The sequence below is a fragment of the Clostridium hominis genome (assembly GCF_014287825.1).
In the GTDB taxonomy this organism is placed as follows: Bacteria; Bacillota; Clostridia; order Clostridiales; family Clostridiaceae; genus Clostridium; species Clostridium hominis.
In genome coordinates, this window is record NZ_JACOOO010000037.1 from 1 (window position 1) to 57,671 (window position 57,671).

Annotated in this window: 64 protein-coding genes (1 of these 64 running past the window's edge); 11 read left to right on the forward strand and 53 right to left on the reverse strand. The window is 30.0% G+C overall.

Translation table 11 applies throughout. From position 1 onward, the window contains the following. The 8 genes from H8S20_RS15245 to H8S20_RS15280 all read right to left on the reverse strand — a co-directional run. A partial coding sequence (locus H8S20_RS15245; protein ID WP_186860711.1) for a zinc-ribbon domain containing protein occupies nt 1–66 on the reverse strand: 66 nt, incomplete at its 3' end. Nucleotides 67–232: 166 nt separating this feature from the next. After that, nucleotides 233–988 (reverse strand): class I SAM-dependent methyltransferase, encoded by a 756-nt coding sequence (locus H8S20_RS15250; protein ID WP_186860625.1) that lies wholly within the window; start codon nt 986–988, stop codon nt 233–235. Between the two features lie 126 nt (nt 989–1,114). After that, on the reverse strand, nt 1,115–1,267 hold the full coding sequence (locus tag H8S20_RS15255; protein WP_186860626.1) for a zinc-ribbon domain-containing protein: 153 nt from the start codon (nt 1,265–1,267) through the stop codon (nt 1,115–1,117). A gap of 321 nt (nt 1,268–1,588) precedes the next feature. Beyond that, the gene (locus H8S20_RS15260; RefSeq protein WP_186860627.1) at nt 1,589–2,020 is read right to left on the reverse strand and encodes a EutP/PduV family microcompartment system protein; all 432 of its coding nucleotides are present in this window, start codon (nt 2,018–2,020) and stop codon (nt 1,589–1,591) included. 274 nt (nt 2,021–2,294) lie between these two features. Continuing rightward, entirely contained in the window at nt 2,295–2,657 is a 363-nt protein-coding gene (eutS, locus tag H8S20_RS15265) for an ethanolamine utilization microcompartment protein EutS (protein WP_186860628.1), read from the reverse strand. 11 nt (nt 2,658–2,668) lie between these two features. Next, complete coding sequence (locus H8S20_RS15270; protein WP_186860629.1) at nt 2,669–3,217, reverse strand: BMC domain-containing protein; 549 nt, start codon at nt 3,215–3,217, stop codon at nt 2,669–2,671. A gap of 3 nt (nt 3,218–3,220) precedes the next feature. Continuing rightward, nucleotides 3,221–4,549 (reverse strand): SLBB domain-containing protein, encoded by a 1,329-nt coding sequence (locus H8S20_RS15275; RefSeq protein ID WP_186860630.1) that lies wholly within the window; start codon nt 4,547–4,549, stop codon nt 3,221–3,223. A 15-nt stretch (nt 4,550–4,564) separates the two neighbouring features. After that, a complete protein-coding gene (locus H8S20_RS15280) occupies nt 4,565–4,807 on the reverse strand; it encodes a EutN/CcmL family microcompartment protein (RefSeq protein ID WP_032120199.1) in 243 nt (80 codons plus the stop codon). 50 nt (nt 4,808–4,857) lie between these two features. Here H8S20_RS15280 and H8S20_RS20705 point away from each other — a divergent pair, with 50 nt between their 5' ends. Beyond that, complete coding sequence (locus tag H8S20_RS20705; RefSeq protein ID WP_279288183.1) at nt 4,858–4,989, forward strand: hypothetical protein; 132 nt, start codon at nt 4,858–4,860, stop codon at nt 4,987–4,989. A 197-nt stretch (nt 4,990–5,186) separates the two neighbouring features. Here the strand turns inward: H8S20_RS20705 and pduL are convergent, their stop codons facing one another. The 15 genes from pduL to H8S20_RS15355 form a co-directional block, all read right to left on the reverse strand. Continuing rightward, on the reverse strand, nt 5,187–5,822 hold the full coding sequence (gene pduL / locus H8S20_RS15285; RefSeq protein WP_186860631.1) for a phosphate propanoyltransferase: 636 nt from the start codon (nt 5,820–5,822) through the stop codon (nt 5,187–5,189). Nucleotides 5,823–5,846: 24 nt separating this feature from the next. After that, nucleotides 5,847–6,125 carry a BMC domain-containing protein gene (locus tag H8S20_RS15290; RefSeq protein WP_032120267.1) on the reverse strand — a complete coding sequence of 93 codons (279 nt, stop codon included), beginning with the start codon at nt 6,123–6,125 and terminating at the stop codon, nt 5,847–5,849. Nucleotides 6,126–6,530: 405 nt separating this feature from the next. Next, nucleotides 6,531–6,827 (reverse strand): BMC domain-containing protein, encoded by a 297-nt coding sequence (locus H8S20_RS15295; RefSeq protein WP_032120201.1) that lies wholly within the window; start codon nt 6,825–6,827, stop codon nt 6,531–6,533. 289 nt (nt 6,828–7,116) lie between these two features. Then, the gene (locus H8S20_RS15300; RefSeq protein WP_032120202.1) at nt 7,117–7,395 is read right to left on the reverse strand and encodes a BMC domain-containing protein; all 279 of its coding nucleotides are present in this window, start codon (nt 7,393–7,395) and stop codon (nt 7,117–7,119) included. Nucleotides 7,396–7,664: 269 nt separating this feature from the next. After that, nucleotides 7,665–7,982, reverse strand: coding sequence for a BMC domain-containing protein (locus H8S20_RS15305; protein ID WP_032120203.1), 318 nt, complete (start codon nt 7,980–7,982; stop codon nt 7,665–7,667). 195 nt (nt 7,983–8,177) lie between these two features. After that, nucleotides 8,178–9,374, reverse strand: coding sequence for a zinc-dependent alcohol dehydrogenase (locus H8S20_RS15310; RefSeq protein ID WP_186860632.1), 1,197 nt, complete (start codon nt 9,372–9,374; stop codon nt 8,178–8,180). Between the two features lie 82 nt (nt 9,375–9,456). Next, nucleotides 9,457–9,606, reverse strand: a complete 150-nt coding sequence (locus tag H8S20_RS15315; protein ID WP_186860633.1) for a hypothetical protein — start codon at nt 9,604–9,606, stop codon at nt 9,457–9,459. Between the two features lie 35 nt (nt 9,607–9,641). After that, entirely contained in the window at nt 9,642–11,096 is a 1,455-nt protein-coding gene (locus H8S20_RS15320) for an aldehyde dehydrogenase family protein (protein WP_186860634.1), read from the reverse strand. A gap of 246 nt (nt 11,097–11,342) precedes the next feature. Continuing rightward, a complete protein-coding gene (locus H8S20_RS15325) occupies nt 11,343–11,774 on the reverse strand; it encodes a GlcG/HbpS family heme-binding protein (protein ID WP_032120206.1) in 432 nt (143 codons plus the stop codon). Between the two features lie 200 nt (nt 11,775–11,974). Continuing rightward, nucleotides 11,975–12,115: a hypothetical protein gene (locus H8S20_RS15330; protein WP_186860635.1), complete on the reverse strand. Its 141-nt coding sequence runs from the start codon at nt 12,113–12,115 to the stop codon at nt 11,975–11,977. A gap of 47 nt (nt 12,116–12,162) precedes the next feature. Then, nucleotides 12,163–12,942: a class II aldolase/adducin family protein gene (locus tag H8S20_RS15335; RefSeq protein WP_032120207.1), complete on the reverse strand. Its 780-nt coding sequence runs from the start codon at nt 12,940–12,942 to the stop codon at nt 12,163–12,165. A 435-nt stretch (nt 12,943–13,377) separates the two neighbouring features. After that, nucleotides 13,378–13,524 (reverse strand): DUF6019 family protein, encoded by a 147-nt coding sequence (locus H8S20_RS15340; RefSeq protein WP_186860636.1) that lies wholly within the window; start codon nt 13,522–13,524, stop codon nt 13,378–13,380. Nucleotides 13,525–13,551: 27 nt separating this feature from the next. Continuing rightward, nucleotides 13,552–13,866 (reverse strand): hypothetical protein, encoded by a 315-nt coding sequence (locus H8S20_RS15345; protein WP_032120208.1) that lies wholly within the window; start codon nt 13,864–13,866, stop codon nt 13,552–13,554. Between the two features lie 378 nt (nt 13,867–14,244). Next, nucleotides 14,245–15,024, reverse strand: a complete 780-nt coding sequence (locus H8S20_RS15350; RefSeq protein ID WP_051987003.1) for a DeoR/GlpR family DNA-binding transcription regulator — start codon at nt 15,022–15,024, stop codon at nt 14,245–14,247. A gap of 280 nt (nt 15,025–15,304) precedes the next feature. Next, a complete protein-coding gene (locus tag H8S20_RS15355; RefSeq protein WP_186860637.1) occupies nt 15,305–16,732 on the reverse strand; it encodes a rhamnulokinase in 1,428 nt (475 codons plus the stop codon). Nucleotides 16,733–16,945: 213 nt separating this feature from the next. Here H8S20_RS15355 and H8S20_RS15360 point away from each other — a divergent pair, with 213 nt between their 5' ends. Next, a complete protein-coding gene (locus H8S20_RS15360; RefSeq protein ID WP_032120210.1) occupies nt 16,946–18,724 on the forward strand; it encodes an L-fucose isomerase in 1,779 nt (592 codons plus the stop codon). 441 nt (nt 18,725–19,165) lie between these two features. Then, complete coding sequence (locus tag H8S20_RS15365) at nt 19,166–19,522, forward strand: four helix bundle protein (RefSeq protein ID WP_186860638.1); 357 nt, start codon at nt 19,166–19,168, stop codon at nt 19,520–19,522. Nucleotides 19,523–19,779: 257 nt separating this feature from the next. On the opposite strand, the gene H8S20_RS15370 is transcribed toward H8S20_RS15365, so the two are convergent. Genes H8S20_RS15370 through H8S20_RS15380 form a run of 3 tightly spaced genes read right to left on the reverse strand, consistent with a single transcriptional unit; the run spans nt 19,780 to nt 23,530 of the window. Beyond that, entirely contained in the window at nt 19,780–20,931 is a 1,152-nt protein-coding gene (locus H8S20_RS15370; protein ID WP_186860639.1) for an ABC transporter substrate-binding protein, read from the reverse strand. Between the two features lie 43 nt (nt 20,932–20,974). Next, on the reverse strand, nt 20,975–22,024 hold the full coding sequence (locus H8S20_RS15375; protein WP_186860640.1) for an ABC transporter permease: 1,050 nt from the start codon (nt 22,022–22,024) through the stop codon (nt 20,975–20,977). 18 nt (nt 22,025–22,042) lie between these two features. Beyond that, the gene (locus H8S20_RS15380) at nt 22,043–23,530 is read right to left on the reverse strand and encodes a sugar ABC transporter ATP-binding protein (RefSeq protein WP_243177706.1); all 1,488 of its coding nucleotides are present in this window, start codon (nt 23,528–23,530) and stop codon (nt 22,043–22,045) included. Nucleotides 23,531–23,713: 183 nt separating this feature from the next. Between H8S20_RS15380 and H8S20_RS15385 the strand changes: the two genes are divergently transcribed. From H8S20_RS15385 to H8S20_RS15395, 3 genes are all read left to right on the forward strand, one after another. Continuing rightward, nucleotides 23,714–24,139: an RbsD/FucU family protein gene (locus H8S20_RS15385; RefSeq protein WP_032120213.1), complete on the forward strand. Its 426-nt coding sequence runs from the start codon at nt 23,714–23,716 to the stop codon at nt 24,137–24,139. Nucleotides 24,140–24,409: 270 nt separating this feature from the next. Beyond that, entirely contained in the window at nt 24,410–24,886 is a 477-nt protein-coding gene (locus tag H8S20_RS15390) for a DUF2975 domain-containing protein (RefSeq protein WP_032120214.1), read from the forward strand. A gap of 11 nt (nt 24,887–24,897) precedes the next feature. Next, entirely contained in the window at nt 24,898–25,116 is a 219-nt protein-coding gene (locus H8S20_RS15395) for a helix-turn-helix domain-containing protein (RefSeq protein ID WP_032120215.1), read from the forward strand. Nucleotides 25,117–25,483: 367 nt separating this feature from the next. Here H8S20_RS15395 and H8S20_RS15400 read toward each other — a convergent pair whose 3' ends face one another. After that, nucleotides 25,484–27,079 carry a peptide chain release factor 3 gene (locus H8S20_RS15400; RefSeq protein ID WP_032120216.1) on the reverse strand — a complete coding sequence of 532 codons (1,596 nt, stop codon included), beginning with the start codon at nt 27,077–27,079 and terminating at the stop codon, nt 25,484–25,486. A gap of 536 nt (nt 27,080–27,615) precedes the next feature. Here H8S20_RS15400 and H8S20_RS15405 point away from each other — a divergent pair. Then, entirely contained in the window at nt 27,616–28,422 is an 807-nt protein-coding gene (locus H8S20_RS15405; RefSeq protein WP_186860641.1) for a Cof-type HAD-IIB family hydrolase, read from the forward strand. Nucleotides 28,423–28,511: 89 nt separating this feature from the next. Beyond that, nucleotides 28,512–29,111 carry a hypothetical protein gene (locus H8S20_RS20520; RefSeq protein ID WP_243177708.1) on the forward strand — a complete coding sequence of 200 codons (600 nt, stop codon included), beginning with the start codon at nt 28,512–28,514 and terminating at the stop codon, nt 29,109–29,111. 134 nt (nt 29,112–29,245) lie between these two features. Here H8S20_RS20520 and manA read toward each other — a convergent pair whose 3' ends face one another. The 3 genes from manA to H8S20_RS15425 all read right to left on the reverse strand — a co-directional run bounded on the left by manA (nt 29,246) and on the right by H8S20_RS15425 (nt 32,154). Next, nucleotides 29,246–30,181, reverse strand: coding sequence for a mannose-6-phosphate isomerase, class I (gene manA, locus H8S20_RS15415; RefSeq protein WP_032120218.1), 936 nt, complete (start codon nt 30,179–30,181; stop codon nt 29,246–29,248). A gap of 254 nt (nt 30,182–30,435) precedes the next feature. Next, nucleotides 30,436–31,260: an HAD-IIB family hydrolase gene (locus tag H8S20_RS15420; RefSeq protein WP_032120219.1), complete on the reverse strand. Its 825-nt coding sequence runs from the start codon at nt 31,258–31,260 to the stop codon at nt 30,436–30,438. Nucleotides 31,261–31,350: 90 nt separating this feature from the next. Further along, nucleotides 31,351–32,154, reverse strand: a complete 804-nt coding sequence (locus H8S20_RS15425; protein ID WP_032120220.1) for an HAD-IIB family hydrolase — start codon at nt 32,152–32,154, stop codon at nt 31,351–31,353. A gap of 167 nt (nt 32,155–32,321) precedes the next feature. Here H8S20_RS15425 and H8S20_RS15430 point away from each other — a divergent pair, with 167 nt between their 5' ends. Together H8S20_RS15430 and H8S20_RS15435 are read left to right on the forward strand one after the other, a co-directional pair. After that, entirely contained in the window at nt 32,322–32,579 is a 258-nt protein-coding gene (locus tag H8S20_RS15430) for a hypothetical protein (RefSeq protein WP_042282263.1), read from the forward strand. An 88-nt stretch (nt 32,580–32,667) separates the two neighbouring features. After that, nucleotides 32,668–32,832 carry a hypothetical protein gene (locus H8S20_RS15435; RefSeq protein WP_156334262.1) on the forward strand — a complete coding sequence of 55 codons (165 nt, stop codon included), beginning with the start codon at nt 32,668–32,670 and terminating at the stop codon, nt 32,830–32,832. A 260-nt stretch (nt 32,833–33,092) separates the two neighbouring features. Here the strand turns inward: H8S20_RS15435 and H8S20_RS15440 are convergent, their stop codons facing one another. The 7 genes from H8S20_RS15440 to H8S20_RS15470 all read right to left on the reverse strand — a co-directional run bounded on the left by H8S20_RS15440 (nt 33,093) and on the right by H8S20_RS15470 (nt 39,601). Then, complete coding sequence (locus H8S20_RS15440) at nt 33,093–34,856, reverse strand: ABC transporter ATP-binding protein (protein WP_186860642.1); 1,764 nt, start codon at nt 34,854–34,856, stop codon at nt 33,093–33,095. After that, complete coding sequence (locus H8S20_RS15445; protein WP_186860643.1) at nt 34,856–35,362, reverse strand: S26 family signal peptidase; 507 nt, start codon at nt 35,360–35,362, stop codon at nt 34,856–34,858. The genes H8S20_RS15440 and H8S20_RS15445 overlap by 1 nt, the downstream gene beginning before the upstream one ends. A gap of 15 nt (nt 35,363–35,377) precedes the next feature. After that, on the reverse strand, nt 35,378–35,641 hold the full coding sequence (locus H8S20_RS15450) for a PqqD family protein (RefSeq protein WP_032120223.1): 264 nt from the start codon (nt 35,639–35,641) through the stop codon (nt 35,378–35,380). Between the two features lie 46 nt (nt 35,642–35,687). Next, a complete protein-coding gene (locus H8S20_RS15455; RefSeq protein ID WP_186860644.1) occupies nt 35,688–36,590 on the reverse strand; it encodes a hypothetical protein in 903 nt (300 codons plus the stop codon). A 6-nt stretch (nt 36,591–36,596) separates the two neighbouring features. Further along, nucleotides 36,597–36,929 (reverse strand): hypothetical protein, encoded by a 333-nt coding sequence (locus H8S20_RS15460; protein ID WP_186860645.1) that lies wholly within the window; start codon nt 36,927–36,929, stop codon nt 36,597–36,599. A gap of 19 nt (nt 36,930–36,948) precedes the next feature. Further along, complete coding sequence (locus tag H8S20_RS15465; RefSeq protein ID WP_186860646.1) at nt 36,949–38,025, reverse strand: radical SAM protein; 1,077 nt, start codon at nt 38,023–38,025, stop codon at nt 36,949–36,951. A gap of 370 nt (nt 38,026–38,395) precedes the next feature. Then, entirely contained in the window at nt 38,396–39,601 is a 1,206-nt protein-coding gene (locus tag H8S20_RS15470; protein WP_186860647.1) for a nucleotidyltransferase domain-containing protein, read from the reverse strand. Between the two features lie 354 nt (nt 39,602–39,955). Here H8S20_RS15470 and H8S20_RS15475 point away from each other — a divergent pair, with 354 nt between their 5' ends. Beyond that, entirely contained in the window at nt 39,956–40,252 is a 297-nt protein-coding gene (locus H8S20_RS15475) for a hypothetical protein (RefSeq protein ID WP_032120227.1), read from the forward strand. A 61-nt stretch (nt 40,253–40,313) separates the two neighbouring features. On the opposite strand, the gene H8S20_RS15480 is transcribed toward H8S20_RS15475, so the two are convergent. From H8S20_RS15480 to H8S20_RS15555, 16 genes are all read right to left on the reverse strand, one after another. Next, nucleotides 40,314–41,189 carry a phosphodiester glycosidase family protein gene (locus H8S20_RS15480; protein WP_186860648.1) on the reverse strand — a complete coding sequence of 292 codons (876 nt, stop codon included), beginning with the start codon at nt 41,187–41,189 and terminating at the stop codon, nt 40,314–40,316. A gap of 28 nt (nt 41,190–41,217) precedes the next feature. Then, nucleotides 41,218–42,783: a lipopolysaccharide biosynthesis protein gene (locus tag H8S20_RS15485; protein WP_186860649.1), complete on the reverse strand. Its 1,566-nt coding sequence runs from the start codon at nt 42,781–42,783 to the stop codon at nt 41,218–41,220. Further along, a complete protein-coding gene (locus H8S20_RS15490; RefSeq protein WP_207725339.1) occupies nt 42,761–43,942 on the reverse strand; it encodes a glycoside hydrolase family 88 protein in 1,182 nt (393 codons plus the stop codon). The genes H8S20_RS15485 and H8S20_RS15490 overlap by 23 nt, the downstream gene beginning before the upstream one ends. Nucleotides 43,943–43,972: 30 nt before the next feature. Next, nucleotides 43,973–44,536 carry an acyltransferase gene (locus tag H8S20_RS15495; protein ID WP_186860651.1) on the reverse strand — a complete coding sequence of 188 codons (564 nt, stop codon included), beginning with the start codon at nt 44,534–44,536 and terminating at the stop codon, nt 43,973–43,975. Between the two features lie 8 nt (nt 44,537–44,544). Further along, nucleotides 44,545–45,735: a glycosyltransferase gene (locus H8S20_RS15500; RefSeq protein WP_207725340.1), complete on the reverse strand. Its 1,191-nt coding sequence runs from the start codon at nt 45,733–45,735 to the stop codon at nt 44,545–44,547. A 13-nt stretch (nt 45,736–45,748) separates the two neighbouring features. Next, nucleotides 45,749–46,939: a glycosyltransferase gene (locus tag H8S20_RS15505; RefSeq protein WP_186860652.1), complete on the reverse strand. Its 1,191-nt coding sequence runs from the start codon at nt 46,937–46,939 to the stop codon at nt 45,749–45,751. A gap of 11 nt (nt 46,940–46,950) precedes the next feature. Continuing rightward, nucleotides 46,951–48,111: a polysaccharide pyruvyl transferase family protein gene (locus H8S20_RS15510; RefSeq protein ID WP_186860653.1), complete on the reverse strand. Its 1,161-nt coding sequence runs from the start codon at nt 48,109–48,111 to the stop codon at nt 46,951–46,953. Between the two features lie 12 nt (nt 48,112–48,123). Next, entirely contained in the window at nt 48,124–49,155 is a 1,032-nt protein-coding gene (locus H8S20_RS15515; RefSeq protein ID WP_186860654.1) for a glycosyltransferase family 2 protein, read from the reverse strand. A 49-nt stretch (nt 49,156–49,204) separates the two neighbouring features. Next, nucleotides 49,205–50,395: a glycosyltransferase gene (locus H8S20_RS15520; RefSeq protein ID WP_186860655.1), complete on the reverse strand. Its 1,191-nt coding sequence runs from the start codon at nt 50,393–50,395 to the stop codon at nt 49,205–49,207. Further along, nucleotides 50,392–51,234, reverse strand: a complete 843-nt coding sequence (locus H8S20_RS15525; protein WP_186860656.1) for a glycosyltransferase family 32 protein — start codon at nt 51,232–51,234, stop codon at nt 50,392–50,394. The genes H8S20_RS15520 and H8S20_RS15525 overlap by 4 nt, the downstream gene beginning before the upstream one ends. Nucleotides 51,235–51,250: 16 nt before the next feature. After that, entirely contained in the window at nt 51,251–52,306 is a 1,056-nt protein-coding gene (locus tag H8S20_RS15530) for a glycosyltransferase family 2 protein (RefSeq protein ID WP_186860657.1), read from the reverse strand. 13 nt (nt 52,307–52,319) lie between these two features. Beyond that, nucleotides 52,320–53,396 carry an EpsG family protein gene (locus tag H8S20_RS15535; RefSeq protein WP_186860658.1) on the reverse strand — a complete coding sequence of 359 codons (1,077 nt, stop codon included), beginning with the start codon at nt 53,394–53,396 and terminating at the stop codon, nt 52,320–52,322. A 23-nt stretch (nt 53,397–53,419) separates the two neighbouring features. Next, nucleotides 53,420–54,304 carry a glycosyltransferase family A protein gene (locus H8S20_RS15540; protein WP_186860659.1) on the reverse strand — a complete coding sequence of 295 codons (885 nt, stop codon included), beginning with the start codon at nt 54,302–54,304 and terminating at the stop codon, nt 53,420–53,422. A gap of 15 nt (nt 54,305–54,319) precedes the next feature. Next, entirely contained in the window at nt 54,320–55,426 is a 1,107-nt protein-coding gene (locus H8S20_RS15545) for a glycosyltransferase family 1 protein (RefSeq protein ID WP_186860660.1), read from the reverse strand. Nucleotides 55,427–55,437: 11 nt separating this feature from the next. Then, nucleotides 55,438–56,502: a glycosyltransferase family 2 protein gene (locus H8S20_RS15550; protein WP_207725341.1), complete on the reverse strand. Its 1,065-nt coding sequence runs from the start codon at nt 56,500–56,502 to the stop codon at nt 55,438–55,440. Nucleotides 56,503–56,563: 61 nt separating this feature from the next. Continuing rightward, nucleotides 56,564–57,671, reverse strand: the 3' portion of a protein-coding gene (locus H8S20_RS15555) for a glycosyltransferase family 4 protein (protein ID WP_366456402.1). 47 nt of this gene lie beyond the right edge of the window; the window shows 1,108 of its 1,155 coding nt (coding positions 48–1,155); its start codon lies off the right edge, out of view — the gene reads right to left on this strand; it ends in the stop codon at nt 56,564–56,566.

Here is a 57,671-nt window from a genome sequence, read left to right on the forward strand (position 1 = left end):
TTGCTCTCCTACTGAAAATACGAATTCACTTCCACAATCTCTACATACTAATGTCTTATCTGTCATAAATATTCCTCCTGAAATTAAAGATTCTAATTGGATGTAATAATCTCTAATTTGTGAGAAACTACTTATCTAAATGGATCTTTTAATTTTTCTTTTTTTGTTAGCAACTTTTCTACTTATTTATAATAACATAGTATTTATCTAATTGCAACCTTTTTTTATCTTTCTACACATTTCCAATATAACTACATGTTAAGTTTGGCATTATAAGCTGCCCATTACTACTATATTTTTCATAAACCTTTTTTAATTCATTAACATAATTATCATACTGTGCATCATTACTTTTCAGTGAATATGAAGACGATAGATTACGTCCAATAAATCCATCCATATCAAAAATTAAGTTATTAAGAAAAACTTTTGTTTCATATTTGCCGTTAAAAAAGTCTGAAAAATCATCCTCATTGTTTTTACCATACATTCCATCAGAAAAGCCATTGAAACTTGGGCAATATTTTCGATTAACTTTATAGTTTTCCATTACTAATTCATTTTTATTATCTCTAACATTCCAAACTAAAATCACTTTTCCTTCTGGTTTCAAAATACGCTGGCACTCTTTTTTAAATCTTTCTCTATCAAACCAATGGAAAGCCTGTGCAACAGTGATGTAGTCAACGCTATTGTCGTCAATAGTAGTATTTTCAGCACATCCATTAACAGACGTAAATCTAGGAAGATCTTTTAAATTAGTTTCAGCAATAACACGCATATCAGCGTTAGGTTCAACACCATATACCTTACTGCCCTTTTCAAGTAGTTGTCCAGTTAAAATACCAGTACCAGAGCCTATATCCACAATAATACTATTTTTAGATATTCCTACATCTGTAAAAAGATAATCAATAAAATTGAAAGGATATGATGGACGATATTTAGAATATATCTTTCCCATACCATTAAATTTATTTTCATTCATCTCTTTAACCTCCTAAACTAATACAACTATACTAAACACAATTTATGATTTATTAATATTAAAACCTGTATTTTATTATAATCAAAAAAGGTTGTAGTTAAAACTACAACCTATAATAATCTAAAATTATCTTCTATTTTGTTCTTTTTTAGCTCTTCTACAAGCTAAACATCTTGTTGGTTCATTTGTAAATCCCTTTTCTTGGTAGAATTCTTGCTCTCCTACTGAAAATACGAATTCACTTCCACAATCTCTACATACTAATGTCTTATCTGTCATAAATATTCCTCCTGAAATTAAAGATTCTAATTGGATGTAATAATCTCTAATTTATGAGAAACTACTTATCTAAATGGATCTTTTAATTTTTCTTTTTTTGTTAGCAACTTTGCTACTCATTTATAATAACATAGTATTTATCTAATTGCAACCTTTTTTTATTACTTTTTATAAATAATTAAAATTAATACAATATTTTCTACATAACAACATCTAAATTTGCTGCGTTTATTCTTACATTGCTTAACATAAAAGAAAAAGAAGTATCCTTTATATATACTTTTTTTCTCCAACTAAAAATAAGTATTATATCAACAAATGCTAAATATCTATATACTTTTTAAATTCTTCTATTCCATCACCAGAATAAACAGAAACCTTAAAAATTCTATTAACGCCTGAAGCCATTAATTGATCCTCAATGATACTAATACTCTCTTTGCAACCTTCTTTATCTACCTTAGTTATAACACCAATAACTTCTCTTCCAAAAGTTCCAGCAAACCCAGGTGGAAGCATAGAAATAGTATCGCCACACTCCTGAACTAAAGCAATTATATTAGCCTCTGCAGCAGTCGTTATCAATGCACTATAATAAACTCTATTCTCCAAATATTCACCAGGAGTATCTATAAAGTCATCATACAATTGTATAGATTGAGTTTCCTTATAAGTAACCTCTTCCCCCTGAAGTATCTGACAAAGAGATGTTTTCCCACAGCCACTCTTTCCTATAAATATAACACTCTTCATAATCCATTCCCCTTATTTAGTTGAGATTTTATAATTAAAAGTTAAGAGTTTATATTTAAAAGGATATGAATAAAGCCAGCTTTCGCTGACTTTAAATAACTATAAACTTTTAACTATTCACTCTTAACTTTAAAAGTGCTAATACGCAATACTTATATATATACAAACTCAACTATCTTATATATTTTCAAGGAGGAAACAATAAAAATTATATAATATATCCAATCACATATAAAATATCACATATCAGCAACAATTTTAAACACAATATAATTTAAGACCTTGTAATATTAGTTGCAGTAAACTTAAGCATATCACCAAGTACTTTCATTACTTCATTTAAAGATTCTTCTACTGAAGATACAGAACCAACTATAACTAAAGATCCACTAAATCTATCAATAAATCCAATAGATACATCTGAAGCCTTAGTAGCAATATCAGCAGCTATTATAGTTCCTTCACTTGGAGTTATCGTCATTATCCCGATAGCTCCCCTTTGCTCAGTCACTAGCCCAAGCTTCTGATACAATTCAGGCACAGGATTAGCAATAACATGAGCCAAAGTAACCTGCTTTCCAGGAACAAACTCCTGAACTATCCTAGTGGTCTCAGATTTCCCAAATATATTATCCATAGTACATCACCTTAGTACAAATTCTCTATGAAGTTTGGTGATGGACTTGCTATTACTGCTGAGTCTAATAGCATTCCACTTTCCATTAGATGTTTCTTTGCATTTTCTACTGACATTTCAACGGCGGATAATTCTCCATTTATAATAAAGAAGCTTTTCCCACACATCCCTCTTGCAAGTCTAACTTCCACAAGAGTAACAGCTGATGTTTTTGCTGCTATATCTGCTGCTTCAATTATAGATGCAACTGAATAGCTCTCAACTATTCCTACAGCTCCTTTAATTTCTACAGATGTGCTTCCTGATATTGCACCATATATCTGCTCAGTAGGGTTTCCTAATAAAAATGAATCTATAACATTATGCTCAAAGCCTATTGTTCCACCTTCTATTGCAGCTTTAACATCTGATAAGTTTCCCTTAAATAATACAATATATTTCCCAGGACATACTGTTGCAGCATGAATAATGTCTATATTTGATGTCTTCGACATTTTATCTGCAGCCATCATTCCAGTTGGAACCTTTAAATATTCAACTAAACCTAATGCATTAACCAAGAATTATCCCTCCCTTCTTATTACTAAATAATCTTTATTTACTTCATCTATAATTCCATCTATAGGACTATGCAAAAATACTCCTAAAGACTTTTCATCTATATTTCCTATAACTTGTCCACTTTCAACCTTATCTCCCTTATTAACTACAAGCGTTACTGGAGCACCTATTGATTGTCTAGTTTTTATAGTTAAAATGTTTGGTTCTAAAGTCATTTCATTTAGAGGAGCATCTACGTTAAACTTAGTTAACTTTAACCTTGCAACAACCCTACCTACTGGCACTCTCCTAAATTCTCTTTCATCTTTAACCTTACTATCAATTTTAGGCAACTTAACACCATTAGCTCTAAGTCTTCCCTTTAAATCAGCTATAATCGCCTTTGGATTTAACCCTTGATGGCAAGCATATGCTGAACAAAGATTACATTCACAGCATGCTAATGCATTAACAAAAACCTCTGAATTATAATCTAGTCCAAAAGCTAAAGAATTCATAATCTTATGTGGCTCTATTGAATGTCCTAATAAATTTCTTGGACATAAATCTGTACACATTCTACATTGAGAGCAAACTCCCATAGCTCTCTTTAAAGCAACTTTCAATCTATATTCTCTAAGCTCAATTATTGGATTGTCCATTGGTAATACAAATATACCTTTTGTAGTTTTAGTTACAGTATCATTTAAACTTCCTATTACACCAGTCATTGGCCCACCAACTAAAAGTTTATAACTCTCTATAGATGGTCCACCAGCTTCCTTAATTAAATCACCAAACTTTGTCCCTATTGGAACTCTTAAAGTCTTTGGTTCATTAACTGCTCCACCAACTGTTAAATACTTATATGTAACTGGTTCTTTCTTTTCTACTGCATTATAAACATTAAATGCTGTTTCAACATTCATAACCATTGCCCCAACATTTATAGGAATTCCACCTTGAGGAACTACCCTACCTGTTGTTTCATAAACTAAAACTACTTCATCACCTGCTGGATATCCATCCTTAAGCAATTTCTTTCTAAGTCGTGGGTACTTATAAATAACTCTCTCAACAGCTTCATCAGCCTCATGATAATGTTCCTTATAAGCCAATATTCCTTCCTTCGCTCCTACAGCTTCAACAACAAGACTTAACCCTGTCAAAATTTCATCTGTATGAGTTGCTAACAAATTCTGATCAACCCTAAATAAAGGTTCACATTCTGCACCATTTAAAATAACAGTATTTACATCATAAGATAACTTTGCATAAGTAGGGAAACCCGCTCCCCCTGCACCAACTATCCCACTTTTCTTAAGTAAATCCTTTAACTCTTGAAGCTCCATATAAAATCACTTCCTTTAATCCACAATTCCAACAATAGCTGCATCAGCTGGTACTTCTTTATTAAGTCCTAACCTAGCACTAGACCCAGTAGTAACTATAACCTCAGTATTTATCCCAGCTCCTACCCTATCAATTGCAACCAGATTCTTTCCATTATTATAATCATCAGAAGGCTTAACTATCAAAAGCTTATACCCCATCAAATTATCCTCTTTTCTAGTACTAACAACATTCCCAATAACAGTACCAATAAACATGATATTCTCCTTTCGCTTCGCGAAGATAAATATGTCCTACGGACAGATAAATGTTCAACTTCGTTGAAGAGAAATATGACCTTCTGTCAGATAAATATTCAACTTCGTTGAAGATAAATATGCCTTCGGCAGAGAAATATTCAGCAAATCTGAAGATAAATATTTCACTTCGTGAAAGATAGATATGCCTTGCTACAGGTAAATTTCCTCTTTGCCAAAGGCAAACATTTCTCTGCCTCAAGGCATATCTCTCCATGGCGTAGCCATATATTTCTCTATGACATAGTCATACATTTATCTTGGCATAAGCCAACATTTCTCTATGACGCAGTCATATATTTCTCTTGCCATAGGCAACACTTCTCTTTGTCACAGCCAACTAAATAATTTCTACAAAGCTTCCATTTTTGATTCCTAATGCATTAGCTTCATCTGTATCTATATGCATTTCAAAGTGGAAGTCTTCTCTAACTCTAACGTCTACATTTTCTAATATTCCGGCTCTATCTCCATTAACTTTTACAGATACAACTCCTTCTCCAATTCCAAGTCTCTTAGAATCATCAGGATGCATATGTATATGTCTTTTAGCAACAATACATCCTTCATCAATTCTCACTGTACCTTTTGGGCCTACTATAGTTATTGGAGCTGAAGCTGCAATATCTCCTGAAAGTCTAACTGGAGCTTTAACTCCTAAAGTTATTGCATCTGTAGCTGATATCTCAACTTGAGTTTCACTTCTTAATGGTCCTAAGATTCTTACTTTTTCAATACTTCTTAATTTTGGACCTACTATTGTGACAAGCTCCTCTGATGCAAATTGATCTCCCATTAGATATTTCTTAACATTTAACTCATACCCCTTACCAAATAAAACTTCTAAATGCTCCTTTGATAAGTGTACATGTCTTGCAGAAACCCCAACCTTCACCACTTTTTTAGATGAAGGTTGTTCGCTATTTAATACTTGAATTACTTTTTCAGTTATAAGTTGTACTAATGCTTCGTTCATTTATATCACCAAACCTAACTAAAATTAAGCTTGCTTTGGTAATATTGACTCTACAGTTGAGTGTGGTCTTGGAATTACGTGAACAGCAACTATTTCACCTAATTTTGAAGCAACTTCTGATCCAGCTTCAACAGCAGCTTTAACAGCTCCAACGTCTCCTCTTACCATAACAGTAACTAATCCAGATCCTATTTTTTCAGTTCCTACTAATTCAACGTTAGCAGCCTTAACCATTGCATCTGCACCTTCTATAGCAGCTACTAAACCTCTAGTTTCTAACATTCCTAATGCTTGTTGTCCCATTTTAATTCCTCCTAAATTCTCATTTTTTTTATTTGAATTCTCATCTTTATCAACTTCTAAAATAATCTCAGCTTCAGCCTTATATTCCTTGCTAACTACTTCAACAACTTCAGGTTCTTCAATCTTAGTTACCTCTTGAGTCATATACTCTTTATTTACGGCATTCACTACTTTTGATTCTTCACCCTTAATTGCCTCTACTTTTACCTCTTCAATCTTAGTATCTTTAACTTTAGACTTCTTAGGCTCTTTTACCTTTACCCCCTCAACTTTAGCTTTATCAACCTTAGTCTTAAATTTAGGTTCTTTAACGACTTTTTTAGCAGAAGGTTTTCTACCTCTTTTAGGCTTTTTCTCTTCAACCTCTTCATTTAAATTTTCAATATTCTTTTCATCCATAAATTATCATCTCGCTTTGTTAAACTTTAAGCTACTCCTATCTAGCAAAGCCATTACTTCTTCATGCGGTCTTGGAATCACAGCATGAGCAACACATTTAGTTATAGAATCCGCAGTTCTCGTCCCAACCTCAACAGCAGCTTGAACATCTTCCACAAAACCTTCTACAACTATTGTCACTAATCTTCCACCAAGCTTCTTCTCCATCGTCTTAAACTTGACGTTAGAAGTCTTAGTCATACTGTCCAAAGCCTCAACAGAAGCCACAACCCCAACAACCTCAACTATACCAATTGCATTCATTCCAACCACCCTATTTTCTAGTTAATAATTAAGAGTTAAAAGTTTAGAGTTTTGACTTAATCAAACCCTTTACTATCCTGAGGTAACTCTTATTTTTGCCAAAGTCAAACTTTTCACCTCGGCAAAGCTAACTCTTAAACTTTTACGTCAGCAAAACTCTTCCTTTCACCATTGGGTGAACACTTCTCCGCCGTAGGAATATTTCTCTATGACAAAGTCATACATTTCTCTGTCTGTAAGGCATATTTCTCTTTCGCCCTAGCAAAATACTCCTCCTCGACGCAGCCGACTAACCTAGTGTTGGTAATATTTTTTCTACATCTCCATTTGGTCTTGGGATTACGTGTACAGCAACTAATTCACCTAAATTAGATGCAGCGCTTGCTCCAACTTCTGTAGCCGCTTTAACAGCTCCAACATCACCTCTTACCATTATAGTTACTAATCCAGATCCAATTTTTTCAGTTCCTATTAAAGTTACATCTGCTGCCTTAACCATTGCATCTGCTGCCTCGATTGCTGCAACTAATCCTCTTGTTTCTACCATTCCTAAAGCTTCTTGTTTCATAATAAAATCCTCCTAAATCCTTCTTTTTAATATTTTAATTCGATAATTTTTATAATTAATTTTAATGAACTACATAATCTAATCTTTTCACTTTAACTTAATAAACCCTCTATATCCTCAAGAAAGCTAATTCTAGTTCTTTTGCGCTAGCAAAATCTTCTCTCTTCCCTTCACCGCAGGTGACTCTTGGACTTTGGCTTTAGCCAAACTCTTGCCCTCAGCGAAGCTGACATTTGGACTTTTGCGCCAGCAAAACCTTCTCCTAGTCTCTATATACAACTTGTATCTACAAATCCTTTAATTCCTTCATCTACTCTAGGTATTACATAACTACAACTAACACCTGATATCTTATTAGCAGCTCTTATTCCTGCATCAATAGCCATTTCAACATCACTTACAGTACCTTCAAACTTTATTACAATAAGAAGTGGTACCTCAAGCTTATCAGCATTAGCAGGTTTATTCTTATCAAAAGTAACTATCTTTACATTACCAGCTTTACAAGCCGCATCTGCTGCTACAAGTGCTGTAGTTAAACCAAACACCTCTAATAATCCTAAAGCCCTCACTCCATAGCACCTCATTCAAACATTTCTCTTGCTCTTTAACTAATTCAAAACTTCATTTCAGCGAAATTGAATCTTAGATTTTGAAGTAGTCAAATCTTTTCTCTCACCGTAGGTAACTCTTGGACTTTGGCGCAAGCCAAACTCTTCCCCTCAGCGAAGCTGACATTTGGACTTTTGCGTCAGCAAAACTTTTCTCCTCGACGCAGTCGACTATTTATTTATAATCGCTATCTTTATTCCTTCTTGTCTAATATTTGTTTCAAGAGCCTCTTGTAATTTTTCTAATGGGAACTCATGAGTTATAAGCTCTTTTATTGGTAATCCAAGTCCATTAGCTCTCTTTAAGAAATCAAATGTTGTTAAGTAATCTTGTGGTGTGTAAACCCAAGAACCTACAGCTGTAATTTCTTTATTACAAATGTCAAAGTGTGGGTTTATTGTAGCATCTCCATTATTTACGAAGAATCCTACTTCACATAATCCTCCACCTCTTCTAACAAGCTTCCAAATTCCTGCATGAGCCTTTGGTGAACCTGTACATTGGAAAGCAAAATCTGCTCCAAGTCCATCTGTTAAGTCTTTTACTTTTTCTATAGTTTCATCAAATGAACTGCTCTTCATTACATTTACAGTTGCAGTTGCACCTAATCTCTTAGCCATTTCTAATCTCTTTTCATTTCCATCAAGAGCTACTATATTTTCAATACCCATAGTTCTTAATACGCTAAGTAACAATAATCCTATTGGTCCACAACCTTGAACTAAAACCTTAGAGTTGAATTTTAAAAGTCCAGTTGTCTTAGCTCTTTCAACAGCATGTACAACAACTGCTGCTGGCTCTATCAATACTCTTGAGTGTAAATCCATATCAGATACATTAAACACTGTTGAGTTCTTTCTTATTACTATATAATCACCAAACCATCCATTTAAATGGATGTTGTCATCAGTCATTAATCCATATATACCTTGATTTTCACAAAGGTTAGTTCTTTCTGGATGTTGTAAACATGTTGGACATTCTCCACAAGGGATGATACAAGTTACTATCTTATCTCCAACATTAAGTGATTTTCCTGCTGAATCTCTCTTGATGTTTTTACCCATCTTTATTATTTCACCAGTACCTTCATGTCCAAGTACTACTGGAATTAATCCAAATGGATCATTTTTATACTCATGTACGTCTGTACCACAAATTCCACAACCTTCAACCTTAACTAACATTTCATCGTCACTAATTTCAGGTATGTTGAATTCTTTTATTTCAATTCTTTCCTTAGCTGTCATCATACCAACCTTTGCAGTGTTAGCATTTGTTACAGACTTTGGTGCTTCAGCTCCTGTAGTCATTTCTTGAATTATACTTTTAACTATAGCTTCAATATTAATATTGTTAATTTCCATATCCCTCTCCCCCTTTTTCTAGTTAATAGTTAAGAGTTAATAATTAATCTCTTCTTCAAATCCCTTTAACTTTAATACATATCTATATTCTCTTCACCATAGGTGAACATTTCTCTGACCAAAGGTCATATTTCTCTTTGACGTAGTCAAATATTTCTCTTGCTGTTAGGCAACATTTCTCTTCAACGAAGTTGAATATTTCTCTTGGCTTAAGCCAATATTTATCTGCCAAAGGCATATTTCTCTTTGCGTCAGCAAATCCCTTCCCTATTTTATTGATAAAGAATCTTTTAAAACACATCTTCTTGCCTTAGTAAATGTTTTGGCTGAGCTTAATCCTTCACCAGTTTTACTTGCTATTGTGAATGTTGGATATCCTTCAGCCCCTACCCCTAAAGCAGAATATGAAGGCGCATTCTTAACAAATATTGCAGTATCAACCTCTCTTGCAAAGTAAGTTAATCTATCTATATTCTTTGAGTGCATATGAGCTGAGTGTCTATTTCCATGCTCTAACTCAACAGCAACTTCTACTGCCTCTTCAAAATCCTTAACTGTTACTATTCCTAGTATTGGCATCATTAATTCTTCAACTATTAATAAATGCTTTTTGCATCCTTTAAAGATGATACATCTTACTGAATCTTCAGCATAAACTCCTATAGCATCTAAGATAACCTTGGCATCTCTACCAACAAACTTTCTATTTAAAGTTACCTTATCACCTTTACGAATTAATACTGTATTTACTAATTTTTTAATTAGCTCAGGATCTTCTAAAAGATAAGCTCCATTCTTTTGCATTTCTTCTACTAATTCATCACAAATTTCCTCAACAGCTACTATTTCTTTTTCAGCTATACAAGGTAAGTTATTATCAAATGTTGCTCCATCTATAATATCCCTAGCTGCAGCTTTTATATCTGCTGTCTCATCTACTATTACAGGGGGATTCCCTGCACCTGCACCTATAGCTCTCTTCCCTGAAGAACAAGCTTGTTTAACAACTCCTGGTCCACCAGTTGCTGATATAAAAGGTATATCCTTATGATTCATTAATGCTGAAGTTATCTCAATGCTTGGCTTATCAAAAGTAACTACTATGTTCTTTGGTCCACCAGCTTCAATAGATGCCTCATTTACAAGCTTAACAGCAAATTTAGTACATTCTTTAGCACCTGGATGTGGTGCAAACACTACTGAATTTCCTGCTGCTATCATTCCAATAGAGTTACAAAAAACTGTAGCTGTTGGATTTGTTGATGGAGTTATAGCTGCAATTACACCAAATGGTCCTTGCTCAACCAAAGTTAATCCACCATCTCCACTCCAAGCTGTAGTCGTTAAATCTTCAGTTCCTGGAGTCTTTTCTGCTACTAACAAATGCTTCGTTATCTTATCTTCAACTCTTCCCATGCCTGTCTCATCAACAGCCATAACTGATAATCTTTCAGCGTATGTTAAACACTTTTCTCTTATTTTGTGTATTATATTTTCTCTCTCTTTAATTGAAAGCTTTTTTAATTCTTTATAAGCTTGTTTAGCTGCTGCTACTGCTGAATCTACATCACTAAATATGTAATCTTCATTGTTCTTACAGCTACCATTGCCCTTACATCCACCGCTACAATCACACTTCTTTTCTGCAACAGATTCAGTCTTAGACATTTCCTTCATTATCTTAGCTACAATCTCTTGCACTAATTCTGTACTAGCTTCCATACTACTACCTCCCATCTCATTTCTCTTTCACTAAGTCAAACTATTGCTCTGTCCAAGTTACATTTGTACATTTGAAACAACAAATCTCCTTATTTTGACGAAGTCAACTCTTACTCATTTGCGAAGCAAATCTCTTGGTCTGCCGAAGGCACCTTTGGCCATTTGCGCCAGCAAATCTTTTCACCTTTGCGTCAGCAAAATTTTCCCCTACCGAAGGTACTTTTCACCTCAGCACTAGCTGACTTTTCATCTTTGCGAAGCAAACTCTTCCCATATCTCTTTTGCTATATAAGCTAACTTATTATCATAATCAGCAGTTCCACCACTTACTCCAACTCCACCAACAACTTTTCCATTAACCTCTAAAGGAAATCCTCCAGGAAAAGTTACTATTTTTCCACTATTGGTGTTCATAATTCCAAAAAGTTCTCCACCATCTCTGGATAACTCCTTAAGTACTTCTGTGGATAATCTTACTGTTGCACTTGTATAAGCTTTATTTACTGCTATATCATAGCTTGCTGGAAGTGCCCCATCCATAAAATGAACTGCTATAGGAAATCCCCATTCATTAGCTATAGCTATTACGATAGGTGTACCTAACTCTTCTGCCGTACTTTCAACTTCCTTCATGACTTTAGTCGCTATACTTAAATTAAGATATTTCAAATTACTCATACCAATCACCCTATAGTTTCTAGTCGATTTATCACTATATACCTTATATTTTTATCTCCTAATCTATCTCATAAACTCCCTTAACTATTTCAGGTTCTCTATAATTCTGTATACATTTACAACATCTGCAATAAAGTTGCTGTAATCTACAGCATTATACTTTCATCTTATATCCTTAGCCTTATTTAAAGGCTCTTTTTTTATGATTCTACTTGCTTAGAAGAGCCTTCATTTTCTTCAATAGCTTTTTGAAATAGATTATCCAAAGATACTTTATTATTATTTTTTAATTCTTCTATCACTAATTGTGTAATTCTTTCTACTAACATACTCTGATCCATCTAATACCTCCTAAGGAATAATAGGAGTTTCTATCTAGAATTTAATCTTATTTGCCTAAAATCTTAGAAGTAACTTCTTTAGCAATTCTAGCTATAAGATCTTCATCTACTGATGGTTCTTCATTGTTAGCCTTACATGTGCAAGCTCCACCTTTTTGACATAAAGCTGGGTGCTTTCCTGTTAAATTCATTGCTTTTCTTATATCAATTAACTTATCTACTTGATTATCATTTAATACTTGAGGTTGTCCAATTTGGCTAGATATAAACATTAACTTAGCATAGAATTCTAAAGATTCCATTTTAAAGTAAGCTCCCATTAAGTCTGGTCCATAAGTTAATGCTCCATGATTTTCTAAAAGAACTGCATCATAGCATTGTAAATACTTAGCTACTGCATCTGGAATTTCATCAGTTGATGGTGTACCATATTCAGCTATTGGAACTGCTCCTAAAGCTATAACTGCTTCTGGCATTATTGGCTTATCTAGTGGAATTCCTGCTATAGCATAGCTTGTACCATATGGTGGATGAGCATGTACTACTGATTTTACGTCTGGTCTTTCTCTATATACTCTTAAATGCATCTTTACTTCTGAAGATGGTTTAAACTTTCCATTAGCTTGAAGTACATTACCATTTATATCAACCTTACAAATCATGTCTGGAGTCATATACCCTTTTGAAACCCCTGTTGGTGTACAAAGTACTTCCTTATCATTAATCTTTACAGAGATATTACCATCATTAGCAGCAACAAAGCCATTTTGGTATATTCTCTTACCTATCTCACAAATTTGTTTCTTGATTTCGTATTCTGAAAACATAAATTCCCTCCATTAACTTATATTTATTTTGGTTTTCCTTTATTTTTACTTGTTTTTATCTTTGTTTATCTTTATTTTACCAATATAAGTATGTATAGTCAATATAAGGTACGATATTTTCTTTATTTATTATTATTAAATTTTATATTTCTTTTTAATATAACTCACTTTCAAATCACATATACTCTTTCAACAAGGCCTATTTCCTGACTTTAAGCACATTTTAGGCACATTTTATGTTAGAAAGTGATACTTTCTGTTTTATATGTTGTTTTTTAAGCAAACTCAACATTAAGCTTTTAATACTCTCCAAATCTGTACTTTATAAATTCAACCTAAACCCAAATTGGTAGTATTAATAAGAATATTGTTAATCTTTATTTAAATAAAAAAAGGATTGAAAACTCCAATCCTTTAAGTATCAATAAATTAAAACTATTCTTCTATATCATTATCCTTATTTTTTATATCATCATACTTCTTTAAAGCACTTAACATTCCATCTTCTACAGCTTGTCTAATGATAAAATATAAAATTAGTCCTAATCCTATAAAAACTAATACACTCTCCCCACTAATCATTTTTACCTCCAGTTCATTAACCTTTTATTAATCATTTTTATTAAACTTCCTCATCTCTTCAACAAGAGTATATGTACAAAATATCATAGTAAAAATAATCATTGTAGCAACTACTATCCCCATTTGTTCTTGTCCAAATCTTAATAATTCAAATAGACCTATAAATACAACTACAATTATGACTGTGGTTACAAATGATAAAATTATTTTAATAATTAGATCCTTATCTTTATTTTTTCTTATAACAATCTTTTCTTCATCTTCATCTTCATTAATAGAGTTATATCTACCAAATAAATAAACTCCCCCAACTAATGCTAAAAGTAAAATTATTGACCACACCCTTTATCCCCTCCTACTTATTAACCTTGTAAAACATATGATTTTTAGTATATGTATTAACAAATTGTATAAATTAAGTATAAAATATTCTTAACAATAATTCCATTTAATTACCAATTTTTTTTGAAACCTCTCTATAAACTTTCAAATATGCACTATTATAAATAAAAAAACGCCTGTAGCACAAATTAAAATATTCATACTACAAGCATATTTATTTTACTATTAATTTATTATTCACTTTATTCCAAATACTCATCAGATATTTGCTCTAGCAAATCTATTGCTCTTATAAAATCTGACTCCTTGGACATTTACGCAAGTAAATCTCTTGCTCTCAGCGTAGCTGACTTTTGGACATTTGCGTCAGCAAATCTATTACTCATTACATATATTTACTTTTACGTCATTATCTCTTAGAACTTTATCCCATTTCTTTGATAATGGTTCATCTGTGTATAAATAATCTATCTCATCAAAATCCATTATATTTACAAAGGAGCTCCTATCAAACTTCATTGAGTCAACAACTAAGAATACCTTGTCTGCTGATCTGGCCATAAGCTTTTTAACTTCAGCCTCTTGCTCATTAGAATCCATTACTCCTCTATTTATATCCATGCCCTTACAGCATATTATAGCCTTATTTACAAAGTAATTTTGAATTACACTTTCTGACCACTTTCCAACAAAGGACTTAGCACTGTCTCTAAAAGTACCCCCTGCTAATATAAGATTTACATCTCTTGTGTCTTGTAATTCAATTAACACTTTTAATGAATTTGTAATTATAGTAACTCTCTTCTTGCTTCTCTTTATACATTTGGCAACATAGAAAGCAGTTGAAGATGAGTCTAGCATTAATGTATCGCCTTCTTGTATGATTTGGGAAACTTGCTCTGCAATTTTCATTTTTCCTTCTTTATTAGAAATTTCCCTCATATCTGCCGGCATATCTACATTAGTGCCTTGATTAATTATTGCACCACCGTAAGTTCTTTTTAGTATTCCTTGCTCTTCTAACTTCTCTAAATCTCTACGGATAGTTTCTTCCGTGACTGAAAAATTAGTAGCTAATTCTTGTACTAGAACCTTCTTCTTATCCTGAATGATGTCAACAATCTTCTGTCTTCTAACTATTGCTAACACTAACTTCACAACCTTTTCCTAATTTATAATTTTCAATTTATAATTTATAATTTTGGATAAAACTACTCCGTAGTTTCTAAAAATATATTTTTAAAATTGCCTAAGCAATTTTATCAACAATTATTAACTATATAAGATTATACCTGAATTTCTGTAAAATTAAAGTATATTTTGTAATTTTAGATAGCTGATTTCTTAGATTATTACTGTTAATATTAGATACTTACACAAGTATATTATTAATTATAATAAAAATTAATACCTGCTTAAGCATTTAATATATACATTTTTATTTTAATACAACCTCCGGTGAATACACTTCACAACTAAATGCATTAAATATAAGTTTTCTACCTTCTTCAATAGATTCTATTTCTTTATTTGCTATAGCTTGCATCATAACATTTCCTAATACAGCAGCTTCAATAGGACCTGCTATTAATGTTTTTCCTGTTCTTTTCATTGTTAGCTCACATAAGAATTTGTCTTGAATTCCTCCACCAACAACGTTTATTCCTGGTATTTCTCTTCCTGAAATCTCTTCTAATTCTTCTATTGTAGCCTTATATTCACTAGTCAATCCATTATATATAGCCATAGCTATTTCCCCTAACTCTGTAGGCTCACCTTGTCCATGTTCTATACAATATTCTTTTATTGATTTTATCATATTTTTTGTATTCATAAGTCTTGGATCATTTGTATTAACTGTAAATATACAATTTTCATATTTTTTAGCTTCTCTAATTATGTCTGGGAAACCAATCTCTTCATGGAACTCACACCAATTCTTTCTTAATTGTTGAAGTAACCATGTACCATTTATATTTTTTAATAGTCTTATCTTGTTTCCTACTCCACCTTCATTAGTCAATGCTGCTTTAAATGTTGATTCACTTATTATTGGCGAATCTATTTCCATTCCAAGCAATGACCATGTTCCAGAGCTTAAGAATGCATTTCCCTTTTCCTTAAATGGTGTTCCTGCCACAGCTGATGCAGTATCATGCCCACCAATTGCTATTACAGGCACTCTATCCATTCCTGTTTCATCCATTATTTCTTCTGTTAAATATCCATAAGTTTCTCCTGGCTCAATTATGTCATTAAATATATTTTCAGGAATTCCAAGGGTATTTATTAATTCTTTATCCCATGTTCTATTTTTCATATCTAAAAGCCCCGAAGTTGAAGCTATTGTAAACTCATTTTTCTTTTCATTAGTAAGATAATATGCAAAAAGGTCTGGCATAAATAATAAAGAATCTGCATTTTCTAAAATTGTATTTCTCTTTAATCTATCACCAACAAGTTGAAAGGCTGTATTGAAAGTATTATTTGAAATACCTGTTCTTAAATAAAGACTTTCCAAATCAATCTTTTTCTCAACTTCTTTTACCCCTTCATAATTTCTCTCATCTCTATAATGCATAGGCATACCAATCAAATTATTATCCTTATCTAAAAGACCATAATCAACTCCCCATGTATCTATTCCAATGGAAGTTATTTTAGTTCCTGATGCTACTAATTTTTTTAGAGCTGTCTTAGTTTCATTTAATAATCTAGGAAAATCCCAAACATATTTATTACCTAAGAAAACCGGTTCATTAGGAAATCTATGTATCTCCTTAATATCAATGAAGTCCTTTTCAATTTTAACCAAAATAGCTCTACCTGAAGATGCTCCAAAATCAAATGCTAAAAAATTACCCATAAATTCATATTCCCCCTGCTTTAGTTTATGTAAATATTTTCCTTTATATTTATATAATACAACATAAAAACAACATAAACAATATTTTTTACACGTTTTTTTCTGTGTTTATTTTGTTTTAGTTGACTTATATTATTTTTGGGTGTAAACTAAAAATTGTAAAATATGTATACGTTTTGAAAGTGTATGTTTTAAAATGGGAGGGTTAGAATTATGGGATTAAATACTCAATATCCAAAGATAGGTATAAGACCTACTATTGATGGTAGAAGACTAGGTGTTAGAGAATCATTAGAAGAACAAACTATGAATATGGCAAAACAAGTTGCTGAATTATACTCTTCTACATTAAGATATCCAAACGGAGAAGCTGTAGAATGTGTTATTGCTGACTCTACAATAGGTGGAGTTGCTGAAGCAGCTAGATGTGCAGACAAATTTTCAAGGGAAGGTGTTGGCTTAACTGTTACTGTAACTCCTTGTTGGTGTTATGGTAGTGAAACTATAGATATGGATCCACATAGACCTAAGGCTATATGGGGATTCAATGGTACTGAGAGACCTGGTGCTGTTTACTTAGCTGCTGCTCTTTCTGGACATAGCCAATTTGGACTACCTGCTTTCGGTATATATGGAAGAGATGTTCAAGATGCTAACATGACAGAGATTCCTGAAGATGTTAAAGAAAAATTGTTAAGATTCGCAAGAGCTGGATTAGCTGTTGCTGAAATGAAAGGAAAATCTTATCTTTCAATTGGATCTGTTGCAATGGGTATTGCAGGTTCAATAGTTGACCAAAAATTCTTCCAAAAATATCTTGGAATGAGAAATGAATATGTTGATATGAGTGAAGTCAACAGAAGACTTGATAGAGGAATATATGACCCTGTTGAATATAAAAAAGCTTTAGCATGGGTTAAAGAAAATTGTAAAGAAGGAACAGATAAAAATGCTCCTCAATACCAAAGAACTAGAGAAGAAAAAGATAAAATTTGGGAAACTGTTGTTAAGATGACTCTTATCGCAAAAGACTTAATGATCGGAAACCCAAAGCTTGCTGAATTAGGGTATTTTGAAGAAGCAGAAGGTCATAATGCTATAGCTGCTGGTTTCCAAGGTCAAAGAAACTGGACAGACCATATGCCAAACGGTGACTTTATGGAGGCTTTACTTTGCTCTTCATTTGACTGGAATGGAATAAGAGAAGCATTTGTATTAGCTACAGAAAACGACTCATTAAATGGTGTTGCAATGTTATTTGGTCACCTTTTAACAAATACAGCTCAACTATTCTCAGACGTAAGAACTTACTGGTCTCCTGATGCAGTTAAGAGAGTTACAGGAAAAGAATTAACTGGACGTGCTGCTAATGGTATTATCCACTTAATCAACTCAGGTGCTACTACTCTTGATGCTACTGGAAGACAAAATGATTCAGAAGGAAATCCAGCATTAAAACCATTCTGGGAAATCACAGAATCTGAAGTTAAAGACTGTTTAGATGCTACAAGATGGTGGCCAGCAGTTCACGAATACTTCAGAGGAGGCGGATACTCTTCTAAATTCTTATCAAAGGCTGGAATGCCAATGACAATGTCAAGAGTATGCTTAATCGACGGTTTAGGACCAGTTCTTCAAATCGCTGAAGGATATACTGTTGAATTAGACCCAGAAGTTCATAAAACTATAGATAACAGAACAGACTCATCATGGCCAACAACTTGGTTTGCTCCAAACATAACTGGAGAAGGTGCATTCAAAGACGTTTACTCAGTAATGAATAACTGGGGAGCTAACCATGGTGCTATATCATACGGACACATCGGAGCTGACTTAATAACTCTAGCTTCAATGTTAAGAATCCCAGTTGCTATGCACAACGTACCAGAAGAAAAAATCTTCAGACCAAGTACTGCTGGAATGTTTGGAACTAAAGATTTAGAATCTGCAGACTTTAGATTCTGTCAAAACTTTGGCCCACTTTATAAGTAGTCGCTACGCTCCTACATTTCGCTAAAGCGAAGATAAATGTTTGACTTTGTCAAAGAGAAATATATAAGCCTTCAGTTTGATATAGTGTCAACTGAAGGCTTTTTTATGTTCAACTCAATTGGGTCAAGTATTATCCATATTAACCAAATATATCTATTATAAAATTAATTTTTTTTCAAATTTTTTATAAATATTTATTCTTATCATAAAGTAACTATTTCTATCTCCCAAAGTAATATTTTTCTAATAATATATTTTTTTTCTAACTAAATTTAAAATTTCTTTTTTTATAAACAATATTTATCCGCTCGATGATCCCATTTCTCTTGCCATAGGCAACATTTCTCCTCAACGCAGTTGAAAACTTCTCTTCACAAAATGAATATTTAATTCTCTCTCTGTTAATTAATTATAATATATTAATTCAAACTGGAGGTTACCTTGAATAATTCACCTTTATTTAACCTAAGTACAAAAGTCTCAAATGATTCTATAGATTTATACAATAGACTTATTTCCATTAAAGAATATCAAATTGCTGATCAATTAAAACGATCCTGCACTAGCATAGAAGCTAATATTAGAGAAGCTAGATATGCTGAGAGTAAAAGAGATTTTCTACATAAAATTTATATTGCAACCAAAGAATGTAATGAATCTATTCAATGGATTCGTATAATAAACAAAAAGTATATTTTAGATGATACTTCAGTAAAAGAATTATCTAATAACTGTTACAGTATTCTAAGAATGCTTTCAGCAACAATAAAAACAACTAAGAGAAACCTAAATAATTGAATCTACTCCATAAACTTTAATAGTTATACTCCTCAACCTTAAGACAAATACAATTACATTCTTATCAGCGTAGCTAAATATTCCTCTGCTCATATAGCACATTTCCCCAACCGAAGGTCACATTTCTCTTCAACACAGTTGAATATTTCTCTGCTCGTAGAGCATATTTCTCTTGCCATAGGCAACATTTCTCTTAATAAAACAAAAAAGAATACTGCCCCCTAAAAAGCAGTATTCTTTCTTTATTTTATTAAATACTAATCGTATATTAAATCCTTGATATCAGCATCATTCATGTTGTCTTTAGTATACCATTTAGCACCAGTATCAACGTCTTCTACCTTTTCACCGTTCATAGCTTTTACAGCTAATTCAACAGCTTGGTATCCGATTTGGTATGGATCTTGAGTAACTGAACCTAAGAACCAACCTTTTTCAACAGCAGTCTTTTGACCTTTACCTGAGTCAAATCCGATAGCAACGATATCTTTGTATTTACCATTATCTTTATCGAAATCTGAACCATCGTTAGTAGCTGCTAATATACCTGTAACTCCACCTTCGTTAGAACCATAGATAGCTATTAAGTTCTTAGTAGATAATACAGCTTGAGCTGAGTTTTGAACGTCTGTAACTGAAGTTGTTGGTGGAACATTAACAACTACTTTAACTTTAACTTCACCTGTAGCAGCTTTGTTGAATACATCATGTCCAGAAACTTCAACGTTTCCTGCACCAACTAATTCTTCAGCATTCTTAACTGCTTGATCTATGAAACCTTTAGTTCTATCAACAAGAGAAGCACTTGTAGCATCTTGAGAAACTACTCCGATAACTACTGGATCTGCTGATGTAGAAGCTTTTATTTTATCTACTATTGAAGATTCTTCAAATAGCTTGTCTGCTGCTATTGTAGCTGCATTGTAGTTGTTAGTTGAAGCTGTAGCTGCAACTTGTCCCTCTGGAGCTCCTGGAATACCTGAGTCAAACCCTACTACTGGGATTCCCTCTTTTTTAGCGTCAGATAATTGTGATGATACTGATTGAGTATCAAGAACTGCTAAAGCTAATGCCTTTGGTTTTTTAGCTAAAGCTGAATTTATCATATTAACTTGGTCATTGATATCACTTTCAGATGCTGGTCCTTCAAATGTAATTTCTACATTATATTTTTCTGCTGCATCTTCAGCACCTTTCTTAACTACTTGCCAGAACTGATGTTGGAACCCTTTAGAGATAACAGCTACATATGGCTTATCTCCACTATCTGTTCCTTCTGTAGTTTCTGTATTTGTTTTTCCTTCATCTGTACCAGTGTTATCTCCACCAGATGAATTTCCACATGCTACAAAACTCATTGTTAAAGCAAGAGTAGCTGCAAGAGAAACAATTCTTTTAATTTTTTTCATAATAATCCTCCTCAATATCCCTTTTATATATTTTTAAGCAATATTATTGCTCTAAGGCTTTATTATTAGCCGTTGTAGTTTTTACTTCTGTCTTATTTTTCTTTACTTGATTAGACTTTTTGTTTCTGTATATATCTAATAATACTGCACAGATAACAACTACACCTGTGAAGAATGTTTGCCATTGACCTTGTAAATTCATTGACATTAATCCATTCTTTAATACACTCATTATAAATACACCAATCATAGTTCCTGAAACAGACCCTACTCCACCAGCAAGAGATGTTCCTCCGATAACAACCCCAGCTATAGCCAATAATTCTAATCCATTACCTGTACCTGGAATTATTGTTGTATAAGCAGCTGCATAAACTATACCCGCAAGTCCTGCAAAGAAACCACTTATAACATAAACCATTATTTTCCATATATCTACTCTTACCCCTGAAAGTCTAACAGCCTCTTCATTACTTCCTATAGCAAAAGTATATCTACCCATTCTAGTTTTATTTAAAACTAAAGATGCTATTAAAAATAATACTACTAAGAATATTAGCCCTGTTGGGAAGCCCCCTGGAGTTTTAAAGAATACTGTCTTAAACCATCCAGCCTCATCATATGAAGTAGGATAACGTTGTGTTTGAACCTTTGCTATAATAGATCCTAGACCTTGTGAAACTAGCATTGTTCCTAATGTTGCTATGAATGGAGGTAATTTTAATTTTGCAATAAGTATACCATTTAGTAAACCAAAAAGAGTTGCAATAACAACTATTAATATTAATGCTGCCCATATTGGCCAACCCCATACATTAAAAGCAACACCACCAATTAATGTAGAACACATCATAACAGTACCAATTGAAAGATCCATTCCTCCAGTTATGATAACAAAAGTAACACCAAGTGCCATAAATCCTATATAATAAGATGAATCTAATATATTTATAAATGTTTGCTTACTAAAGAAATTTTGTCCTAACACTGAGAATACTAAAACTAATATTATTAATGCTGCCAAAGATAAAAACTTTTGTAACCCTTTACCTTTAACGTTGTCTAATAAACTATTTTCTTTTGACTTTGCCATTTCTTCTCCCTCCTAATATTACCTTTCTGTAGCATATTTCATTATTACTTCTTGATCTGCATCCTTAATATCTAGTATTTTAGTTAATCTACCTTCACACATTACTGCTATTCTGTCACTCATACGTAATACTTCAGGAAGCTCAGAAGAAATCATTATTATAGATTTTCCTGCTGCAGCAAGTTCATTCATTAAATTGTAAATTTCACTTTTAGCTCCTACGTCAATTCCACGAGTTGGCTCATCAAATATTAAAATATCAGCATCCTTAATAAGCCATTTTGCGATAACAACCTTTTGTTGGTTACCACCAGATAAATTCTTTATTAATTGATGTATAGATGGAGTTTTTATTTTAATCTTTTCTACATACTCATTAGTACTAGCCTTAACCTTTGAATCATCAACAATAATTGACTTTGTAAAACCTTCAAGATTTGCAAGTACTGCATTTTCAGCAACAGAAAGTCCTGTAGCTAGTCCAAATCTCTTTCTGTCTTCTGAAAGATACCCTATTCCAGCATTAACAGCATCAGTAGTCGACTTAATTGAAACTTCTTTTCCATTAATTTTTATTGTTCCACCATGCTTAGGATCTGCACCAAATAACAATCTTGCTGTTTCAGTTCTACCAGCTCCCATAAGACCAGCAAAACCTAATATTTCACCTTTCTTCAAGTCAAACGATACATTATTAACATCATTGGATGATAAATTTTTAACTTCCAAAACTACATCAGCATTTGGTTTAACATTACTTCTCTCCTTCTTTTGAGATGCAACATTACGCCCAACCATAGCCTTTATTACTTCGTTCATTGTAGTCTCTTTTGTCACTAATTCTTTAATGAACTCACCATCTCTCATTACAGTGATTCTATCTGTGATTTTAAAGATCTCATCCATCCTGTGAGATATGTAAACCATAGAAACCCCTATGCTTTTTAGTTCGTCCATTATTCTAAATAATTCTTTAGTTTCTGCTTCAGTTAAAGCTGCTGTTGGTTCATCTAGTATAAGTATATTAGCATTAAATGAAATAGCCTTTGCAATCTCTATCATTTGCTGCTTCCCAACGGTTAGATTTCCAACTAATTCTGTTGGTTTAATATTTACTTTTAATTCCTTAAATAATTTTTCTGTCTTTTCATTAATAATCTTATCATTAAGAAAAAAGCCATCTGATTCTCTTCCAATAAAAATATTTTGCGCTGCTGTTAAATGGCTCATTAAGTTCAACTCCTGGTGAACTATAGCAATCCCAGCTTCTTGCGCATCCCTTGGATTCTTAAATACCACACTGTTACCATTGTATATAATTTCACCCTCATCTCTTTGATAAATACCAGTAAGAATCTTCATCAAAGTAGATTTACCTGCTCCATTTTCACCCGCTAGAGCATTAACCTCTCCTTTTCTGAGAGTTAATGAACATTTCTTTAAAGCATGTACACCTGGAAATCTTTTATCTATGTTTTCCATCTTTAACACTACTTCGTTGTTCATTTAATCACTCCTCCCCCTTATTTTTGTTTGTTGTTGTGGTTTTTCTTTGTTTTATATTGGTTACGATTTCATTATACCCATCTTTTCCATATTTTTCAATATATATTTTTCATAATATTGAAACTTTTCCATTAATTTAGTAAAATTAAAATAAATACCAAATAAATAAAGGAGAGAATAAATATGTTAAAAGGAATACCATCAATAATTTCACCAGAATTATTAAAAATCTTAATGGAAATGGGTCATGGAGATACTATTGTTATTGCGGACGGGAACTTCCCTTCCAACACATGTGGACAAAGAGTAGTTAGATTGGATGGACATAACGTCCCAGAAATTCTAGAAGCAATTTTAAAACTATTCCCACTAGACACTTATTCAGAAAAACCAGTTTCACTTATGAGCGTTGTGCCAGGAGACGATGTAGTTCCAACAGTTTGGGATACATACGAAACAATAATAAAAAATAACTTTGATAAATTTACTTCCTTTGGATTTATTGAAAGATTTGCTTTCTACGAAAAAGCCAAAGAAGCTTATGCAGTAATAGCAACCTCAGAAAAGGCACTCTATGCAAACGTTATACTAACAAAAGGAGTATGTTAGTCGACTTCGCCGAAGAGAAAGGTCTGCTAACGCAGAAGGGAAATGTTTGACTTAGTAAAATGGGAAAAGTCTGCTGTGCAGAAATGAAAGTCATACTTCGTATGAATTTAAATTTTACTTTCGCTAAAATGAAGAAGTCTACTGATATCGAAATAAAAATCACATTTCCTATAAATAAAACCAAATTTATTTTTTTACAACAAAAGTTTATTGATTATCAATAAACTTTTTGTTATTATATAAGTTGTAATTAAAAAATGAGGTGATTTTATGAAACAAGGAAGTACTCTCTTCTTAAAATTAGCTATTATCGTTATTGGTAGTCCTGTTCTAGTTTTATGTATTTTGGGATTATATTGGTTAATTTCTAATCCATCAAATCCACAATATGCATATATACTGTATCCAATTATAATAGGTATATATGTATCAGCAATACCGTTTTATATCGCATTATATAATGCTTTTAGACTTTTAACTTATATTGATAAGAGCAAAGCTTTCTCACAAAGTTCTGTTAAAGCGTTAAATAATATAAAATATTGTGCAATCACAATAAGTGCATTATATACGTTGCTTATGCCTTTCGTATACATCCTTGCTGATAAGGATGATGCACCTGGTGCAATAATAATTGGAATGTTACCTATTTTTGCATCAATGGTAATTTCAGTATTCGCTGCTGTTCTTCAAAGATTATTACAAGAAGCCATAAATATAAAATCTGAAAATGATTTTACGATATGAGGTGATAACTTATGGCAATTATAATTAATATTGATGTCATGTTGGCAAAAAGAAAAATGAGTGTAACAGAACTTTCTGAAAAAGTTGGAATAACCATGGCAAACCTTTCTATACTGAAAAATGGCAAAGCAAAAGCTGTAAGATTTTCAACACTAGAAGCGTTATGCAAAGCCTTGGATTGTCAGCCTGGGGATATCTTAGAATATAGAGATGATATAGATAGTAAATAATAAAATATATAAAAAATGGAGCAAATTAATTTGCTCCATTTCTATTTATGCTTTTTATCATTATCGTCGGACAATCTTTTCTCATCACCGTAGGTGACCTTTAATATCAGCGAAGCTAGTCCTTCACATGACTCAGGTACTTTTCCCCTTTCCGCAAGGAAGGTCTTTCCCTATTGTCGTAAGACAATCTTTTCCCCTCACCGTAGGTGACCTTTCACCTGTCGCAGGCACTTTTCACTTCAGCGAAGCTGAATATTCATACGTGGCTTTAGCCACATATTTCTCTTTGACGTAGTCAAAAATTTCTCTTCACGAAGTGAATATTTCTCTAAGCCGTTAGACTTACATTTTCTCCTCGCTTTAGCGACTAATCATCACTCTTTCCAACACCTGAAAGTATAAGTCCTTTATTGTGGTCTAGAGCCCAATTTATTCCCCAGTCATTTTGGAATATTAATATGTTTCTATCCTTAAAGTCTTTAACTCTCTTAGCATCAGAAGTTAAGTTTAATTTATCCATATCTATATCTTCATTTTCAATCCATCTAACATATCTGAATGGAAGTCTTTCCATCTTAATATCAACGTTGTATTCGCTCTTAAGTCTGTATTCAAGAACTTCAAATTGTAGTACCCCTACAACTCCAACTATTATTTCTTCCATACCAACGTGGTTTTCTCTGAATACTTGGATAGCCCCTTCTTGAGCTATTTGAGTAACACCTTTAACGAATTGTTTTCTCTTCATTGTATCTACAGGTCTAACTCTTGCAAAGTGTTCTGGTGCAAATGTTGGAATTCCATCAAACTTAAACTTCTTTGATGGTGCACATAATGTATCTCCAATTGAGAATATACCTGGATCGAATACCCCGATAATATCTCCTGCATATGCTTCTTCAACAATTTCTCTGTTTTCAGCCATAAATTGTTGTGGTTGAGCAAGCTTTAATTTCTTACCGCCTTGCATATGGAATACATCTTCACCTTTTGTAAATTTACCAGAACAAATTCTCATGAAAGCAATTCTATCTCTATGAGCCTTGTTCATATTTGCTTGAATCTTAAATACGAAAGCAGAGAATTTATCATCAAACGGATCAATTACTCCAATATTTGAGTTTCTAGCAAGTGGTGAAGTAGTCATTTCTAAGAAGTTCTCTAAGAATGGCTCAACACCAAAGTTTGTTAAAGCTGATCCAAAGAATACAGGAGTTAAAGCACCTTCTCTAACCTTTTCCATATCTAGATCATCTCCAGCTATATCAAGAAGCTCTATATCTTCCATTAGCTTATCATGAAGAGCTGAACCTAATATTTCTCTGAACTTTTCATCATCAACAGAACCTTCAATAGCTTCAACTTCTGTAGAACCGTGGTTACCACCGTTAAATGCTATGATTCTTTGATTTTGTCTATCATAAACACCTTTAAATTCTTTACCTGAACCTATTGGCCAGTTCATTGGGTATGTCTTAATTCCAAGTTCTGATTCAATATCCTCTAATAATTGAAATGGATCTTGAGCCTCTCTATCCATCTTATTGATGAAAGTGAATATTGGCATTTCTCTTAAAGAACAAACGTGAAATAACTTTCTTGTTTGATCCTCAACCCCTTTAGCAGCATCAACTACCATTACAGCAGAGTCAGCAGCCATAAGAGTTCTATAAGTATCCTCTGAGAAGTCTTGGTGTCCTGGAGTATCAAGTATGTTTATACAATGTCCAGAATAATTAAATTGCATAACAGAAGAAGTAACAGAGATACCTCTTTGCTTTTCTATTTCCATCCAGTCAGAAACAGCATGGCTTGATGCCTTTCTAGCCTTAACAGAACCAGCTAGTCTTATAGCTCCTCCGTATAATAGGAACTTTTCAGTTAATGTAGTTTTACCAGCATCAGGGTGAGAGATTATCGCAAAGGTTCTTCTCTTTTTTATCTCATTAATAAAATCAGCCAAAGTTTTATCCTCCTAAAATATATGTAAATTTCTTATAAAAATTTCTTAAGTGAGATTCTAAATTTTAATTTAGTCAATCGAACTTACACCTACGAATGTATATGAGTAGTGTGTTTCCTAATTAAACATTATTTATCATAACTGACAATCAAAATTTTATACTTTATAATTGTAATTTAAATCTTCTACTATAACAGAGAAGCTTTTTCATATTAAATAATTAAATATTACTATTTTAATTATGATATTTTTTATTATAACTTAATCATTATATACTGTTTTTATTAATATTACAAACCTAAAGAATTTTACAGTTATTCATAATAATCTTACTTTCTATAAATATATTTTCAAACTAAAATCAAATTCAAAATCTATAATTTTATAGAACTAACTTACCTTTATTAACATATGTGAATACTCAATTTCTTTCATAAAGTAATTTCATCTATTAACACCACTTTTTCATAAATTGATAATTATTAAAAGTATTATATTGTAAAATAAAAGTATTATTAAATTTATGGGGGTATATAATGTTTAAACTAATAGCTATAGATATGGATGGTACTTTGCTTAGAAGTGACCATACAGTTTCTCAATACACAAAGGATATTTTAAAAAAATTTTCTGATAATGGTGCTAGAATTGTAATCTCAACTGGTCGTCCTTTAAATGCAGTAATTCATTATATAAATGATATAGGTATTTTCTCAGATGATGACTTTGTAATTTGCAACAATGGTGCTTCTATATATTCCATAAAGGATTTTTCACCTATTTATTCAAATTATATGGATATTAATATATGTAAAGAAATATTTGATTTAGGTAAATCATTTAATGTTGCCATAGAAGCTTTTAGTCATGATTTTTCTATTGCTTCTGAAAAACATAATCATTTTGATAATGGCGATAACAATGACTTACCCTTAAAAGTTCACTATGTTAATACTTCTGATGACTTAGCTAATTTTGATAATTTATTTAAAATAATGTTTGTAGCTGATGAAGATAAGATAAATGAAATTATCCCTTTAGTTCCTTCACAATATATAGATAATTATAACGCAATTCATTCGTTGCCTAAAATATTTGAATTTTTAAACAAAGATTGTGGAAAAGGTTTTGCTATAGCTAATCTTTGCAACATACTTAATATAGACATAAATCATGTAGTTTCCTTTGGTGATGCCCCTAATGATGTAGATATGATAAAAATGTGTGGTACTGGAGTAGCCATGGGAAATGCTTACGATGAAATAAAAGAAATTGCTAACTTCATTACTAAAAATAATGATGAAGACGGTGTTGCCTATTTCCTTGAACAATACCTTTCCTAATTCTCCTATTATTTAATATACAAAGAGGATTTTACCATATTATGTAGAATTATATATTTGCATAAGTATAGTAAAGGAAGGTATGGATTATGAACTTAAACTCAAAAAAATTTCAAAACATATTAATTGTAGTCTTGGTAGTAGCATTAGTTTTAACATTTTCCATAGATGCAATACAAGCTAGTATGGATAGAAATGAGTCATCTTCTATTAAAGAAAGACCACCTATAAAGAACACTCTTAAGGATTATGTAGTAGAAAAGGAAGAAGAACCTCTTTATGAGATCGAGGTAGATAATGAAAATGAAACTGAAGAAGTTATTGATGAAGTAATTGACACTCCTGAAGACTATGTAACTCCAGATAATACATATGAAGAAGATTATGATAATAGCATAAATAATGGTTCTGGTAATGGAAGTACTAACAACGGTAACCAAGGTTCTGAAATACCTACTCCACCAGTTGTACCACCATCAGAAACTCCTGAAAAACCAGAGACCCCTGAAATTCCTGAAAAACCAGTAGTCCCAGAAACACCTGAAAAACCAGAGATTCCGGAAACTCCTGAAAACCCAGATGTACCAGAAACTCCAGAAGATCCAGTGATCCCAGAAGATCCAGCTCTTCCTGAGACTCCTGATGAAGCTCCTGTTTTAGGTGATCAAGTAATACCTCGTGTTGAATAACAGAAAATTATTAATCTATAAAATCAATAAATTTAACCATTAAGAAACAAACCACAAGTATTTAAGCAATAAATACTTGTGGTTTTCTATTTCAATATTTTATAAATTTATAATTACATAGTTTTACATATAGTTTAGTTTGGATAACTCTTTAATACTTCTATTTTACCTTTTACTGTGTATTTTCCTAAGTTTGCTGGAATTAAGAAGCTATCACCCTTCTTAATCTCTTCAGAGAAGTTTTCTCCCCCAATTACTCCAGCTCCTTCAACACAAGTTAAAATAAAGAATTTCTCTTTATTACTCTCATCTTTCCATTCAGTAGCTATATCAAATTTTTCAACTCCAAAGTATTCACTATCACAGAATTCAACCTTTTTAAATCCGTTAAACTCTTGTACTTCATTATTTGAAAGGTTTATTGCTTCTAAATCAAAATCTATTACATCTAATGATTTTTCTACATGAATTTCTCTTGGTCTTCCATAGTCATAAACTCTATAAGTTATGTCTGAATTTTGTTGAATTTCTGCAATTACTAGCCCCTCGCAGATAGCATGTACTAATCCACTATTAATTAAGAAGAAATCACCCTTTTTAACTTCTATTATATTAAGGTAGTCTTCGCTCTTTCCTTCTTCAATAGCTTTTGCAAAAGTAGCTTTATCACAGTTCTTTGTACCAACTATTAATTTTGCACCTGGCTTTGCATCAACAACATACCAGCTTTCAGTTTTTCCTAAAGAGTTTTCGTGAGCTTTTGCATACTCATCTCCTGGATGAACTTGAACTGAAAGCTTTTCTTTTGAGTTAATAAGCTTAACTAATAAAGGGAACTTTTCTGTACTTACCTTTGTCCCTACTAAATCATGTCCTAAATCATCTATTATTTCTAAGAAAGTCTTACCTTTTAGCTCTCCATTAGCAACTACTCCAGTTCCATTTTCATGACAACTTACATCCCATGTTTCACCGATTTCACCTTCTGGTAAGTTATCTCTAAAGTCCTCGAAGTCTCTTCCACCCCAAATTTTTTCAAAATATATATTTTCAAATCTAATTGGATACATCATAATTCTCCCCTTCTTATTTCAAAATTGTTTAACCATCCATATATAAATTACTGTAGCTCAGGATAGTTGTCTACCTAATTACTATTTTATTAATTTATATTATTTATATTTCGTAAGCTTCCTATATTTCTTATAATAATTAAATTAAGTTTCTACTATTACAAGGATTATAGGAATACTAGACATCAATATCTATAAGTAAACTTTATTAATCTATAGTAATAACATATTAATTATTATATCTATATATATTATTCTAGAATATATTTGTCTATACACTGAGCCACAGTTTCAACTACATGAGTAGTTTTTTTCTGTAAGCCTTCTTCTGCATAAGTAAAAGTAAATGAGTTTTTAGTAACTTGAAACATTGAATCGTCATTCCATGAATCACCTATGGTATAAACATCATCCATATGCAAATCTACAATTTCACTTACGCACTTAACTCCATGACCTTTAGAACATCCCTTTGGAACTATGTCCAAAAATATTGTATTTCTATAACACTCTACATAATCTCCATAATTATTGTTTATATAATCAGCTACTTTTTGAATTTCTTCTACTGGGTACTTATTAAAATTAGCAGCCATTAAAGTAAAAGTTTGATTTTTAACATCTTCTATCTCATCAAGATTTCTTACATATACTCTCTTATCCTTATGATTTAATCCATAAACTAAATTTTTAATCATCATTCTAATTTTAATTTTTAATCTTGTAAGCTTTGAAACTATAGCATAGGATTTAAATCCTGTTTGAATAGATACCATATCAGTATACTTTTTTATATAAGCTAATATTTCTTTAGTAACTTTATAATCAAGGTCACTTTTATGAATTATCTCCGCCTTATCATCAAGGATTAATGCCCCATTATTTAAAATAAAGTAATCTGGTCTAATATCCATATCTTTAATAACAGTCTCTATTTCGTTATAAGCTCTTCCTGTTGAAAGAGAAAAAATCCCCCCATTAGTTTTAAACCTTTTTAATGCCTCTTTATTTTCATCAGAAACTTTCCCCTTAAATAAAAGAGTACCATCTAGGTCACTTGCCAACATCTTCCTCATATTTTTATCCTCATCCCTTGTATTTTATTGTTTATTTTAAATATAGATTTGTTAGATATTCAGTTTAATATATTAAGGTTTTCTAACAAATTATAAAATATATTTATCAATGCACTCTGCAACAGTTTCAACTATGTAATTTGTCCTAGTCTTTAACGCCTCTTCCGCATATGTAAATGTAAAAGATTTATCAGTTATTTCAAACATAGAATCATCATTCCATGAATCACCTATAACGTAAACATCTTTAATATCAATATTTTCTTCTTTACTTATCCACTTAACTCCAGAGCCTTTTGAACATCCAACAGGTACAATATCTATAAATCTTGTATTTCTATATGCAATAACATAATTTCCATAATTATCATTTACATAATCACAAGCGTCTTGTACTACATTAACATCAACCCTTGGAAGGAATAACGATATTGCAGCAATCTTTTCTTTATCCTCTTCAAAAACTTGGTCTAACTTGTCTATTAATTCTAAGTTTTTAAAAGTAGAATCTATATCAGATATAAACGCAGCTTCAGCACCTTTGCTCTTTAAATCTATTGGATAAGTTCTAAAGCCAGTCTCTACAGAAATTAAAACCTCATCATTATCCATATCATTAAAAATACTTTTTACTACATTAAAAGGAATAAATTCTCTATGAACTATTTCTTCATTTCCTGTAATTATTAGTGCCCCATTATTTAAAATTAAATAATCAGGATTAACCCTCAATTCCTCTATAACCTTTTCAACACCATTGTAAGGTCTTCCAGTTGAAATAGCAAAAACTCCTCCTGCTTCCTTAAATCTTCTAATGGCATCTTTATTCTCTTCTGAAATCTTATTATCAAATATCAAAGTTTTATCAAGATCACTCGCCAATAATATTCTCATAAAATCACCTCGATTAACATTATAACATATTTATTTTCACCAATTGTCATGAATTAAATCTTATATCTTAGCAATACTAAGTTTATAGGAAAGTTAATATTAATTTAATTAATATTAATGAATCTTATGTAAATTTTATTTAAAAATTTCAGTTAGGAGGGATTTTTATGAGTTCTAAAATAACAAAAGAAAATGCTGAAATAGAAAAATCTTATGATAAAAACCGTGATTATCTTCCAAGGGCAAGAACTTGGTACAAACCTGAAGAACATGAATTAATTAGTAAAGCTCCTGATGGAAGTGAAACACCACTACCAAATCCATTAAAAGATCCTATAGTATGTAATAACATAGCTTGTAATGAGTTTGATTACACTGAAGGACCTTATTTAGATGATGAATTAGATTTAAATCCAAGACAATAATTCTTAGAGTGATAAATCACAAAGAACAATTGACATATTTCCAATTATAATTGCTAATCGTCAAGCTAAAAATAAGGAGGTGCCTTTATTGGCAAAATCAAATAATAAACAAAATAGAACTGATGGTACTATAACATCTGCCGGAATTAAATTTCCTACTTCTATGAGTAATGTAAATAATCCAACATCTGCTTATAGTTATACAGATGAAAAGAAAATAGAAGAACATGCTAAACAAAATAAAAGATTTTAAGTCATAAGAACAGATTTGTATAATTTATTTTATGCAAATAATAGACTTACTAAATTGATGACAGCTACCTTTGGTGAGATTATAGCTTATCTCTACTGAAGATATTTAAAAATATTTGATATAAGAAATAGACTTCTCTTGTCCAAAGCTCTCTAATTTAAAAGACAAGTTACATTTATTTGTATCTTGTCTTTTATTATATATCACTTATATCATTTTATAAGCACATCGAATATCTAGTCATAATTTATTATTTTACACTAAAAATCTACCACCATTTGTTCAACTTCTTCTGTCGTTACCTCTGTTACTTGTGTTTGTGATATTTTATATACCCTATCACACATATTAAGCACACTTGGTCTATGTGTAGTTACTATACAGGTCTTATTTGTATTCAAAGACATAATATTTCTTAATACTCTTCTTTCTGTTGCAACATCTAAAGCAGAAGTAGCTTCATCTAATAAAAGTATAGGTGAATTTCTAAGTAGAGCTCTTGCAATAGAAAGCCTTTGATTTTGACCTTCTGAGAATCCATTACCACGTTCACCTATCTTACTATTTATACCTTCAGGTAACTTTGATACAAAATCATAAGCACAAGCAGCTGTCAGCGCCTCAATTATTTCCCCATCACTAGCATCTTCTTTAACCATTCTCATATTCTCAGCGATAGTTCCTGAAAACATTGTTTTTTCTTGTGGAACATAAGCCATTAATCTTCTAGTACTAGCAGAAATATCGCATTCTAAATCATCATTAGATTTAATAATACTTCTTCCTTCATCTATATTTAATAGACCCAATAAAATTCTCATAGTCGTCGTTTTACCTTCTCCAGATGGTCCAACTAAAGCAACTATTTCTCCTGGATTCGCTATAATGTTAGCATTTTCCAATACAACTTTCTCTGAATCAGCATATTTAAAATTAAGGTTATCTATTTCAACAGCTAGTCCACTATCATCACAAGTGACAGCTATTCTATCAACTAAATCTTCATCCTTCATATTCTCCCTAGGAAGTTCAACAATTTCCATAATTCTACCTGCTGCAGTAGTTGCAGCTATAGCAGATGGTACAAGTCCAATTAATGCTGAAAATGCTCCTGATAACGAACCTGATAATTGTAAAAATAAAGTCATTGTCCCATAAGTTATATGACCTGTCCACAATCTATAAACTCCCCATCCAAAGCACGAGTAAGAAACAACCATTCCAACTACAGACATAAATGAAGAAGTATATATAGAAAACCTATTATAATCTAAATTAACATCAGTATATTTCTTTTGAACATCCCTTAATCTATTTGAAAATACATTTACTAAATTAAATGCCTTTATAGATTGTAAATTGCTAAATGTCTCTTGATTAAATGACATCATCTCACTGCTTATAATCCTAATATCCTTATTAAACTTTCTCATCCTCTTCATCAATACCTTTGATACTAATAAAGTTACTGGAGCACTAATAAGGGCTAATACTGCCATAGTTGGATCATAATATAAAATTACTGAAAGAATTGCTACAAACTGAACCGACTTTGTAATAAGACTTGGAATCCATCCAATAACACTTCCTGCAACTGTTGAAGTATCTCCACTTAACCTATTCAATAAATCACCACTTCTATAAGAAGACATAGATTCCCAATCAGTATTTATTATCTTATCGTAAATATCAGCCCTAATTTCATTTCCAACCTTAACATTAATCTTAGTTGATATTCTACTTAAAACTGCACTTATAGCTACATTTCCTAATCCCATAGATATTATTACAGAGATAATCAAACCAATTCTTCCAGAATCATATCCAGTAACAGCATCAATTAAATACTTTGAAGCTATGCTACCAGCAAGACTCATAAAAGTCCCTACTATACCTAAAACAATATAAAATATAACTACCATTTTATAATTTCTAATATAACTATAAATCCACTTAGCTTCATGATACATCTCTTTAATAGTTCCATCTTTTATTTTTTTTATTACCTTTTTAATAAACTCCATTATGACCTTACCCCCTTATCCTTAACAAAAACTGTCTTAATTTTCTTTTTGCAGAAATGCATAAAATGATACAGTTTCAATATATATTTTCTGATAGGAAGGAGGCTCATCCATATTTTTGATGCAATCCTAAACCATAGACTTTTACAATCTATCTCCTTATTTTTGCGATAAATCTTTTCAACTACACCAATTACTTGATCTGATCTTATGATTCCATCATAATGTAAATTTCCATCTCCCATAGTAAGGTATCCTTCATCAGTTACCTTATAAATTCTATGTAAAATATACTTACCACAATCTAATTTAAATAATATAATTTCGCCTCTTTTTAACCCTTCAAAATCCCTTTTACCCAAAAGCACCTGATCCCTCTGACTCCCCATAAAAGGAAGCATACTATATCCCGATATAGTGAAAATTGCCTGCTTATTACAAGCAAGCAATTCTTCTATAATGGGAAATAAGTCATGAGTAGATACCTTTTCAATATTATTACTCATACCTTCCACCATACTCTATACTAACATTTTATTTTCAGATAATATTTTTATAAATTCATTGACATCTTTATCCGCTAATTCTCTATCTATTTCATATTCCTTAATTAAATTATCTGTTAACTCTTCTGTTGTTATGTCTTCCTTAAGATTTTCCCATAAAAATTTTGCAGAATCATTTAAAGATATAACCCCATTAAAATTAGCAATCTCATTACCAATTGGCACCAATACATTAGAACCTGCTATTGTCCTTAATATATACCCATCTTTTCTCCTCATATCCGTTCCCCCCTCATATCTCTTCCAAATCACTTGACTATATAAACTATAACTTATCAATTTCAGCCTTTAATACTTTAACAGCATCTAAATCTGGACGACACTTTAGCTTATATACTGGTATACTTTCAACCATATCCTGTAACATATCTACTGCATTGTTCATTAACTTTTCTTCCCAAGTTGGAGCTGTAACATTAGGTAGCATATGTATAAAACCATCTAGTATTTCTAACTTTTCAATACTATTCTCATCATCACGTTCTAATACTACAATAGCTGAGATAGGTACTTTTCTATTGATATACTCCCCTGAAGTACCACACCAAGGCATACCATAGCCAGTCCACTTTCCACTATCATCATCTTTTCCACAAAGTGCTCTATCACCATTAATAATTAAAGCATTCTCACTATCTCTCCACATCCTAGCATGAGTAGTCTTACCAGTACCTGAAGGTGCCGATATTATAATACCTTTTCCCTCATGCTCCATCAGTACTCCATGGAGGACAATTCCTCCATAATTAAGTACCGAATAAGAAAAGATTTGATGCAAATATTCAAAAGCATATTTACCATTTGTTTTAGTTGCATCGTAGATTAAATCCCATTTATCCCATTTGTTGTTTATCTTATAAACTAGTATATTCTCTTTATTGCTACTCTTTCTAAGAGTCCAAGTTAAATTTTTATGTTTATCCTCATAAATGATGTGTTGTTGAAACCCATTATGCTCTGCATAAACTTTATTTTCAGGAATATAAATGAAATCATAATTAATATTAGAATCTTCTATATCATGGATAAAGTTAATATAATCTCCCTCATTTATTTCATACCTAAATCCATCTATCTTCCAAGGAAAATCCATAAAATTAAACTTTTCATAAGAATACTTATATTTTAAAATCCACTTTCCTATCTTTAATTTATCTGAAGTATTCATCTCATATTAACTCCATGAAGGATCTGGATCTGGTAATATAACTGAACCTTCACCTTTAAATGGATTTCCTGAGTCACCACCACTTTCGATTACTGCATTATAAAACTCATTATATGCCTTAGTTTGTTCATCTTCAGGAACATTATAGTATTTAACACTTATTTTCCCTGTACCAAATTCACAACTTGATCCTGTTATATAAAATCCAATATATCCTTTCCCTTTATAATCATAAAATAATTCTTTTGAAGAGCTATGATATCCCCAACAAGTGTTTGCTATGTTTTCTCTTATATTAATTTTTTTAAATTCAATCTCAGGACTTATATATTTATTCATATAGACTCCTCCTTCATACCTATAAAAATTTTAATAATTCTTTCACATCATCACATGCATATTTTGGACAGCCACCTAAATCTCCTGTTTCTGCATACCTAGTAGCATAACAACATAAACATAAATTTGAATTTTTGCAACTTACACATTTATCATTTAACTTTATTACCTCTGTTCTTTCGGGATATTCTTCCCAAGATTTCCTAAATGTATTTATAAATGGTTGAGTAAAGAATTTTCCCAACATTTGACACCCAATCAATTTTCCATCCCATGATATTGCGTAAGATTTCATACCAGCATCACATCCAAATAATGATATAATTTCTTTTGATGAATGCTGAGAGTCACCTTCAGTAATTTCTAACTTTGCTTTTTTTATATCAAATCTATCTTTTCCTACAAGATTTTCAAGCTTATTGAATCCACGTCTTAAAAATATTCTCACATTATCTTCTGGTAATAATCTACAAGAGTCTACATCTGCACATGCACCTCTTACAGCTTTATTAACCATTCTTGTTTGAGTAAGTGTTTTATCTTCTCCAAATTCTCTATGAACTAAATCCTCTATTGCATCAACTTCATCATAATTATCTTTAATTATAGTTGTCCTAAATTCAAGAATTGACGGTAATGTACTTAAAAGTTTCATTCCTTCTATTGCTCTATTAAAAGCCTTTCCGTTTCCACATACCTCTTCATATGTTTCTTCTGATGCTCCATATATAGTTACTCCAATCCTGTGTGGCGGATATCTTCTTAGTGTTTCCATAATCTTTGGCGTAACCAAAGTTGCATTTGTATATAATGTAAGCATAAATCCTTGTTTATATATGCCTTCGTATATTTCACAGAAGTCTTTTCTTAACATCGGCTCCCCACCTGTTATTAAAAGATTGAATGTTCCTGCTTCTGCAACTTGTCTTGCCATATCAATCCACTCTTCTGCAGTACGTTCATTCTTAATTATTTCTTCATTTTCAGAATCATCATGTCTGAATAAGCACATTTTGCATTTTAAATTACATCTAACAGTTAATTCAAAAGTTCCATCCATCGGTATTCTCTCTGGCATTTCTTTGAGTATTTGCATTGCTTACCTCCGTTTTTCTCTATAAGTTTCTAATTTAATATTTTATCTAAGTAATCTAATATTTTTTATAAACTTATCCTTTAAAATATATATTCTTATTTATATTTATATAAATATATATTTTAAAACCGGCACCTTATTTACATATTATACCATAACTTCTAGTTAATCCTTAAACTTTCTATAAATCAAATTAATACAACTTTTTTAATAAACTCTTATTTTTCTGTCTATTTTTTATTTCGAGAAATATTTTTTTAATGTTTTTTATTAAATAATTTAATATCTAATTAAACTATCTATATAACCAGAAAACTATGCAGAAATTAAATCTACGTAGCACATTCTTTAAATTATTATCCATTAAATTTTATATCTCTAACCACCTTATTAGATTATTTCTATCTTTAGATATCTTGATTCCTCTATAAAGTATCCTGATATTTTCAATTAAACTGTAATCCTCATTGAATCTACCATGGTAAATTTGTTGAATACCTGCTATAGGCTTTAATATTTTTATTTTTTTTGCATAACTATATTTTCCTTCTAATGTTTCATCAGCTGGATTTAATACTATAATTAATTTTTTCATCATACTAATGAAAGGATTGTCATCATTTTGATTCATATTTATGCTTATAGAATTTCCTATAGTCTTTGTTTTATCACTTGTTCCAAATACTCCACCTACTATAATATCCTCTATTAGCAACTCTAAATTTGGACTATATATTATATCTCTATCAAGTACCTCTTCTGGAATTTCCATATTAAATAAATTTCTACATAATGCAAATATTATTAAAGTAAATCTTTCAATTTCTTGTTCCTTAGCTTTATTCCTAAAACTTGTCCAATCTATCTTATATCTATATGCTTCTGTAAATAATACTAAGTCTGCTATTTGTCTTAAACCAAATCCCATACCTATCATATGATGCACCATGTGATGACATAGATGCAATGCAAAATCCTCATAACCTAAAGTTGTAATTTCAGTATTTATAATTTTTGTTTTTATTGTATTTTTCCATAAAAACTCATCTAATTCTTTTCCTTCAATTAAGCTCCAATGTACCTCTATCATTGGATAAAGCCTATGTCTAAATTTCAGGTGAAAATGTTCATCCTCACTTTCTAAATCATATCCTATATTTTTAAGAACTTCTGTTATTCTTGGTATATCCTTCTCATTTACTAATACATCTGCATCACACATACTTCTTTGGTCTGGCTCAGGATATAATTCTCTAACCACTAACCCCTTTAATGCTATAACTGGTATATTATTATCATTAAACTCTTTAAATACTATATCTAAATAAGCAATTTTTCTAACCTGAGCTATTCCTGTGTAAAAAGCAAAGGCTTTCATTCTTTCTAATAATTCATCACTTATATTTAATTTATCCTTGTTATTATTTATAATTGAATAAATAACTCCTTCGATATTATGATCAGTAGCAATATTTATAAAATTATCCCAATTTACATTATCATATATCTTGATATTGTTATCTTTTCTTATTGCCCTTGATAATAACTCTATCAACTGACTTTCTGTATTATTCATAATATGGCCATTCCCCCCCTTAAATACAGTCTTTTACCATATTATACCACCATTTTCTTGTATAATTATTATGTTTTCTTCATCAAATTGATTCATTATTATCTCTAATTCTCTGTATTTTGACTAAAAAGTCAAAAGTTATTACACTATTTCAATACGAAATATTAATCACTTTTAATTCTTGATTAAATTCCTATTTCACCGTGTCTATTTTTCATTATAATAGCATTTATACTATTACCATTGAATATTATATTCACTAATTACTCCAGTAACACTAGATAACACTTCCTCATATTATGTATTAAAAAATCATCTTTGATAAATATAAAAAATGCTAAGGAGGAAACCATTATGTCTCTATACAAAGTCACAACAACATTTGCACTTGTTATGGATAAACCTAAAATATTATCTAACCTATTAGGTATATTAATTAAAGACAACATAATTGAAGTAATTAACTTTTATGATAATTGGGCTTATTTTAAATACAAAGATCAAGATGCTTATACCCATTCATATAACTTGGCAGAGCTTAGTAAAGAAGACTTATTAAAGAATGATGAAAGTGATAAAGATGATGAACTATGTGGTTTATCTCCTTCAATGATTTCTAAGGATATATATTGTGATAATAATAAAAAATAGTAAATAAAAAAACACTGCATATTGTTGCAATGTTTATACCCTTTTATCAATTTATAAAATTTTAATCTACAAAATATAATATGTCTGATATAGGCCTTTCCCCATACCAATCACAAGGATTGTTTAATACCTCACCATTAAAATATAATGTAGTAGAGCCTCCACCATCTAAATTATATCCCCAATAGCATCCCCTACTCTTAAGCTCAGTAGCAACATCATAAAGACTCATTCCAATAGATTCATCACTTCTACCATCAACTACTAGAATAACATATTCAAGCGGGCCACATTGCCCAATAGCTGTCCTTGGCGATAAATCATTCTTATACCAAGTATCACCATAATCAACGATTTCACCTTTCCTAATAAGATCAGGTCCAAAATCATAAGTATGCATAGCCCCTTTTGCAACTAATTCTTCACCTGTAAATTGATCATCATATATTCTAAAATCACCATCTTCCTGTATAACAAGAGGATCACAATCAAGCCTTGTATCCCTATAAACAATACCATCACGAATAACGTAGCTACTCTTATTAAATCCATATGCAGCTCCATTAATAGCAAGTACAGCATTATTATTCATAGCCATAAAAGAAGTAGTTTCTCTGTTTTTCAAATTAAATTCATCACCTGCAAAAGCTGATTTTATCTGAGATCCATCATTTACCTTTATTAATATTTCCCACATTTCTATGTTAGGATTAGTCTTCTTTATAGGATTAATATTTATGGTCATTGTATCAGACCTATACTCAATAGCTCCATTTTCATCATCTTTAGTTATATATATTTCATTTTGTTCATTAAAAACGGTACTAGATTTTTCTACTTCATTTTTCATCTTTATTTTTTTTATTGTTCTAACTCCTAGTATTGACGTAATAATAATTAGAATTACACTCAATATTATTATTATTCTTTTTACCATATTAACCTCAATTAATTCTTTTAATCTTTTATATAAAAATACTTTCTTTTACCTTTAATAATGTTTTATTATAAAAACTAAATATTATTGTTTTAAAATAATTAAATTCTCTAGTTTTAAATAAACAAACTAAAAACACCAGGTTTGATGTAACTGCACAAATAATAATCTTTAAGATTAATTTAACTGTAGAGTCAACATATATAAATCTACTTAAATAATATGATATTAATAACGATAAAATAATTATTAATAAATACCTTATATATTTAATAAAATATTTACTAGCTTTTAAACCTAGTCCATACTTAAATACAGCATAAGGATCATACCAAGTATTAGTTAAAATTCTTGCTATTGCAGTAGCCAATAATATTCCAAATAGACCTAATAAATTACCTAAAACTATTGATAATATTAAGTTAATAGTAGCAGTAACTAACAATAAGTATCTTCCATATCCAAATAATCCCATTGTATTTTTAAATGTCCATACAGCATTTTGCATTCCAACCATATAAAAATTTACTGCTACTATAATGGCTATATTTATAGGTAACACATATTCATCACTCAGCCATACTCTTATAACATCATTAATCAGCAGTATTATACAAATACTCGAAAAACCAAATAACCAAAAGTTTGCAAAATTCATGATATCAAAAAACTCTCTTTGTCTTTCCTTACTTTCTTTTGCATTTAGGTTCCCAACACTTGCAGTAATTCCCCCAAATATTTGACTTAATACAGTATTTATAATTCCAGTTAACAATGTATAGTTTGAATACATTCCTACAGATGTTAATCCTGAAAAATATGTAATTATCATATTATCTGTATTATTTACAAGTACTCCACTTAACTTAACAATCATTAATGATTTAATATTTTTTATTAAGCTTGCTTTATTTTTTTTATCTAACTTATCTTTGGTTTTACTTTTTAAGAAAGGATACATTTTGTCGGCTATTTTAGAGATGATTAAATTATATATTATAGAACATACTGCTTGAACTGATAAATATACCATAAAATTTCTTGTTATAACTAAAACAAATATTTGTAAAATGGTTTGAACTATGCTAATTAAATAACTTACTATTGATGAAATGTAATTTTTTTGATCTGCTATGATTATTGATGTCTTATATGAGTAAAAATAAGTTATTACAGTATTAAACAAATAGAATAAATATAACACCTGTATATTTTCATTTATATTAGGAGTATTTTTGATAATTATATTTAAAAATGGCATAAGAGCTAATCCAATTATTCCAATAATTATACCTATAATCCTATATGTCTTTGAATAGAATCTCATTAAAACTGTTAATTCTTTTTCATTTCTTTCTGCCAAAGGCTTATATAATGCATATATAATTGCACTTCCGACTCCTAATTCCGCTAATGATAATATAGATAAAATATTAGTAAATAATCCACTTATCCCTAAATACTCAGCTGCTAAAAACTTAATAAATACAGTTCTACTTATAAACCCTAATATAGTTTGAATAAATTGTCCTAAGAATCCAGTCAATATGTTTCTTATTGAATTTACTGTTCTAGATGCTGTATTCAATTTCACTTTTATTCACCTCTTTACTTGCTTTAACTATTGCTCTTAATGCGAAACCTTGTGTAAATGGAAGTTTATCAAATAACATTGAATACACCCCTATATCCTTCGTATCCCCCTGTGAAAAATCAATGGTGCCATCTCTTCTTGTCACGGACATAAGATACTTAATAGCCTTATCACAAGCTAACTTGCACTCTTTTTCTATATCTTTAATTATGGAAGCATAAGTTAGAAAATATGCTAATGTTGCTGTGGTAGATGAATCAATTCTTGTTTCCTTTCTAGTAACAGTCCATCCCCATGCCCCATTATTTAATTGAAGTTTTAGTATAGATTTTGAAAAAGTAACTACTATCTCTTCAATCTCTTTCTTATACTTATTATTTTCAGGTAGCTCTCTCCACGAATCTATTACTCCTATGGCAAACCATCCTAATCCTCTGCCCCATCCACATAGTCCTAACTTATATTTATTCTTTATATCATAAGCGTGGAATGGTATTATATTTTCATTATCAAATCCATATTTATAATAGTCTTTAATTTGATTAATAGCTAATTCAATAGCCTCTTCATAATTAAACCTTACTCCATACTTTATTAAAAACGGACATATAAAACCAATAGTATCTACATATCTGTAATCTTCCATGCTTTTTCTATACTTTACAGTTTCATCAGATCCGATTAATTCTCTAATTAAACTATAAGTTTCATCATAAGATACCTTATACTTGTCCACTTTATCATAATTCATAACAGCATATGATAATATTGCACAATCAATAAATTTAAGCTTCTCTTTCCAACTACCGTCCTTATTAAAATTTGACTTTAAAAATTTATTTATTTCTATTTTTATATTATTATCACTTTTAACTTTAAGATAATCATTTAATCCTAATAATAACGCTGCTTGTTGCCAATGCTGTATTGCATTTTTACTGTAATTCCCCTTAATTCTTTCTATAATTGTAAGTCTAGTATTATCTGTTACCTTTATCTTTGGAGTGTTATTCAACCACTTAATACTTTTATTAACTATAGCTTGAATCCAAATTTCTTCATTTTCATATCTTCCAATATGTACCCTCGATACCCATGTTTTTAATAAAGGAACTATATCACTTAGTACAATTGTTAATACAATTAATAAAATTATCATAGTAATATATATCATATTTTTTCCCTTCTTCTAAACCATATACCCCATTGAATCCTTCAGTTTTTCCTTCATCTCTATTTTCATATCTTCAGTTAGCTTGCCCGATCCATTTGAATAATCCCAGGAAAATTTAGGAAGTAATTCTAACAACTCTCTATTTTTTTCTATATATTTAATCTTAGTTTCTATTACTCTTGCTGGATTTCCTGCTACTATAGAATTTGGTGGCACGTCTTTAGTTACTACTGAGTCAGCAGCTACAATTGAGTTTTTCCCTACTGTTACACCTGGCATTATTAAAGCTCTAGCTCCTACAAACACATTATCCTCAATAATAACTTGTCCTACTTTTGTATATCCTAAATCACGCTTTGTTGAAGCATCATGGGCTAATAAATATGCTTGAGGGGCAATAGTAACATTATCTCCAATAGTAATTAAGTTACAATGTGAGTAATCGAATATACATCTGGGTTGTATCGAACAATTTTCTCCAATTTTCATTCCTCTTTTAACATAATCTTCTAACCATATCTCTTCTAATATACGCTTTCTTACTCTAGCTCGTATAAAACTAAATATTCTTTTTATCATAAATATAATTAAACTCCTATTACATCATATAAACATCTAATCTCATATTCATTTCCTAAGCTTTCTTTGGATAAATTATTAATTAACTTATCTTTCAAATTTTTATCATTTATTAGTCTCTCTATTTCTTTAGCTAATGCTTTACTATTCATATCACATATTAGGCCATTAAATCCATTTACTATTTGATCTTTTGATGTAGAAAAATTAGTTACAACTATAGGCTTATTTAATATTTTAGCTTCATCTATAGCTATTGACTTGCCTTCAAATCTAGATGGTTGTACATATATATCTGAATTTGCTATATATGGATATGGATTTTCTTTAATTCCTAGTAATTTAAATTCATTTTCTAGTTTTAATTTTTTTATTAGACATTCTAGCTTACTACGTTCTTCTCCATCACCTAATATATTCCACCTTATCTTATAACCTCTTTCTTTTAAAGTAGCACACGCTTCTATAGCAAGCTCAAAGCCTTTTTGATAATTTAATCTCCCAACAGATACTATATTTATATTCTTATTACTAAAGCTTAGATCGCTTATTTTTTCTAACGATAATTTCTTTATAGTATTTTGTGAAATTATATTATGCATTAACTTAAATTTATCAGTATACTGTGGAAATGTACGTTTTAATACATTTAAACATTCATCTGAAACAGTAAATACATAATCTAATTTATTAAAGTATTTATTATCAATATACTTATTCATTTCTAACTTTTCATAATCATTATGAATCCAGCCTATTTTTTGTCTTGCATTTACCTTATCCACACAAAAATATACTGGATTTTTTTCTAAGTAACCTATTGCTACATCGTACTCTGTATCTATTTCCTTTAAAGATATCGATAAATACTTCCATACTCTCTGTTCCATAACTGATTTTATTTTCTCAGTTTTAAAAATATATACAGATAATAACCTAGCAATAGCATTCTTGAAATCACGCTTCTTTAAAAGCTCATATACAGCCTTTTTAGTAGACATATCAAAATATTTATAATTCTCTGGTTCATCAAGTATATTAACTTCCTTAGGAACCTTTGATAGAAACAATCCTTCTTTTTTAAATAGAAGTAAATCAACACTATATTGTGAATAATCAATAGTTTCTAATAATGAAATCAGCGCCTTTTCTGCTCCTCCGCAATTTAAATTATTCATTACAAATAAAATTCTCTTCATAAATTTTTCCTCATTAATTCTCTATAAGCTCATACAATTTATATATTTCTTTTTCTTTACTTACTACCGTGTTCTTTAAATTACTAACTATACTTGTATACAAATTATCATTAATAATTAAACTTTCAATTCCATTACTTAAAGCATTACTATTCATTTCAGTTATTATTCCATTAATATTATTAGTTAACTGATCCTTTATAGTACTAAAATTTGTTGCAACTATAGGTTTGTATAATATTTTTGCTTCATCAATTGCTATAGATTTCCCTTCATATCTTGATGGTTGAACATAAATATCAGCTTTTGCTAAATATTTATATGGATTCGGAGTAGAACCTACTAATAAAAACTCGTCTTTTAATCCATTTTCATATATCATTTCTTCTAATGAATTTCTTTCCTGTCCATCGCCAACTAAAATCCATTTTATCTTAAGACCTTTACTCTTTAATATTTTGCAAGCCTGTACAGCAATATCAAATCCTTTTTCATAGCTTAGTCTACCTACAGAAACTATAACTTTTTCATTCCTTGAGATTGGTAATGATATATTTTCTTTTGATAATTTATTTATTATCCTGCTTGAAACTATATTTTCAATAACCCTTATTTTATCTTTATAATCTACAAATTTAATTGATAGTATATCTTTACATTGATCTGAGACAGTTACTACATAATCAAACTTAGAGAAGTATTTTTCATCAAATACTTTATCTGCTTTTAGCTTATTGTAATCTGTATGTATCCAAGCTACTTTTTTATTAGCTTTTATACAATCAGCACATATATAATTTGATGTCTTTTCAAGATATCCAATAGCTACATCATAATTCTTATCTATTATTCCAATAGCACTCTTCATATATTTCCATGTATATTGTTCTCTTTTCGCAACACTTATATTTTTTCTATTCCCTATAAAAAATATTATCCTATCAAATGCTAATCTTAATTTCCCGTTAATTAAAAATTTAAGTATTGACTTCTGTAATGATTGATTAAATATTTCTAAATTTCTAGGAGTATCTAATATATTTACTTCTTTCGGTAAGAAATCTAAAAATACTCCTTTTTTATTAATAAGAAATAAATCTACATTATAATTTTCATAATCTATTTGTTGTAACAAATTAACTAAACTTTTTTCTCCACCACCAATATTTAAACTTGGAATAATAAATAAAATATCCTTTTTCATAATGACCTCTATTATGCTATTATTTCTTTTAAATACTCAGCACTCTTATATGACATTCTTTGTATTTCTGGTATTTTATGCTCTAAAGTTTCTCTTATTTCTTTTTCTTCTTTTAATAGCTGATTAAATCCTAATATTAATTTATCCACATCTGATATTTCTTTAATTCCTAATACTAGCTTTTCTTCACCAAATAAGTCTTTAGCTATACCTCTAGATTTTATACTATATCCTAAAACCATTGTTGGAACATGATTTGAATAAGCAGCTATAGTAGCATGAGTTCTAGCCCCTATAAAAAATCTCATTCTTGCAATATATCCTTTATATTGAGTAGCAGTTAAATTATTAGGTAATAAAATTACCCTTTTAGTACTTTTGAATTTTTCATATATCTCATTAAGTACTTCCGAATCATCATTTCCTTTATCTATAACATGTGGAGTTAGTGCTATTACCGATTTTGTGTACTTCAATATATATTTAATTAATTCAATAGTAGCTTCCATAGCATTAGGATTTCTCTCTAACATTAAAGGACTGAGATTTATACCTATAGTATCATCTTTCTTCCATCCTTTAGGTAAAGGTAGTTCATCTTTTTCCATTGTAAATGCAGGATCTGCTACAAGTCTTACATTATTTAATCCTCTTGACTTAAGAACATCATAGGTTAATGATTCTCTTGCTAAAATCAAATCAAAGCACTTTAAATCTTCTAGTTTTCTATCTGACATATCCTCATCCCCAATAGAACATGCCCAAAGTACTAACTTTTTACCTTTTTTCTTAACATTTTTATCTATTGCATATAACCAATCTTGCTCGCCATAACAATAATTATCTCCACCTATAGACAAACATACATCTATATCTTTAATTTTATCTACAGTTGCTTTATGAATCTGAGTTTGTGCATATTTATCTGTTCCATTTAGCTTCAATTCTAAAAAAATCTTTAACTTTTCAGTAAAAGATGGATTAATCTCTCTTGGTAATGCATTAATAAAATTATCAACATCTTTTATTATTTTATCTGTCTCTGGTCTCCAAGAGGCTAACTCTATATATGAATTAGGAATAGTATCTTTAATTATTCTGCTGCTTGATCTTACTATAGCCTCACATCCTCTATTTAAACTTCCATTATGTGCAAACATCATTACTCTCATACTAACCCTCCATTATCTATTTCTAAATCTACTATATGAAGTTAGCATCCATATAGCTAAAGTATTTTTACTCCTAATGCTATTAATAATAGCTTTTTCATACCATCCTCTATTATTACCTATCTCTTCGTAATATTTATTAATTACCAAATTTAAATTGCTATTATTTATCATGGCTTCTACATATTTATATCTATCTTTTAATGTATTATTTTTATTTGGAACAAAATAGACATATGTTAAGCTAATAGCTGTATTTATAAGCTTTAATGATTTTAATCTATCTATTTCTTCTATATCCATCGGCCATTTTTCATATTCTTCTATATTTCTATTAAAAACATTTATTGCTCGTTTAAAATAATCCTTATTTATCACATTTCTTGTCGCACTACCCTCTACATATCTGTAATAATATCCTTCATAATCAATAAATTTACATCTATTAACTTGAGTAAATGCCTTAATATTAAATAATCCATCTTCACCTAGATCTAGTCCCACCGGAAATTCAATATTATTTTTACTTAATACATCTCTTTTATAAATCTTATTACATACTGAATTTAAACTATCTTCCTTAATCAGAAATGGATATATGTTTTTTTCAATATCTGCTTTATTAAAAACTTTATTCTTTTCAAAAGGTAAGCTAAATACAGTTTCATTATCTTTAAAAACATTTTTCCACCCACATATAACTATATGGCAATTATCATCTTTAGCCTCATTATATAGTCTTTCAAAATAATTATTTTCCACATAATCATCCGCATCAACAAAACCTATATATTCACCAACTGCCTTTTTAATTCCGATATTTCTTGCTACACTTACCCCACTATTTTTTTGATTTATTAAACTTATTCTTTCATCACCGTATAAATATTCTTTAATTATTTCTTCACTTTTATCTGTAGAGCCGTCATTAATAAATATAAATTCACATTCTTTTAAATTCTGATTAATTAAACTCTCTATACACTCTCTAATATATTTCTCACAATTATAAACTGGAATAATAACTGATACTTTAATATTCATTAGTAATTCTCCATAAATTGATATAAACTATATCTTAAATATAAACATCTTAATTAAATAACTCATATAACTTGTCTAACTCATTTGAGTTATTAAAATTTGATTTTTTACAATTATTACTTAAACTCAATCTTGATTCATTCTTTTTGATTAACTCTTCAATACCATAAGCTATCCCTTCTACATTTAACTCTGATATATATCCATTTACTTTATCTTTAACTTGACTTTTAGCAGTTGTATAATTTGTTATCATTACTGGTTTACCAAGTATTTGAGCTTCTGTTACTGTTACCGCTTTTCCTTCATATCTAGAAGGCTGAACATATAAGTCACAAGCTTTCATATATGGATATGGATTTGTCTTTTTCCCTAATAAAATAAAGCTATCCTCAAGATTATGTTCTTTTATTAAACCTTTAATTAATTCCTCATCTCCTCCATAACCAACAACATACCATTTAATGTTTTTTAATCCTTTGTCATGTAATGATTTCAAAGATCTAACTGCATTATCTATTCCTTTTGCATAACATAGTCTTCCTACAGAAACTATATTAAACTTATCTCCTTCAAATTTTTCTTCTATATATTCATCAGCCATTTTTCTAACGAATTCTGGTGACGTTATATTCTCCATTACTTTTACTTTATCTTTTAAACTAGGATATTTTTTTTCAAAAGAATTTTTGCACTCTTCTGATACTGAAATTATATAGTTAAATTTATTCCATACTTTTAAATCTTCTTTTATGTCTGTTTCTATTTTAGAATAATCAGTATGTATCCAAGCTATTTTTTTCTTTGCCTTCACCTTATTAGCTATAAAATAATGTGGCCATAAATAACTTATTGCTACATCATATTCTTTATCTATTTTAGGTAATAATAGCATAGAATATTTCCACATAAGCTGCATTTGATAATATCCAACTTCATCGATACTATTAATTTTCCCTATAATATTTGCATTTATATTTGCTAAAATTCTAGATATAGCTATTAAACACTTACCTTCTAAAAATATTTGTTTAATTGATTTTCTAAATGTAGAATATTCATCTATTTCATTTAATAAATTGCACCTACTATTTAGAAACTTCATAAAGTCACCTTGTTGTCTATAAAGAAATAAATCAACTTGATTATTCTCATAATCAAAATTATCTAATAAATTTATTAAACTTCTTTCAACGCCTCCAACTTCCATATCAAAAGAAGCTATTAATATTTCTCTCATGATTTATTCCCCTCTTTAATACTATTATTAATTTTTTCTCTAATTTCAGCTACTCTATTCCCACCAATAATAAATGATAGGACCCTTTTTAAACTACACTTTACTCTTGTTGAAAAAGGCAACCAACTTTTATAAAAATGATGAATAGCATAAGTATTTTCATTTTGTTTACTATAGCAATTTATATAGTCATATGGTGAAAAATACTCTTGTGGATAAAATGTTCCAATCCCTTTAATTTTTTGAAATTCTCCATTTAAATTAACTCCCATCTTTTTAACCATATCACTTACTATGGCCACATTAGTTAAAGTATCTATTGATCCATCAAGTTTAACAAAACTCTTTTCATTATAACTATCTAAAAATTTTCCTATTAATTCATTATTTTTTCTTGCTCCTATTGTGCTAGTCGCTATAAAATTTTTTTCCTCAAACCCCCAAAAAGATTCATTACTTAACAAATCATCAAACCGCTTAAACACCTCTACATCTGTATCTAGGTATATCCCCCCATAATTATAAAGAGCATATACCCTAACATAATCACTAACAAATGCATATTTACCACTTTCATAAGCTTGTCTCACAAATTCATTTATATTTATATCAAAATTATCTTCATTCCACTCTTTTATTTCATAATCAACTAAAATGTTTTTCCATGACTCTATGCATTTTTTAACTATTAGAGGTTTTTCTTCTCTTCCAAACCAACAATAATGTATTAATTTAGGTATACTATTCATATATTTTCTTAAACAACTATCAAATGAAGTTGTCTCTATTCCAATATCACCTAAATTATCACTATATAAATTCTCATAATTTTCTCTCATAAATTTACTCCATACTTCAAAGTACTTTATTTATTGTATTTAAAACTAATCTTTTTATATTAGTTTTTTTATAAATGCTTTCACCAAGTTGATATAAATAATTTGAATCTTTATTTATTATGGAGTTAATAAAATCAGTACTAAAATATTTTAAACTGCCCTCATTGCTGCATGATTCTATTACTTCACCATATGAAATAAAATAATTTATACATCTTTTCTTCTCTACTTTACTTAATGAACCATAGAATAAATTTAAAATACAAGTTTTCAATGTATTTAAAAGCATAATACTTATTCCATTGTATTTATCTTCCTTAGTATCACTATAATATTTTTCAATAATTATTTTTTGCACCCTATAAACATTAATAACATCCTCAATTAAGTAAGGCATATATTTGCTTGTTCCTCCCCCATATCGATAATAATACAATGGAATATCAATTAATTTTATAGTTTTAGCTCTAAAAAAAACTTCAAAATTAGTCATTAAATCATCATAAAAGAACCTTATATACTTAGAGTATTTAAAAGCATCTTGTATAACTTCCCTCTTATATATCTTTCCCCATAAAGTTGATGGGAAAGGATGTCCATGTAACCAAGCTGCTATTAATCTTACCTCTATTTCTTTATTTTTATATATTTTATTATCCTTAAAATATGTTCTATTTCCTTCTACTTTTATTACACCATAATTACCCAATACTTTATATGAGTTAAAACATAATATATCAATATTTTCTCTATCCAACTCCATAATCAAAACTTCTAAGGCATTCCTATCTAGCCAATCGTCTGAATCAACAAATGTAATATACTTTCCTGTCGATTTATTAATACCATCTATTCTTGCCTTAACAGATCCTTCATTTTCCTTATTTATTACTTTAATTCTTGAATCTCTTTTAGAAAATCTATTACATATTTCTAAACTACTATCTATTGATCCATCATTAACTAAAATTAGCTCTATATCCTTATATGATTGTTTTACTATTGATTCTAAACATTTCTTTAAAGTTTTTTCTGCATTATATATTGGTATTATTATACTTATCATAGCCATAAAGTAACCTTTCTTAATTTAGTATATAAAATAAATCATATAATCTATATTTAGTCGAATATAAATTACTAGTTCCCATTCCATTCTCATAGTAAAAGAATATGAAATAACATATTATAAATATAAAATATATCATTCTTCTCTCCTTACCTTTAAAACAGTTTTTAATAATATAGGGAACAAGCACAAAGTTATACAATTGAAGATAAAGAGTAAGTCTATTAAATATCCAGTTAAACATACCAAGCCCTACAAACATAGCATTAATTATAGATATGTTTACAAATATATCCCCTTTATTCCATTGCTCTGATATCTCTTTTCTTTTTAGGTAGGCTAATATAATTGGAACCATATTAACTACTAATCTCATGAAGCTTGAACCACCTTCATCAAACTCTGAATAACCTGAATACTGAGTATTTTCTAAAGCCTTAAATAATATAGGTGAAATATAATCATATAATAAAACTCCTACTACTCCCAAAGCTATAAATATCCACATTTTTTTAGACCACGCTTTTTGTCGTACTACAAAATACAAGGGAATCATCATTACAGCCGAACCATGAAATGTTGATATTAATAAAACACAAATTGAATACTTCACAAATTTTCCCTCTTCTATGAATTTAGTACAAGCAAAAAGTAAGGCTGCTGCTAGGCATTGTCTTAATCCATTCATAGTCACAATATAGTACCCAGAAGTTATATACATATACACTTGAAGTTCTAAATATGATCTATATCTATTAAACATAATTACATTAACTAAATTAGTTATTAATGCAGTTGTAAATATTAATATTTGTGGATCTGTTGAAATTTGCATTAATAATAAGCTCATAAAATCCAATGCAAAATCTCCCTCAAATTTAAAGGATGCAGGATTATTAGCTAGTATCTCAAATGAGTGCATATAAAATGGTGTATCTCCTATTCCTGATCTTAATCCTGATACTAAAACCAAGATGATTGCTACTAATATACTCCAAAATATAGCTGCTAGCTTAAATTTTCTATCGTACTCTAATCTAGCTAATAAATAAAATAAATATGTAGATGCTAATGTTCCATAGAATACTCCCATACTCTTTCCCCCTAGTTTATTCTTTATACCTCTGCTGTTTTTTTCATAATATAAAAATACATTATCATTCCAAATGGTATTGCTAATATAGTTAGTAACTTACACGGGGTTTCTATTAAAAACCTCTTGTTCTTACTTATTAAACTACTAGATACATAGTGTATGCATTCTTTAAATTTAAACTTTAAAGTAGCCTTTGGATTATTTAAATTATCTATTCTTATAAATGCAAAACCTTTTGGATTTTTTCTATATTGATTTATCATATTTAATGATGAACCATCCTCCATATATTCAACATTGCAAACAACCTCGTTCATTAATAGTAATTTATAATTTTCATCTAACTTAGCATATTTATATGCCAAACTTACATACTTTTCACCCTCAAATATTGGATATGGATACATCTTAGTTAAATCGCTTCTATAAATAAGCTTTTTATCACCTTTTAATCCATACTTATTATATATATCAAAATAAGTTGATTCTTTTGTATTATCTGGAAACTTATCTCCTATAATTTGTCCATTAGTATAAGAATCTAAAGCCATAATTCCTGCAATTCCTTCTCGCTTATTTTTCTTCCAAAAGGAAACTATTTTTTCTACTGCATCATTAGGCATATAATCATCTGAATCTATGCATGTATTTATTTCAGTATTAATGTGTTGGTATGCTGTATTATGTGATCCATGCATCCCTTGATTCTCTTGATAATAGTACTTTATTTCAACTAGGTTTTCTTTAACCCATTTATCAACTAACTCTTTAGTATTGTCTGTAGATCCATCATCTACGATAAGCCAAATAAAATCTTTTGAAGTCTGTCTTTTTAAGCTCTCATAACATTTATTTAATATATATGCTCTATTAAAAGTTGGCGTAAAAACTGTTAATGTCTTCAAAAAATCTCTCCTTTCTTATGCATACTCTTTACTATAAAAATCTACAAGCCATTTTACATTAGTTGATGAATCATATCCCTTTTCTATTAATTCATTTGTTAAATCTTTCTTTTCAAAGTTTCCTGTTAATATGTTTTTTGCCCATACTTCAGGTAACATTTTCAAATCCATAAATTCAACATTCCCTGTAATATTACTTTCTATAGTAACTCCTGTGGATGTTATACATCTTAATCCAGCCGCTTGAGCCTCTACTAAAACAACGGCTAGTCCTTCGTATAACGATGGAAAAAGAAATAAATCCATAGCCTGCATTAATTCATTTATATCTGTTCTTAATCCTAAAAATCTAACAGATTTGTCTAAACCTAATATCTTTACTTTTTCTTCAATCTGTTTTTTTAAGTATCCTTCTCCAATAAGAATCAATACTGTGTCTTTATCAATTTTATGAATCTCATTAAATATATCTATTAAAAAATCATGATTCTTTTGTGGATTAAATCTTCCTACATGTCCAATTACTTTTTTTCCTTCAATATTCAATTCTTTTCTTACTCTATTTCTTATTTCATTATTTATTTTAAATTTTTCCGTATCAACAGCATTGTTGAGGGTTTTTATAATACCACTATCAGATATCCTTTTACCAAATAACCATTCGCCTGCTCTTTTAGAACATGTAAAGTATTCAGTTAAATTACCTTTTAAATTCATTCTTCCGTAAAGCCTAAAAGGGTACTTATAATCTAACTTTAAATCTGATAAATGACTATGAGCTATTCTGCATTTTACTCCAGCATTTTTAGCCGCTCTAAGTACAAAACCACTATTTTCATTTATATGTGAGTGAACTACTCTATACTCTTTATGATTATTAAAAAATTCATCTAATTTATTAAAATAATTTTTATAATTCCCAGGTCTTATCATAGGCATCCTGTATATTTTCCCACCTAAAGACTCTATTTCATCGTCATAATCTCCCCTTTCTTTGCGATGTGTCATAAAATCAAATTGAATTTTATCTCTATCAATTTTTCTATAATAATTCATAAGCATAGTTTCTAAACCACCACGGTTCATTATTGTCACTACTTGCAATACCCTTATTGGCTTCATAATCCTTCCCCTTATGCTATTCTCTTTCTTAAAAACTCTATTCCATTTATCATTACATAGCTTGGTAATGCCATAGCTTTTTTATTAAATAAGTAAAATATCCTCCAGTGTATCTTAAAATTTTTTAAGTCTAAGTTTTTATAAGCTTCTCTCATATACCCTTCCTCTAATATATCTTTTATATTTCTTATCTTTATAAACATAGATTCATTATTATCCTTACTACATTCAATAAGCTCCATTCCTAAAACAGAGATACATATTCTATTATTTAGAGCTATTTCATAGTTACTATCTAAATTATTTTCTTTAATAAAATTCTTGATATATTTAAAGTAGGTTCTCCTTTTCTCTTTAAAGTTTGATATATATCTAGATGTTATAGACTTAGGATTATCTCTCCAATAGTGATACATTGGTTTATTTAATAAAACTACCTTATTTGCCTTATTAAATGCATAAATATTGAATAATGTATCTTCTCCTGATCCTATTTCATTTAGATCTACAAATTTAATATCATTATTTATTAATAAGTCTTTTCTATACATTTTAGCCCAGACCGTTCCTAAAGCATCTAAGTACTCAGGATTTGATAATTCCTCTTTTAAAGGTCCAACTAATTTCCTTAATAATTGTGATTTAACCTGTTGATTTTCATACATACTTATTTTTGGCAAATTAAATCTCTTTTCCTTTGAATGATTTTTAAACTCTCTAATATAGGTACACATAACAATATCTACACTATCTATATGCTTGTACATATTTTCAATCATATTAAGTTCTATCCAATCATCGCTATCTACAAAAACAATATACTCTCCTCTAGCCTCACTAATCCCAAGATTTCTATTATAAGACACTCCAAAATTTTCTTTATCAATTACTTTAATTCTTTTATCTTTATTTTCATATATTTTTAAAATATCTAAGCTTTTATCTGTTGAACCACCATTTATGGTTATTACTTCTATATCCCTAAAGGTTTGATTTATTAAACTATCCAAGCATCTCTCTAAATAATCTTCAACATTATAAACAGGAACTATTATACTTACCTTTGGATTTATCAATATTTATCATCTCCCTCTAGAAATAAAATTTATGTTGTATAAATTTCTTCAACAGTTTTATTTACATATATGAAAAAATCTTTTCATATGAAATATCCCCATATACCTCGCCATATATATCTTTAATCTCACTTACTATATTTCGAACATTATACTTATTAATCTCTTCTGAAACCTCAAAGCTTCTATCATTTAAAATATAGTATTTTTCAATCTCTTTAGCTGTATTTATATAATCTCCAACCTCTACAAGCGAACCAACACTTTCATTGCAAACTACATCTCTACATCCTCTTATATTTGTAGCAATTACTTTCCTACCACAAGCCATAAACTCCATAAGGTTTCTAGGTAACCCCTCCCTATGTGACATAAGTATTCCTATATCTGAAACATTTATAAGCTCATTTATATCTTCTCTATATCCTAATAACTTTATATTTTCTTCTAGCCCACTTTTACTTATTTCTTTTTTTATGTGCTCTAATAATTTTCCATCCCCGACACAAAGAACTTTAATATTATGGTATCTATCCTTTAGTAATTCCATTGCTTTAATTAGCTGAATATGATTCTTATTTTTATTTACTTCTGCTATATTTAAAACAACAAAATCCTCTTCCTTTAAATCTAATTCTTCTTTCTTATTTTCTATTTCTTCATCACTTAACTTTTTATATTTATTAAGATCTAATCCAACTCCACTCATTAAATAACATTTTTCCGGATTAAGTTTATTTTTAGTTATTTCATAATCCTCTTTATTAATATTTATAGTTACATTAGTAAGACTAGCCATAAATTTTTCTATAGGATAATACAGCATCCATCCTAACTTTGATCCACCTTTTAAAAAGTGGTATCCATGTGCAGTATATATAGTTTTTAGCCTTGGGAACTTAAATCTAAGTAATCTACCATATATACCTGCAATAGGTGTATGAACATGTATTACATCATATTCATTTATAGATTGGATATCTATTAATTTATTAAAAGCTTTTATGTTTCCTAATCCTAACGGGTTTCTTGAAAAAGGAACTTCGAAAACCCTAACTCCCTTTGCTTGTAATTTTTTATCTAAAGGCTTGTCTATCGAACAAGCGCAATCAACTTTATATCCATTAGCTAAAAGCATCTCTATATGGGGAACTAAAAATGCATTTATA

Excerpts from the sequence above, each read along its gene's own strand:
- H8S20_RS15250 (WP_186860625.1), bottom strand. The coding sequence starts at position 988 with ATGAATGAAAATAAATTTAATGGTATGGGAAAGATATATTCTAAATAT.
- H8S20_RS15255 (WP_186860626.1), bottom strand. The coding sequence starts at position 1,267 with ATGACAGATAAGACATTAGTATGTAGAGATTGTGGAAGTGAATTCGTA.
- H8S20_RS15260 (WP_186860627.1), bottom strand. The coding sequence starts at position 2,020 with ATGAAGAGTGTTATATTTATAGGAAAGAGTGGCTGTGGGAAAACATCT.
- eutS (WP_186860628.1), bottom strand. The coding sequence starts at position 2,657 with ATGGATAATATATTTGGGAAATCTGAGACCACTAGGATAGTTCAGGAG.
- H8S20_RS15275 (WP_186860630.1), bottom strand. The coding sequence starts at position 4,549 with ATGGAGCTTCAAGAGTTAAAGGATTTACTTAAGAAAAGTGGGATAGTT.
- H8S20_RS15280 (WP_032120199.1), bottom strand. The coding sequence starts at position 4,807 with ATGTTTATTGGTACTGTTATTGGGAATGTTGTTAGTACTAGAAAAGAG.
- H8S20_RS20705 (WP_279288183.1), top strand. The coding sequence starts at position 4,858 with ATGTTCAACTTCGTTGAAGAGAAATATGACCTTCTGTCAGATAAATAT.
- pduL (WP_186860631.1), bottom strand. The coding sequence starts at position 5,822 with ATGAACGAAGCATTAGTACAACTTATAACTGAAAAAGTAATTCAAGTA.
- H8S20_RS15290 (WP_032120267.1), bottom strand. The coding sequence starts at position 6,125 with ATGGGACAACAAGCATTAGGAATGTTAGAAACTAGAGGTTTAGTAGCT.
- H8S20_RS15295 (WP_032120201.1), bottom strand. The coding sequence starts at position 6,827 with ATGAATGCAATTGGTATAGTTGAGGTTGTTGGGGTTGTGGCTTCTGTT.
- H8S20_RS15300 (WP_032120202.1), bottom strand. The coding sequence starts at position 7,395 with ATGAAACAAGAAGCTTTAGGAATGGTAGAAACAAGAGGATTAGTTGCA.
- H8S20_RS15305 (WP_032120203.1), bottom strand. The coding sequence starts at position 7,982 with ATGAGGTGCTATGGAGTGAGGGCTTTAGGATTATTAGAGGTGTTTGGT.
- H8S20_RS15310 (WP_186860632.1), bottom strand. The coding sequence starts at position 9,374 with ATGGAAATTAACAATATTAATATTGAAGCTATAGTTAAAAGTATAATT.
- H8S20_RS15320 (WP_186860634.1), bottom strand. The coding sequence starts at position 11,096 with ATGGAAGCTAGTACAGAATTAGTGCAAGAGATTGTAGCTAAGATAATG.
- H8S20_RS15325 (WP_032120206.1), bottom strand. The coding sequence starts at position 11,774 with ATGAGTAATTTGAAATATCTTAATTTAAGTATAGCGACTAAAGTCATG.
- H8S20_RS15330 (WP_186860635.1), bottom strand. The coding sequence starts at position 12,115 with ATGGATCAGAGTATGTTAGTAGAAAGAATTACACAATTAGTGATAGAA.
- H8S20_RS15335 (WP_032120207.1), bottom strand. The coding sequence starts at position 12,942 with ATGTTTTCAGAATACGAAATCAAGAAACAAATTTGTGAGATAGGTAAG.
- H8S20_RS15340 (WP_186860636.1), bottom strand. The coding sequence starts at position 13,524 with ATGATTAGTGGGGAGAGTGTATTAGTTTTTATAGGATTAGGACTAATT.
- H8S20_RS15355 (WP_186860637.1), bottom strand. The coding sequence starts at position 16,732 with ATGGGTAATTTTTTAGCATTTGATTTTGGAGCATCTTCAGGTAGAGCT.
- H8S20_RS15360 (WP_032120210.1), top strand. The coding sequence starts at position 16,946 with ATGGGATTAAATACTCAATATCCAAAGATAGGTATAAGACCTACTATT.
- H8S20_RS15370 (WP_186860639.1), bottom strand. The coding sequence starts at position 20,931 with ATGAAAAAAATTAAAAGAATTGTTTCTCTTGCAGCTACTCTTGCTTTA.
- H8S20_RS15375 (WP_186860640.1), bottom strand. The coding sequence starts at position 22,024 with ATGGCAAAGTCAAAAGAAAATAGTTTATTAGACAACGTTAAAGGTAAA.
- H8S20_RS15380 (WP_243177706.1), bottom strand. The coding sequence starts at position 23,530 with ATGAACAACGAAGTAGTGTTAAAGATGGAAAACATAGATAAAAGATTT.
- H8S20_RS15385 (WP_032120213.1), top strand. The coding sequence starts at position 23,714 with ATGTTAAAAGGAATACCATCAATAATTTCACCAGAATTATTAAAAATC.
- H8S20_RS15390 (WP_032120214.1), top strand. The coding sequence starts at position 24,410 with ATGAAACAAGGAAGTACTCTCTTCTTAAAATTAGCTATTATCGTTATT.
- H8S20_RS15395 (WP_032120215.1), top strand. The coding sequence starts at position 24,898 with ATGGCAATTATAATTAATATTGATGTCATGTTGGCAAAAAGAAAAATG.
- H8S20_RS15405 (WP_186860641.1), top strand. The coding sequence starts at position 27,616 with ATGTTTAAACTAATAGCTATAGATATGGATGGTACTTTGCTTAGAAGT.
- H8S20_RS20520 (WP_243177708.1), top strand. The coding sequence starts at position 28,512 with ATGAACTTAAACTCAAAAAAATTTCAAAACATATTAATTGTAGTCTTG.
- manA (WP_032120218.1), bottom strand. The coding sequence starts at position 30,181 with ATGTATCCAATTAGATTTGAAAATATATATTTTGAAAAAATTTGGGGT.
- H8S20_RS15420 (WP_032120219.1), bottom strand. The coding sequence starts at position 31,260 with ATGAGGAAGATGTTGGCAAGTGACCTAGATGGTACTCTTTTATTTAAG.
- H8S20_RS15425 (WP_032120220.1), bottom strand. The coding sequence starts at position 32,154 with ATGAGAATATTATTGGCGAGTGATCTTGATAAAACTTTGATATTTGAT.
- H8S20_RS15430 (WP_042282263.1), top strand. The coding sequence starts at position 32,322 with ATGAGTTCTAAAATAACAAAAGAAAATGCTGAAATAGAAAAATCTTAT.
- H8S20_RS15440 (WP_186860642.1), bottom strand. The coding sequence starts at position 34,856 with ATGGAGTTTATTAAAAAGGTAATAAAAAAAATAAAAGATGGAACTATT.
- H8S20_RS15445 (WP_186860643.1), bottom strand. The coding sequence starts at position 35,362 with ATGAGTAATAATATTGAAAAGGTATCTACTCATGACTTATTTCCCATT.
- H8S20_RS15450 (WP_032120223.1), bottom strand. The coding sequence starts at position 35,641 with ATGAGGAGAAAAGATGGGTATATATTAAGGACAATAGCAGGTTCTAAT.
- H8S20_RS15455 (WP_186860644.1), bottom strand. The coding sequence starts at position 36,590 with ATGAATACTTCAGATAAATTAAAGATAGGAAAGTGGATTTTAAAATAT.
- H8S20_RS15460 (WP_186860645.1), bottom strand. The coding sequence starts at position 36,929 with ATGAATAAATATATAAGTCCTGAGATTGAATTTAAAAAAATTAATATA.
- H8S20_RS15465 (WP_186860646.1), bottom strand. The coding sequence starts at position 38,025 with ATGCAAATACTCAAAGAAATGCCAGAGAGAATACCGATGGATGGAACT.
- H8S20_RS15470 (WP_186860647.1), bottom strand. The coding sequence starts at position 39,601 with ATGAATAATACAGAAAGTCAGTTGATAGAGTTATTATCAAGGGCAATA.
- H8S20_RS15475 (WP_032120227.1), top strand. The coding sequence starts at position 39,956 with ATGTCTCTATACAAAGTCACAACAACATTTGCACTTGTTATGGATAAA.
- H8S20_RS15480 (WP_186860648.1), bottom strand. The coding sequence starts at position 41,189 with ATGGTAAAAAGAATAATAATAATATTGAGTGTAATTCTAATTATTATT.
- H8S20_RS15490 (WP_207725339.1), bottom strand. The coding sequence starts at position 43,942 with ATGATAATTTTATTAATTGTATTAACAATTGTACTAAGTGATATAGTT.
- H8S20_RS15495 (WP_186860651.1), bottom strand. The coding sequence starts at position 44,536 with ATGATAAAAAGAATATTTAGTTTTATACGAGCTAGAGTAAGAAAGCGT.
- H8S20_RS15500 (WP_207725340.1), bottom strand. The coding sequence starts at position 45,735 with ATGAAGAGAATTTTATTTGTAATGAATAATTTAAATTGCGGAGGAGCA.
- H8S20_RS15505 (WP_186860652.1), bottom strand. The coding sequence starts at position 46,939 with ATGAAAAAGGATATTTTATTTATTATTCCAAGTTTAAATATTGGTGGT.
- H8S20_RS15510 (WP_186860653.1), bottom strand. The coding sequence starts at position 48,111 with ATGAGAGTAATGATGTTTGCACATAATGGAAGTTTAAATAGAGGATGT.
- H8S20_RS15515 (WP_186860654.1), bottom strand. The coding sequence starts at position 49,155 with ATGAATATTAAAGTATCAGTTATTATTCCAGTTTATAATTGTGAGAAA.
- H8S20_RS15520 (WP_186860655.1), bottom strand. The coding sequence starts at position 50,395 with ATGAGAGAAATATTAATAGCTTCTTTTGATATGGAAGTTGGAGGCGTT.
- H8S20_RS15525 (WP_186860656.1), bottom strand. The coding sequence starts at position 51,234 with ATGAGAGAAAATTATGAGAATTTATATAGTGATAATTTAGGTGATATT.
- H8S20_RS15530 (WP_186860657.1), bottom strand. The coding sequence starts at position 52,306 with ATGGCTATGATAAGTATAATAATACCAATATATAATGCAGAAAAAACT.
- H8S20_RS15535 (WP_186860658.1), bottom strand. The coding sequence starts at position 53,396 with ATGGGAGTATTCTATGGAACATTAGCATCTACATATTTATTTTATTTA.
- H8S20_RS15545 (WP_186860660.1), bottom strand. The coding sequence starts at position 55,426 with ATGAAGCCAATAAGGGTATTGCAAGTAGTGACAATAATGAACCGTGGT.